This is a genomic window from Variovorax sp. P2_H12 (assembly GCF_056403395.1).
The window spans coordinates 1-54504 of the sequence record NZ_JBFUFO010000026.1 but is presented as its reverse complement, the minus strand read 5'-3'; the positions used below and the strand labels follow the sequence as shown (position 1 = coordinate 54504).

At 64.9% G+C, this 54504-nt stretch carries 57 protein-coding genes and 1 pseudogene; 35 read left to right on the top strand and 23 right to left on the bottom strand.

Annotation, left to right across the window (positions count from 1 at the left end):
* Positions 1-166 precede the first annotated feature (166 nt).
* The 4 genes from AC1DYK_RS20675 to AC1DYK_RS20660 are packed head-to-tail and all read right to left on the bottom strand — an operon-like array spanning position 167 to position 4051.
* A complete protein-coding gene (locus AC1DYK_RS20675; RefSeq protein WP_478168008.1) occupies positions 167-1291 on the bottom strand; it encodes an acyl-CoA dehydrogenase family protein in 1125 nt (374 codons plus the stop codon).
* Positions 1292-1301: 10 nt separating this feature from the next.
* A complete protein-coding gene (locus tag AC1DYK_RS20670; RefSeq protein WP_478168007.1) occupies positions 1302-2495 on the bottom strand; it encodes an acyl-CoA dehydrogenase family protein in 1194 nt (397 codons plus the stop codon).
* A gap of 24 nt (positions 2496-2519) precedes the next feature.
* Positions 2520-3677 carry a thiolase gene (locus AC1DYK_RS20665; protein WP_478168006.1) on the bottom strand — a complete coding sequence of 386 codons (1158 nt, stop codon included), beginning with the start codon at positions 3675-3677 and terminating at the stop codon, positions 2520-2522.
* The gene (locus AC1DYK_RS20660; protein WP_478168005.1) at positions 3674-4051 is read right to left on the bottom strand and encodes a Zn-ribbon domain-containing OB-fold protein; all 378 of its coding nucleotides are present in this window, start codon (positions 4049-4051) and stop codon (positions 3674-3676) included. Before AC1DYK_RS20660 ends, AC1DYK_RS20665 begins: the two co-directional genes overlap by 4 nt.
* Positions 4052-4168: 117 nt before the next feature.
* On the opposite strand from AC1DYK_RS20660, the gene AC1DYK_RS20655 reads away from it, so the two are divergent.
* From AC1DYK_RS20655 to AC1DYK_RS20620, 8 genes are all read left to right on the top strand, one after another.
* On the top strand, positions 4169-4936 hold the full coding sequence (locus AC1DYK_RS20655; RefSeq protein WP_478168004.1) for an IclR family transcriptional regulator: 768 nt from the start codon (positions 4169-4171) through the stop codon (positions 4934-4936).
* Positions 4937-5134: 198 nt separating this feature from the next.
* Positions 5135-7285 (top strand): acetate--CoA ligase family protein, encoded by a 2151-nt coding sequence (locus AC1DYK_RS20650; protein ID WP_478168003.1) that lies wholly within the window; start codon positions 5135-5137, stop codon positions 7283-7285.
* Between the two features lie 10 nt (positions 7286-7295).
* Positions 7296-8909, top strand: a complete 1614-nt coding sequence (locus AC1DYK_RS20645) for an acyl-CoA carboxylase subunit beta (protein WP_478168002.1) — start codon at positions 7296-7298, stop codon at positions 8907-8909.
* A 25-nt stretch (positions 8910-8934) separates the two neighbouring features.
* Positions 8935-10092: an acyl-CoA dehydrogenase family protein gene (locus tag AC1DYK_RS20640; protein WP_478156306.1), complete on the top strand. Its 1158-nt coding sequence runs from the start codon at positions 8935-8937 to the stop codon at positions 10090-10092.
* Between the two features lie 20 nt (positions 10093-10112).
* Positions 10113-11012, top strand: coding sequence for an enoyl-CoA hydratase/isomerase family protein (locus AC1DYK_RS20635; RefSeq protein ID WP_478168001.1), 900 nt, complete (start codon positions 10113-10115; stop codon positions 11010-11012).
* Positions 11009-13006, top strand: coding sequence for an acetyl/propionyl/methylcrotonyl-CoA carboxylase subunit alpha (locus tag AC1DYK_RS20630; RefSeq protein WP_478168000.1), 1998 nt, complete (start codon positions 11009-11011; stop codon positions 13004-13006). Before AC1DYK_RS20635 ends, AC1DYK_RS20630 begins: the two co-directional genes overlap by 4 nt.
* Positions 13003-14799, top strand: coding sequence for an acyclic terpene utilization AtuA family protein (locus AC1DYK_RS20625; RefSeq protein WP_478167999.1), 1797 nt, complete (start codon positions 13003-13005; stop codon positions 14797-14799). Before AC1DYK_RS20630 ends, AC1DYK_RS20625 begins: the two co-directional genes overlap by 4 nt.
* Before the next feature lie 33 nt (positions 14800-14832).
* Positions 14833-15828: a Bug family tripartite tricarboxylate transporter substrate binding protein gene (locus AC1DYK_RS20620; RefSeq protein WP_478167998.1), complete on the top strand. Its 996-nt coding sequence runs from the start codon at positions 14833-14835 to the stop codon at positions 15826-15828.
* A gap of 60 nt (positions 15829-15888) precedes the next feature.
* Here the strand turns inward: AC1DYK_RS20620 and AC1DYK_RS20615 are convergent, their stop codons facing one another.
* The 6 genes from AC1DYK_RS20615 to AC1DYK_RS20590 all read right to left on the bottom strand — a co-directional run bounded on the left by AC1DYK_RS20615 (position 15889) and on the right by AC1DYK_RS20590 (position 23459).
* The gene (locus AC1DYK_RS20615; protein WP_478167997.1) at positions 15889-16290 is read right to left on the bottom strand and encodes a hypothetical protein; all 402 of its coding nucleotides are present in this window, start codon (positions 16288-16290) and stop codon (positions 15889-15891) included.
* 75 nt (positions 16291-16365) lie between these two features.
* Positions 16366-17940 carry an ABC transporter substrate-binding protein gene (locus AC1DYK_RS20610; RefSeq protein WP_478167996.1) on the bottom strand — a complete coding sequence of 525 codons (1575 nt, stop codon included), beginning with the start codon at positions 17938-17940 and terminating at the stop codon, positions 16366-16368.
* A 44-nt stretch (positions 17941-17984) separates the two neighbouring features.
* Positions 17985-19967 carry a S8/S53 family peptidase gene (locus AC1DYK_RS20605; RefSeq protein ID WP_478167995.1) on the bottom strand — a complete coding sequence of 661 codons (1983 nt, stop codon included), beginning with the start codon at positions 19965-19967 and terminating at the stop codon, positions 17985-17987.
* Between the two features lie 12 nt (positions 19968-19979).
* Positions 19980-21149 carry a phosphatase PAP2 family protein gene (locus AC1DYK_RS20600; protein ID WP_478167994.1) on the bottom strand — a complete coding sequence of 390 codons (1170 nt, stop codon included), beginning with the start codon at positions 21147-21149 and terminating at the stop codon, positions 19980-19982.
* A 12-nt stretch (positions 21150-21161) separates the two neighbouring features.
* The gene (locus tag AC1DYK_RS20595; protein WP_478167993.1) at positions 21162-23000 is read right to left on the bottom strand and encodes an adenylate/guanylate cyclase domain-containing protein; all 1839 of its coding nucleotides are present in this window, start codon (positions 22998-23000) and stop codon (positions 21162-21164) included.
* 240 nt (positions 23001-23240) lie between these two features.
* Entirely contained in the window at positions 23241-23459 is a 219-nt protein-coding gene (locus AC1DYK_RS20590) for a hypothetical protein (protein ID WP_478167992.1), read from the bottom strand.
* Between the two features lie 215 nt (positions 23460-23674).
* On the opposite strand from AC1DYK_RS20590, the gene AC1DYK_RS20585 reads away from it, so the two are divergent.
* From AC1DYK_RS20585 to AC1DYK_RS20560, 6 genes are all read left to right on the top strand, one after another.
* Positions 23675-24067, top strand: a complete 393-nt coding sequence (locus tag AC1DYK_RS20585) for a YbaN family protein (protein WP_478168041.1) — start codon at positions 23675-23677, stop codon at positions 24065-24067.
* A 138-nt stretch (positions 24068-24205) separates the two neighbouring features.
* Positions 24206-24736, top strand: a complete 531-nt coding sequence (locus AC1DYK_RS20580; protein WP_478167991.1) for a hypothetical protein — start codon at positions 24206-24208, stop codon at positions 24734-24736.
* A gap of 120 nt (positions 24737-24856) precedes the next feature.
* Entirely contained in the window at positions 24857-25858 is a 1002-nt protein-coding gene (locus AC1DYK_RS20575) for a serine hydrolase domain-containing protein (RefSeq protein ID WP_478167990.1), read from the top strand.
* 23 nt (positions 25859-25881) lie between these two features.
* A complete protein-coding gene (locus AC1DYK_RS20570) occupies positions 25882-26427 on the top strand; it encodes a DUF4256 domain-containing protein (RefSeq protein ID WP_478167989.1) in 546 nt (181 codons plus the stop codon).
* 80 nt (positions 26428-26507) lie between these two features.
* Positions 26508-27257, top strand: coding sequence for a helix-turn-helix domain-containing protein (locus AC1DYK_RS20565; protein ID WP_478167988.1), 750 nt, complete (start codon positions 26508-26510; stop codon positions 27255-27257).
* A 376-nt stretch (positions 27258-27633) separates the two neighbouring features.
* Complete coding sequence (locus AC1DYK_RS20560) at positions 27634-28041, top strand: hypothetical protein (protein WP_478167987.1); 408 nt, start codon at positions 27634-27636, stop codon at positions 28039-28041.
* Positions 28042-28109: 68 nt separating this feature from the next.
* On the opposite strand, the gene AC1DYK_RS20555 is transcribed toward AC1DYK_RS20560, so the two are convergent.
* Entirely contained in the window at positions 28110-29012 is a 903-nt protein-coding gene (locus AC1DYK_RS20555; RefSeq protein ID WP_478167986.1) for a LysR family transcriptional regulator, read from the bottom strand.
* 125 nt (positions 29013-29137) lie between these two features.
* Between AC1DYK_RS20555 and AC1DYK_RS20550 the strand changes: the two genes are divergently transcribed.
* The 3 genes from AC1DYK_RS20550 (at position 29138) to AC1DYK_RS20540 (ending at position 31371) form a co-directional block, all read left to right on the top strand.
* Positions 29138-29881 carry an SDR family oxidoreductase gene (locus AC1DYK_RS20550; RefSeq protein WP_478167985.1) on the top strand — a complete coding sequence of 248 codons (744 nt, stop codon included), beginning with the start codon at positions 29138-29140 and terminating at the stop codon, positions 29879-29881.
* A 33-nt stretch (positions 29882-29914) separates the two neighbouring features.
* Positions 29915-30415, top strand: coding sequence for a DUF1097 domain-containing protein (locus tag AC1DYK_RS20545; RefSeq protein ID WP_478167984.1), 501 nt, complete (start codon positions 29915-29917; stop codon positions 30413-30415).
* A 62-nt stretch (positions 30416-30477) separates the two neighbouring features.
* Positions 30478-31371, top strand: coding sequence for an SDR family oxidoreductase (locus AC1DYK_RS20540; RefSeq protein ID WP_478167983.1), 894 nt, complete (start codon positions 30478-30480; stop codon positions 31369-31371).
* Positions 31372-31452: 81 nt separating this feature from the next.
* Here the strand turns inward: AC1DYK_RS20540 and AC1DYK_RS20535 are convergent, their stop codons facing one another.
* From AC1DYK_RS20535 to AC1DYK_RS20525, 3 genes are all read right to left on the bottom strand, one after another.
* On the bottom strand, positions 31453-32691 hold the full coding sequence (locus AC1DYK_RS20535; protein ID WP_478167982.1) for a glycosyltransferase: 1239 nt from the start codon (positions 32689-32691) through the stop codon (positions 31453-31455).
* The gene (locus AC1DYK_RS20530; protein ID WP_478167981.1) at positions 32688-33332 is read right to left on the bottom strand and encodes a TetR/AcrR family transcriptional regulator; all 645 of its coding nucleotides are present in this window, start codon (positions 33330-33332) and stop codon (positions 32688-32690) included. The genes AC1DYK_RS20535 and AC1DYK_RS20530 overlap by 4 nt, the downstream gene beginning before the upstream one ends.
* 193 nt (positions 33333-33525) lie before the next feature.
* Positions 33526-34596 carry a DMT family transporter gene (locus tag AC1DYK_RS20525; protein ID WP_478167980.1) on the bottom strand — a complete coding sequence of 357 codons (1071 nt, stop codon included), beginning with the start codon at positions 34594-34596 and terminating at the stop codon, positions 33526-33528.
* Between the two features lie 187 nt (positions 34597-34783).
* Here AC1DYK_RS20525 and AC1DYK_RS20520 point away from each other — a divergent pair, with 187 nt between their 5' ends.
* From AC1DYK_RS20520 to AC1DYK_RS20510, 3 genes are all read left to right on the top strand, one after another.
* The gene (locus tag AC1DYK_RS20520; protein ID WP_478167979.1) at positions 34784-35284 is read left to right on the top strand and encodes a hypothetical protein; all 501 of its coding nucleotides are present in this window, start codon (positions 34784-34786) and stop codon (positions 35282-35284) included.
* Positions 35259-35879, top strand: a complete 621-nt coding sequence (locus AC1DYK_RS20515) for a DJ-1/PfpI family protein (protein WP_478167978.1) — start codon at positions 35259-35261, stop codon at positions 35877-35879. The genes AC1DYK_RS20520 and AC1DYK_RS20515 overlap by 26 nt, the downstream gene beginning before the upstream one ends.
* A 117-nt stretch (positions 35880-35996) precedes the next feature.
* Positions 35997-36551 carry a P-loop nucleotide/nucleoside kinase family protein gene (locus AC1DYK_RS20510; RefSeq protein ID WP_478167977.1) on the top strand — a complete coding sequence of 185 codons (555 nt, stop codon included), beginning with the start codon at positions 35997-35999 and terminating at the stop codon, positions 36549-36551.
* Positions 36552-36663: 112 nt separating this feature from the next.
* Here AC1DYK_RS20510 and AC1DYK_RS20505 read toward each other — a convergent pair whose 3' ends face one another.
* Complete coding sequence (locus AC1DYK_RS20505; RefSeq protein WP_477650517.1) at positions 36664-36876, bottom strand: hypothetical protein; 213 nt, start codon at positions 36874-36876, stop codon at positions 36664-36666.
* Positions 36877-37352: 476 nt separating this feature from the next.
* Here AC1DYK_RS20505 and AC1DYK_RS20500 point away from each other — a divergent pair, with 476 nt between their 5' ends.
* The gene (locus AC1DYK_RS20500) at positions 37353-38201 is read left to right on the top strand and encodes an alpha/beta hydrolase family protein (RefSeq protein WP_478167976.1); all 849 of its coding nucleotides are present in this window, start codon (positions 37353-37355) and stop codon (positions 38199-38201) included.
* Positions 38202-38349: 148 nt separating this feature from the next.
* Entirely contained in the window at positions 38350-38679 is a 330-nt protein-coding gene (locus AC1DYK_RS20495) for a cupin domain-containing protein (RefSeq protein ID WP_478167975.1), read from the top strand.
* Between the two features lie 425 nt (positions 38680-39104).
* On the opposite strand, the gene AC1DYK_RS20490 is transcribed toward AC1DYK_RS20495, so the two are convergent.
* Both AC1DYK_RS20490 and AC1DYK_RS20485 read right to left on the bottom strand, forming a co-directional pair.
* Positions 39105-39776, bottom strand: coding sequence for a YdeI/OmpD-associated family protein (locus AC1DYK_RS20490; RefSeq protein WP_478167974.1), 672 nt, complete (start codon positions 39774-39776; stop codon positions 39105-39107).
* A gap of 209 nt (positions 39777-39985) precedes the next feature.
* Positions 39986-40608 (bottom strand): annotated as a pseudogene (locus tag AC1DYK_RS20485) (MSMEG_1061 family FMN-dependent PPOX-type flavoprotein).
* Between the two features lie 317 nt (positions 40609-40925).
* On the opposite strand from AC1DYK_RS20485, the gene AC1DYK_RS20480 reads away from it, so the two are divergent.
* From AC1DYK_RS20480 to AC1DYK_RS20460, 5 genes are all read left to right on the top strand, one after another.
* Positions 40926-41204, top strand: coding sequence for a hypothetical protein (locus tag AC1DYK_RS20480; protein WP_478167973.1), 279 nt, complete (start codon positions 40926-40928; stop codon positions 41202-41204).
* A 71-nt stretch (positions 41205-41275) separates the two neighbouring features.
* A complete protein-coding gene (locus AC1DYK_RS20475) occupies positions 41276-42361 on the top strand; it encodes an IS630 family transposase (protein ID WP_478167972.1) in 1086 nt (361 codons plus the stop codon).
* Between the two features lie 47 nt (positions 42362-42408).
* Entirely contained in the window at positions 42409-42954 is a 546-nt protein-coding gene (locus AC1DYK_RS20470; protein WP_478167971.1) for a DUF1444 domain-containing protein, read from the top strand.
* Positions 42955-43245: 291 nt separating this feature from the next.
* Entirely contained in the window at positions 43246-43503 is a 258-nt protein-coding gene (locus tag AC1DYK_RS20465; protein WP_478167970.1) for a hypothetical protein, read from the top strand.
* 61 nt (positions 43504-43564) lie between these two features.
* The gene (locus AC1DYK_RS20460) at positions 43565-43687 is read left to right on the top strand and encodes a hypothetical protein (RefSeq protein ID WP_478167969.1); all 123 of its coding nucleotides are present in this window, start codon (positions 43565-43567) and stop codon (positions 43685-43687) included.
* Between the two features lie 443 nt (positions 43688-44130).
* Here the strand turns inward: AC1DYK_RS20460 and AC1DYK_RS20455 are convergent, their stop codons facing one another.
* Positions 44131-44505, bottom strand: a complete 375-nt coding sequence (locus AC1DYK_RS20455; RefSeq protein WP_478167968.1) for a hypothetical protein — start codon at positions 44503-44505, stop codon at positions 44131-44133.
* Between the two features lie 299 nt (positions 44506-44804).
* On the opposite strand from AC1DYK_RS20455, the gene AC1DYK_RS20450 reads away from it, so the two are divergent.
* Both AC1DYK_RS20450 and AC1DYK_RS20445 read left to right on the top strand, forming a co-directional pair.
* Positions 44805-45194, top strand: coding sequence for a GNAT family N-acetyltransferase (locus tag AC1DYK_RS20450; RefSeq protein WP_478167967.1), 390 nt, complete (start codon positions 44805-44807; stop codon positions 45192-45194).
* Positions 45191-45853 carry an SLOG cluster 4 domain-containing protein gene (locus tag AC1DYK_RS20445; protein WP_478167966.1) on the top strand — a complete coding sequence of 221 codons (663 nt, stop codon included), beginning with the start codon at positions 45191-45193 and terminating at the stop codon, positions 45851-45853. Before AC1DYK_RS20450 ends, AC1DYK_RS20445 begins: the two co-directional genes overlap by 4 nt.
* A gap of 103 nt (positions 45854-45956) precedes the next feature.
* Here AC1DYK_RS20445 and AC1DYK_RS20440 read toward each other — a convergent pair whose 3' ends face one another.
* From AC1DYK_RS20440 to AC1DYK_RS20425, 4 genes are all read right to left on the bottom strand, one after another.
* The gene (locus AC1DYK_RS20440; protein WP_478167965.1) at positions 45957-46340 is read right to left on the bottom strand and encodes a nuclear transport factor 2 family protein; all 384 of its coding nucleotides are present in this window, start codon (positions 46338-46340) and stop codon (positions 45957-45959) included.
* Between the two features lie 336 nt (positions 46341-46676).
* Positions 46677-47042 (bottom strand): YcgJ family protein, encoded by a 366-nt coding sequence (locus tag AC1DYK_RS20435; RefSeq protein WP_478167964.1) that lies wholly within the window; start codon positions 47040-47042, stop codon positions 46677-46679.
* 77 nt (positions 47043-47119) lie between these two features.
* Positions 47120-47284: a hypothetical protein gene (locus tag AC1DYK_RS20430; protein ID WP_478167963.1), complete on the bottom strand. Its 165-nt coding sequence runs from the start codon at positions 47282-47284 to the stop codon at positions 47120-47122.
* Between the two features lie 471 nt (positions 47285-47755).
* Complete coding sequence (locus tag AC1DYK_RS20425) at positions 47756-48400, bottom strand: cysteine hydrolase family protein (protein ID WP_478167962.1); 645 nt, start codon at positions 48398-48400, stop codon at positions 47756-47758.
* 403 nt (positions 48401-48803) lie between these two features.
* Between AC1DYK_RS20425 and AC1DYK_RS20420 the strand changes: the two genes are divergently transcribed.
* From AC1DYK_RS20420 to AC1DYK_RS20395, 6 genes are all read left to right on the top strand, one after another.
* Entirely contained in the window at positions 48804-49841 is a 1038-nt protein-coding gene (locus AC1DYK_RS20420) for an IS110 family RNA-guided transposase (protein ID WP_478167961.1), read from the top strand.
* Between the two features lie 789 nt (positions 49842-50630).
* Positions 50631-50840 carry a hypothetical protein gene (locus AC1DYK_RS20415; RefSeq protein ID WP_478167960.1) on the top strand — a complete coding sequence of 70 codons (210 nt, stop codon included), beginning with the start codon at positions 50631-50633 and terminating at the stop codon, positions 50838-50840.
* A gap of 978 nt (positions 50841-51818) precedes the next feature.
* Entirely contained in the window at positions 51819-52736 is a 918-nt protein-coding gene (locus tag AC1DYK_RS20410) for a DMT family transporter (protein WP_478167959.1), read from the top strand.
* A gap of 255 nt (positions 52737-52991) precedes the next feature.
* Positions 52992-53318, top strand: coding sequence for a membrane protein insertion efficiency factor YidD (gene yidD, locus AC1DYK_RS20405; RefSeq protein ID WP_478167958.1), 327 nt, complete (start codon positions 52992-52994; stop codon positions 53316-53318).
* Between the two features lie 97 nt (positions 53319-53415).
* Positions 53416-53706 carry a hypothetical protein gene (locus tag AC1DYK_RS20400; RefSeq protein WP_478167957.1) on the top strand — a complete coding sequence of 97 codons (291 nt, stop codon included), beginning with the start codon at positions 53416-53418 and terminating at the stop codon, positions 53704-53706.
* Between the two features lie 80 nt (positions 53707-53786).
* Positions 53787-53996, top strand: a complete 210-nt coding sequence (locus AC1DYK_RS20395; protein WP_478167956.1) for a DUF4287 domain-containing protein — start codon at positions 53787-53789, stop codon at positions 53994-53996.
* Between the two features lie 96 nt (positions 53997-54092).
* On the opposite strand, the gene AC1DYK_RS20390 is transcribed toward AC1DYK_RS20395, so the two are convergent.
* The gene (locus AC1DYK_RS20390) at positions 54093-54332 is read right to left on the bottom strand and encodes a hypothetical protein (protein WP_478167955.1); all 240 of its coding nucleotides are present in this window, start codon (positions 54330-54332) and stop codon (positions 54093-54095) included.
* Between the last annotated feature and the right edge of the window lie 172 nt (positions 54333-54504).

The window sequence follows — 54504 nt, the reverse complement described above, 5'->3', positions numbered from 1 at the left end:
GCCATCCAATTCATTTCAAGGGAGAATTCCTGATCGTCCAAGCGGCGAACGGCGCTTTGTCCACGATGTGGGCCATTTGCTCGCCTGCCCGGCGAACCGCCCTCTTTCGGAGCCTTTGCTGGCCCTTCAGTGCGGGCTTGCGCGCCGAGTCTTTCCGCAAGGGGCGTCAGGGCTCGAGGAGCTCGGCATAGCGCGCCAGCTGGCTGTCGCTGTCGCCCAGCAGCGGATCGAGCATCGTCAAGCGCTTGAAGTAGTCGCCCACGGCCAGCTCGTCGGTCATGCCCATGCCGCCATGCAGTTGCACCGCCTGCTGCCCCACGAAGCGGCCGGCCTTGGCCATCATGAACTTGGCCGCCGCCAGCATCCGCCGGCGCCGGGCCGGGTCCGGCTCATCCAGCGCCTGGGCCGCCACATGCGCCATCGAGACGGCCAGTTCCTTCTGCACCAGCATGTCGGCCATGCGATGCTGCAACGCCTGGTAGCTGCCGAGCGGCCGACCGAACTGCTGGCGGGTGCGCAGGTAGTCGCCGGTCAGCTCGATCAGGCGCTCCATCGCACCGCCGGCCTCGGCGCACAGGGCGGCGATGCCATGGTCGAGGCCCGATTCCAGCACCGCCATGCCGCTGCCGACGGCACCCACGCGGCACTCGGCGGGCAGCGACACCTCCTGCAGCGACAGGTCGCAGGCACGCAGGCCATCCATGGTGGGATAGCCGCGGCAGCTCACACCCGGCGCCGTCCGGGGCACGAGAAACACGGCGATGCCAGCGTCGTCCACACGCGCGGTCACGAGCATTGCGTCAGCCGCCTCGCCATGCCAGACCAGGGTCTTGTGACCGCTCAGGCGATAGCCCTGCGGGGTGGGCGAGGCCGTGGTGGCGATGTCGCCGTCGGCCTCGCGCTGGCCCGGCTCCAGATACGCCAGGGTGACGATGCGTTCGCCGGCCGCCATGGCGGTCAACCACTCGGCCTTCTGTTCTTCGCTGCCATGGGCCTGAAGCATGGCGGTGGCCATCACGGCGCTCGGCGTCACCGGCTCCAGCAACAGGGCGCGACCCAGTTCGTGCTGCACCACCATCAGGCTGGCGGCGCCTTCGCCGAACCCGCCGTACTGCGGCGCCACGCAAAGCCCCAGCACGCCCAGCTCCGCCAGCGCGCGCCAGGTCGCGCGGCTGAAACTGCCGCCGCCTCGGGCCGAGCGCCGACGCTGCTCGAAGCCGTATTCGCTTTCCAGGTAGCGCCGCAGGCTGTCGGCCAGCATGCGCTGCTCTTCACTTCGTTGAAAGTCCATGATTCCCCCTTCAGAACCCAAGGATCATCTTGGCGATGATGTTCTTCTGCACCTCGGTGGTCCCGCCGTAGATCGTGGTCTTGCGTGCATCGAAGTAGGTCGCGGTCGACGGCGCGGCCCAGTCGGGCGCGTCGATGCCGGGCTGCTGTCCGGCCTCCAGCCACTGCGGGTCGAATGGCCAGGCGCAGGGGCCGGCGAGCTCCATCTGCAGCATGGCCAGATCCTGCTGAATCTCGGAGCCGCGGATCTTGAGGATGGACGCTTCCGGGCCCGGCCCCTTGCCGCCGTCCTCGGCAGCGACCCGCAACAGCAGCATTTCGAGTGCCATGACTTCCATCTCGATGCGCGCGATCTTGTCGCGCATGCGCGGCGACTCGAACATCGAGCCGCCTTTGCAGGGCGTTGCGGCGGCAAGCTGCTTGAGGAGGTGCAGTTCGCGGTGGCAGTGGCCGATCCCCGCGATGCCGGTGCGCTCATGTCCGAGCAGGTACTTGGCATAGGTCCAGCCCTGGTTTTCCTGGCCCACCAGGTTCTCCACCGGCACCTCGACGTTTTCCAGCCAGACCTCGTTGATCTCGCGCCCGCCGTCCAGCGTCACGATGGGACGCACCGTGATGCCGGGCGACTTCATGTCGATCAGCAGCAGCGAGATGCCCTCCTGCGCCTTCACCTGCGGGTCGGTGCGGACCAGGCAGAACATCCAGTCCGCATGGTGGCCCAGGGTGTTCCAGGTCTTCTGGCCGTTGACGACATAACAGCCGCCATGGCGCACCGCGCGGGTCTTGAGCGACGCCAGGTCCGAACCCGCGCCGGGCTCGGAGTAGCCCTGGCACCAGAAGTCCAGCATCGGCGGGATCCGCGGCAGGAACCTGGCCTGCATCTGCGGGCTGGCGAACCTGATCAGCACCGGGCCGATCATCGCGAGCCCGAACGGCAGCAGGCGGGGCGCACCCGCGCGAAAGCACTCGATCTCGAAGAGGGTCCGCTGCAAGGGGTTCCACCCCGTGCCGCCGAACGCAACGGGCCAGGCCGGCGCCCCCCACCCGCGTTCGAACAGGGTGCGGTGCCAGCGCACGAAATCGTCCCGTTCAAGGCGCTGATGGGACAGCACCTTGCTCTTGATATCCAGAGGCAAGGCGGTGCGCGCGAAGGCCCTCACCTCCTCGCGAAACGCCTGCTCTTCCTCGCTGAAGCGCAAATCCATGGAATGTCTCCTGACGATGACGGACTACAAGGTGTCCTGGGTGCCGAGCACCAGGGTGGCCTGGCTGGACAACTCGCCGCCGTTGCCGTGTGCCAACGCCAGCTGCGCGTCGACCACCTGTCGGTCGCCGGCACGTCCCATCAGTTGCTCGGTGGCCTCGACCATGGTGAACAGGCCGTACATGCCCGGGTGGACGCAGGACAGCCCGCCGCCGTTGGTGTTGACCGGCAGGGCACCGCCGGGGGCGATGCGCCCACCTTCGACGAAGCTGCCGGCCTCGCCCTTCCCGCAGAAGCCCAGGTCCTCCAGGAACAGCAGGGTGTTGATGGTGAAAGCGTCGTAGAGCTCCACGACGTCGATGTCCTGCGGCCGCACGCCGGCCTGCGCGAAAGCGCGGCGCCCCGACAGCCGCGCGGCGGTGCGGGTCAGATCGGGCATGGCGCTGATTTCGCGATGCTCGGTGGCCGCGGCCGCACCCAGCAGGTACACCGGCTTTCGCACCATGTCCCTGGCCCGGTCGGCGCGCACCATCACCACGGCGGCCGCGCCGTCGGTGACCAGGCAGCAGTCGCGCACACCCAGCGGATCCGTCACCATGCGCGCGGCCAGGTAGTCGTCCATGCTCAGCGGGTCGCGCATGAACGCGTCCGGGTTGAGCTGCGCCCAGCGGCGCGCGGCCAGTGCCACCTCGCCCAGCTGTTCGCGCTTGAGCCCGTATTCGTGCTGGTAGCGCGCCGCGGCCAGGGCGTAGGCGCCCACCGGGCGTGGCATCTTGTAGGGCGTTTCGTAAGGGCTTTCGCGCATCGATTTGATCAACGCGCCGGCCGCGCTGCGCTGATTGCTGCCATAGGCGATCAAGGCCACGTCGCACTGGCCGGTGCTCAGGGCCAGGGCCGCCCACATCGCGTGCGTCATGAAGGCCGAACCGCCGGTGCGGTTGTTCTCGGTGATGCGCGGCGAGATGCCCAGGTATTCGGCCAGCCCCATGCCGGACATGAAGTCGTCCGGCAAGGCGATGAACAGGCCGTCGACGTCCTGCGGCGTGAGCCCCACCTGGTCCAGCGCCTTGAGGCTGGCGCCCACCGCCAGATCCATGGAGCTCAGGCCGGGCGACTCGCCCATGCCATGTGTTGCAGCGGCGACGATCGCCGTCTGTCCGCGCGGAAATGCGTCCTGCATCATGCGGCCTCCGAGACGGGATCGAACACCAGCAGCGGCCTGCCCTCGGCTTCGCTGATGCGGGCGCACACCGGCATGCCGATGCGCACGTCCTGCGGCGCCAGGCCTTCGACGCGGCTCAACAGGCGCGGCCCTTCCGCCAGGTCGATCAGCGCCACGTTGTAGGGCGCCTGCGGCGGCCGGGTGCGCACCACGATCGTCGAATAGACGGTGCCGCGACCCGACACCTCCACCCATTCGAGATCGCGCAGGCCGCTGCGTGGCGCGGCCACGCGCGGATAGAACACGTATTCGCCGCTGGCCCGCGAACGCTGCAACATGAATCGCCCCTGCCCCAGAAAGGCCAGGAACTCTTCCTCCAGTTGATTGGCACTCATACCGCTCTCTTGATCAGTTCAATGGGGCGGATTTCATGACAGCGCGCGCGCTTCACCAATCGAAAATGCTTCGAATGTCCATCATGTGAGCAATTTCATGCGCTACGCTTCCCGCACATGAGCCCCGCCACCCCCCCCACGACCGGCGTTCAAAGCCTCGAGCGCGCCTTCTCTCTGCTGTCTTTGCTGGCCGATCACCACGTCCACGGCATGTCGATGCGCCAGCTCATCCAGAGCACCGGCATGAGCCGCCCCACGATCCACCGCATGCTCAGTTTTCTGCTGCGCATGCACTACGCGGAGCAGGACCCCAAGACCCACGCCTATCGCCTGGGCACCGCGGCCATGCTGCTGGGCTTGCGCACGATGTCGCGCCCGCCGCTGGTGCAAACCTACCTCCCCACCATGCGGCGGCTGACGCGCCGCACCGGCGAAGGCGTGTTCCTGGGGGTGGGCATCGGCGACTACAGCTACAACCTGCACCTGGAACAGGTCCCGCCGGAGAACCCGATGTTGCGCGGCCTGGTCGGCGAAACCCGACTGCTCGGGCTGGGCATCGGCAGCCTGGCGCTGCTGGCGGCCCTGAGCGATACCGAGATCCGCCAGCACTACGCCAGGCACGAAGCGGAGTACCTGGCCAACGGCTTGAGCGCGGCGCGCATCCTGACCGGCATCGAGCGCAGTCGCCGGCTGGGCTACACCCTGGCTGCCGGGTTCGGCGTCGCCGGTGCCGGCTATGCCTTCGAGGTTCCGTTGTCAGGCCTGGCGACCATCACCGTGGTCTCGCCGCGGGCACGCATGCCCCTGGCGCGACGCCACCAGATCGCGACGCTGATCGTCGAAGAAGTGAAGGCGCAGCAGCGCCTGACAGCCGAAGCCGCCTGAGCGGGCCTCGGGCCTCCATCGCGACCGCGAAGCACCCGGCAGATCCGGCCGGAGGCAAGCCACACGCGGGGGCGGCAACCGCCCGACCTGGGGTTTCCCCGGAGGCGTGCCCTTCGCACCCACGAATCCGTCCACATCATGGACAAACCGGGACGCGCAAATTGCGACTTCCCGCGCGCTGCAATGAAATCACCCCCAATGAAAAACGCCACGCCCTCCTCCATGACGCGCGTCCCGCATCGCCTCGAACCTGTGTTGAACCCGGCCTCGATCGCCATCGTCGGTGCTTCCGGCGATGCCAATCGCATCGGTGGCATTGCCATCGACCACCTCTCCAAGCTGGGCTTCGCCGGACAGGTATTTCCGATCAACCCCAAGTACCCCGAGCTGGGCGGCTACCCCTGTTATCCCGACGTCGAATCGCTGCCCATGGTGCCGGACGTGGCCGTCCTGGCGCTCGCGGTGGACGACGTGCTTCCCATGCTGGAGCGCTGCCATGCCAAGGGCATCCCCGCCGCCATGGTGTACGCCGCCGGCTACGCCGAAGTGGGCGGCGAGGGCGTGGAGCGCCAGCAGGCCCTGGTGGCGTTCGCCGAGCGCACCGGCATGCTGATCGTCGGCCCCAACTGCATGGGACTGGCCAATCTGCGCACGCGCGCCATCACGTCCTTCGTGCCCACGTTCCGGGCCTTCCCGCCCGACGACAAGCAGGGGCACGTGAGCCTGGTGACGCAAAGCGGCAGCATGTGCTCGGACATCTACGTGACCGGCTGGATGATGAACATGCGCTTCCAGCATTTCATCAACACGGGCAACGAGGCCTGCCTGGAGTTTTCCGACTACCTCGACTACCTGGCCGGCGATGACGGCACGCAGGCCATCGCCGGCTATCTGGAAGGCATCAGGAGCGGCGAGCGCTTCATCCAGGCCACGACCCGCTTGCGCCAGATGCACAAGCCGCTGATCGTGCTCAAGGCCGGCGAAAGCGACCGCGGCTCCGAGGTCACGCAGTCGCACACCGCGGCGCTGGCCGGCAACCGCGCGATCTACCGTGCGGCGTTCCGGCAGCTCGGGGTCATGCAAGCCCGCCATACCGTCCATCTGAGCGATCTGGCCTACCTGACGGGCTTCCTGCGCCAGCGTCGCGTCGGCTCACGCGTGGTGGTGGCCTCCATCTCCGGCGCCATGGGCGCCGTGACCGCGGACCTGCTCAGCGCGCAAGACCTGCAGCTGCCGAACCTGTCCGAGGCCAGTCAGCGCAAGCTGCTCGCCACCGTGCCGGGCATCGCCATGGTGTGCAACCCGGTCGACATGACCGGCCAGCTGTTCAGCCGCAGCCGTCTCGCCACCGAAGTGCTGGACATCCTGCTGGCCGACGAAGTGGCCGATATCCTGCTGGTCTATGCCACCGGCTCCTTGTTCGAGCGCATCGCGCCCGAGCTGATCGAAGCGTCCGCGCGCACCGACAGCCTGGTCGTGGTGGTGGCCACCTCGGGCAAGCCGGAGACCAGGCAGGCCCTGGAGGACGCCGGCATTCCCGTGTTCGCCGACGCGGCCCGCGCCAGCGAAGCCCTGGGCACGCTGGTGCGCTGGACCGAAAGCGCCGCGCGCTGCGAGCATTGGGGCACGCTGCGCGCGCTCGAGCAGGCGCGTGCCCGCGAGGACCGCGCCACCTTTGCGCCGCTGGCGGCACGCAGCGACGAGCACCAGGTCAAGCAGTGGCTGGCGCAGTTCGGCGTTCCCGTGGGCGCGGCCCGCGTGGTGCGGGATGCCGCGGAAGCCAGAGCGGCGGCCGAACAGACGAGCGCCCCGCACGCGCTGAAGATCCTGAGCCCCGACATCGCCCACAAGACCGAGGTCGGCGGCGTTCGCCTCCACCTGGCAGACCCCACCGCAACCGGCCAGGCGGCGCAGCAGATGCTGGCCGACGTGGCGCGGGCCGCGCCCGACGCCGAGCTGCGCGGCATGCTGCTGCAGCCGATGGAGCAAGGCGTGTGCGAACTGATCATCGGTGTGACCCGGGACCCCGTGTTCGGCCTGTGCATGACCGTGGGGCTGGGCGGTGTGATGACCGAGCTGTTCCAGGACGTGACGCATCGACTGCTGCCGGTGGACACCGCCATGGCCCACGAGATGCTCGGCGAGCTGCGCTCCGTGCGCCTGCTGCAGGGCTTTCGCGGCAAGCCGGCCGCCGACGTGCAGGCCGCAGCCGTTGCCATCGCCGCCGTCTCGCGCGCCGCCATGGCCTGCGGCGACACGCTGGCGGAACTGGAGGTCAATCCTCTGCTGGTCAAGGCCGAGGGCCAGGGCGCAGTCGCCCTGGACGCCCTGCTGCTCACCTCCCATTGAAACGACACACATGACACCCATCGAATCGCGCATCGACCCCGTGCAGCCCGCCTTCGCCGGCCAGCGCAGCGGGATGCTGGCCCTGATCGAGCGCATGCAGCAACTGGAGCAACGCACCCGCGACGCCTCGGCCAAGGGCAAGGCCCTGTTCGACAAGCGCGGCGCCCTGCTGCCGCGCGAACGCATCGGCCGGCTGCTGGACCCCGGCGCCCCCTTCCTGGAGCTCGGCAACATGGCCGGCTACTGCGCCGAGGGCGAAGACCCCGAGACCTCGGTGCCGGGCGGCGGACAGATCGTGGGCATCGGGTTCGTGTCGGGCGTGCGCTGCGTGGTGGCGGCCTCCGATTCCAGCATCAACGCCGGGGCCTATGTGGACGCCGGCAGCAAGAAGCTGCTTCGGGCCCAGGACATCGCGCTGGAGAACCGCCTGCCCTTCATCCACCTGGTGGAATCGGCCGGCGCCAACCTGCGCAGCTACCGGGTCGAGCGCTTCATCCGCGGCGGCAGCCTGTTCTTCAACCTGGCCCGGTTGTCTGCCGCAGGCCTGCCGGTCGTGACCGTGGTGCACGGCTCGTCGACCGCCGGCGGCGCCTACATGCCGGGCCTTTCCGACTATGTCGTCATGGTGCGCAATCGCGCCCGTGCCTTCCTGGCCGGCCCGCCGCTGCTCAAGGCCGCCACCGGGGAGATCGCCAACGACGAGGAGCTGGGCGGCGCCGACATGCACGCCAGCGTCAGCGGCCTGGCCGAGTACGTGGGCGAGGACGATGCGCACGCCATCGCCATCGCGCGCGACATCCTGGCGGCGCTCGACTGGCCGGCCGACGCGTCGCCCCTCATCGGGCTCCCGCCTCAACTCGACCCCGACGAGCTCGCCGGCGTGATGCCGCTCGACGTCAAGAAGCCGATCGACATGCGGGAGGTGATCGGACGCATCGTCGACGACTCCGCCTGGCTGCCCTTCAAGCCCGACTACGGCCTGTCCACCCTGTGCGCCCATGCGCGCATCGAGGGCCATGCGGTCGGCTTCATCACCAACAACGGCCCGATCGACCCGGCCGGCGCGACCAAGGCGGCCCAGTTCATCCAGCTGTGCAACCAGTCGGGCACGCCGCTCGTCTTCATGCAGAACACCACCGGCTTCATCGTCGGCAAGACCTCCGAAGAGGCCGGCATGATCAAGCACGGCTCCAAGATGATCCAGGCGCTGTCCAACTCGAAGGTGCCGCACATCACCCTGTATTGCGGTGCGTCCTTCGGCGCCGGCAACTACGGCATGTGCGGTCAATCCTTCCGTCCGCGCTTCAGCTTCTGCTGGCCCAACGCGAAGACGGCCGTCATGGGCGGCGAGCAGGCCGCGATGACCATGGAGATCGTGGCGCGCCAACAAGCCGAACGCAAGGGCAAGCCGGTGGACGAGGAGGCACTGGCACGCCAGAAGGCCGAGATCATCGCCAACTTCGACGCCCAGTCGAGCGCCTTCGTGACCAGCGGCCTGATGCTCGACGACGGAATGATCGACCCCCGCAACACCCGGGCGGTGCTGGCCTTCGTGCTGGCCACCGCACGCGAAGCCGAGCAGCGCCGCACGCACGCCATGCAGTTCGGCGTCGCCCGCTTCTGACCCCATCCCCAGCAAGGACCGAGATATGTACACCGAAGAACACCGCAGCATCATGCAGAGCATCCGCCGCTTCCTGGCCAGTGAAGTGGATCCCTTCGTGGACGAATGGGAAGCCGCCGAGATCTTTCCGGCCCACGAGCTGTTCAAGAAGATGGGCCAGCTCGGCTTCCTGGGCATCACCAAGGAGGTCGAGTACGGCGGCCTGGGCCTGGACTTCAGCTACGCCGTCGCGGCCGGCGAGGCCATGGGCTATGTGCGCGCACAGGGCGTGAGCATGGGCGTGGGCGTGCAGACCGACATGGCCACGCCGGCGCTGGCCAGCTTCGGCTCGGACGCGCTCAAGCGCGAGTTCCTGGCGCCGGCGATCGCCGGCGACGTGGTGGTCAGCATCGGCGTGTCCGAGCAGGGCGCGGGCTCGGACGTGGCTTCGCTCCAGACCCGCGCGCGCCGCGACGGCGACGACTACGTGATCAGCGGCGCGAAGATGTGGATCACCAACGGCACCCAGTCCGACTGGATCTGCCTGCTGTGCAACACCTCGGACGGCCCGTCGCACAAGAACAAGTCGCTGATCATCGTGCCGCTCAAGGAGGGCGGCAAGCGCGTTCGCGGCGTGGAAGTGCAGAAGATCAAGAAGTTCGGCATGTGGTGCTCCGACACGGCACAGATCTTCTTCGACGAAGTGCGCGTTCCGGTGCGCAACCGCATCGGCGAAGAAGGCATGGGCTTCATCTACCAGATGAAGCAGTTCCAGGAAGAGCGCCTCGGCGCCGCGGCCCGCCGCCTGGCCGCCGTGCAGCTGATCGAAGAGACGGCCGACTACCTGCGGCAGCGCGTCGCGTTCGGCCGCCCGCTCTTGGACAACCAGTTCATCCAGTTCAAGCTGGCCGAACTCAAGACCGAGCTGGAAGCCCTGCGAGGCCTGGTCTACATGGCCACGCAGACCTACATCAACGGCGGCGACGTGGTCGAGCTGGCATCCATGGCCAAGCTCAAGGCCGGCCGGCTGTCGCGCGAAATCGCCGAGTGGTGCATGCAGTTCCAGGGCGGCATGGGCTACACCTGGGACAACCCGGTGTCGCGTGCCTACCGGGACTTCCGCCTGGGTTCCATCGGCGGAGGCGCCGACGAAGTGATGATGCAGGTCATCGCCAAGCAGATGGGTCTGATGGGCAAGCGCTGAGCCGGAAAGACCTCCCCATCATGGAACAACTCAGTGGCTTCCACACCCTGGTCGTGCGCCGATTGCACGGCGTGCTGTTCGTCACCCTGAACCAGCCGGCCAGCCGCAATGCGCTGGGCCCCGCGCTGGTGGCCGAACTGGCGGCGACCCTCACGCTGGCGGCGCAGGACACCGAGGTGCGCGCCCTGGTGCTGCGCGGCGCCGGCAGCATGTTCTGTGCCGGCGGCAACATCGGCGGCTTTCGCGAAGTGCTGAACGCCAAGGGCGACGACGACGGCAGCGACCCGATCGCCACCCGCAATCGCCAGTTCGGCCATTTCATGCAGCAGCTGACCGAGCTGCCGGTGCCGGTGCTGGCGGTCGTCGAAGGCGCGGCCATGGGCGGCGGCTTCGGCCTGGCCTGCGCGGCCGACCTGGTGCTGGCCACCGGCGACGCCCGCTTCGCACTGTCGGAGACCACCTTGGGCGTGATCGCCGCGCAGATCGCGCCCTTCGTCGTCGCCCGACTGGGTGCGGCGCGCACGCGCCGACTGGGACTGAGCGGCGAGCGCGTGAGCGGCGCGCAGGCACTGGCGCTGGGCCTGGTCGATGCGCTGGCGGAAGACGGCGCTGCGCTGGACGCCCTGGAAGCCCAATGGCTGACCCGCATCGGTCGCTGCGCGCCGGGCGCCAACCGTGCGTTCAAGCCCCTGGTCGCGCGCGCCGCCTCGCACGAACCGGTGACGGCCTTGCTGGACGACGCGGCCCGCGTGTTCGCGCAATGCCTGCGCAGCGAGGGCGCCGAAGGCACCCTGGCCTTCCGCGAGAAACGCGACGCCAGCTGGACCGTGCGCTTCGATGCGGACGCCGTGCGCGCCGCCCACCATTGTGGCGACGGCCCGTCGGCCGCCGCCTTCCCACTCGAAAGAACTGCTGCATGAGCGCCCAGGTCCGACCCTTTCACACCTTGCTGATCGCCAACCGTGGCGAGATCGCGATTCGCATCATGCGCACCGCGCGCCGCATGGGCTTGCGCACGATCGCCATCTATTCCGAGGCCGACCGCGGGAGCCCGCATGTCACCGAGGCCGACAGCGCCTTCTGCGTCGGTGCCGCGGCGCCGCGCACGTCCTACCTGAACATCGAGGCGATCATCGAGGCCGCGCAGCGCGGCGGCGCGGACGCGATCCACCCGGGCTACGGCTTCCTGGCCGAAAACGAGGACTTCGCCGAAGCCGTGAACCGCGCCGGCATGGTCTTCGTGGGCCCGTCGGCGCATGCCATCCGGGCGATGGGCAACAAGGCCGAGGCCAAGCGACTCATGCTGGACGCCGGCATGCCGTGCGTGCCCGGCTATCAGGGCCGCGACCAGGACGACGCCACCTTGCTCGCGGCCGCCGGGAAGATCGGTTTTCCGGTGATGGCCAAGGCCACGGCCGGCGGCGGCGGACGCGGCATGCGGCTGGTGCACGACGCGGCCGCACTGCCCGCGGCGCTGGCCAGCGCGCGCTCCGAAGCCCAGAGCGCCTTCGGCTCCAGCGAGCTGATCCTGGAGCGCGCGGTGATGGAGCCGCGGCACATCGAGATCCAGGTCTTCGCCGATGCGCACGGCCAGGTCATCCATCTCGGCGAACGCGATTGCTCGGTGCAGCGCAGACACCAGAAACTGATCGAGGAAGCCCCCTCCCCCGCCGTCACCCCAGCCCTGCGTGCGCGCATGGGACAGGCGGCCGTCAAGGCGGCGCAGGCGATCGGCTACGTGGGGGCGGGCACCATGGAATTCCTGCTCGACCGCTCGGGCGAGTTCTATTTCATGGAGATGAACACCCGCCTGCAGGTGGAGCACGCGGTCACCGAAGCCATCACGGGCCTGGACCTGGTGGAGTGGCAACTGCGGGTGGCTGCGGGCGAGCCTCTGCCGCTGAAGCAGGAGGAGGTCGTCTTCCAGGGCCACGCCATCGAAGTGCGGCTGACCGCCGAAGACGTGGCCGCCGGCTTCCTGCCCCAAGGGGGCCCGGTGCTGCGATGGCGGCCGCCCGCGCCCGGCCGCGAGGTCCGGGTGGACCACGGCCTGGTCGAAGGCGGCGCGGTGTCGCCGCACTACGACTCCATGGTCGCCAAGCTCGTGGCGCACGGCCGCACGCGTGAAGAAGCGCGTCGCAAGCTGCTGTCGGCGACGCAGGACTGCGTGCTGCTGGGCACGGCCAGCAACCAGGGTTTCCTGGCCGACTGCCTGGCCCATCCGTCCTTCGTGCAGGGCGAGGTTCACACCGGCTTCGTCGCGCAGCACATGGGCGAGGCGCTGCGCCAGCGCGAACCCGAGGCGTTCACCGTCGCAGCGGCCGCACTCGCCACGGCAGGCTGGCCGGCGAGCGGGAGCAGCCAACTGAGCCGCGCGCTCAACAACGTCGCGCTGAGCCTGGGCGACCATCGCTGGCAGGTGGAACTCCTGGCCCTCGGCGGCAGCGTGCAGGCCAGCGTGAGGCGGATCGGATCCGAGTCGCCCGGCGATCCGGCGCTGCTGCAAGTGTCGCTGCTGCGCGCCGAGGCGGACGGCCGTTGGTGGCTCGAATGCCAGGGCCAGGTGCTAGCGCTGGTGTATGCCCTCGACGGCGACAGCGTCCATCTGTTCAGCCAGGGACGGGCCTGGTGCTTCAAGCGGCCGGACCCGCGCCGGGCACGCAGCCAGGCCGGGGGCAGCGGCGCGGTGGTCGCCCCGCTGACCGCGCGCGTGGCCGCCGTCAGTGTGGCCGTGGGCGACGTGGTGGAGGCCGGCCAGACGCTGGTGGTGCTGGAGGCCATGAAGATGGAACACACGCTGACCGCGCCTTTCGCGGGTCGCATCACCGAGCTGACGGTCCAGGTCGGCAGCCAGGCCCGCGCCGGCGCCAAGCTCTCGCAGGTGGTCGCACTGACGCTGGAGGAAGCGAAATGAACGACAAGCGCAACCACGTGCGGATCGGCGGTGCCTCGGGCTTCTGGGGCGATTCGGCGACCGCCACGCCCCAATTGCTCAAGGTGCCGGGCCTGCAGTACCTGGTCTACGACTACCTGGCCGAGACCACCATGTCCATCATGTCGCGGGCGCGGACGAAAGACGCCACGCGAGGCTACGCCACCGACTTCGTGCACGAGGCCATGGCGCCGCACCTGGCCGAGATACTCCGCCTGGGCGTGCGGGTGGTCGCCAACGCGGGCGGCCTGAATCCGCAGGCCTGCTGCGACGCGCTGCTGGCCGTGGCGCAAAAGCAGGGCCTCACGCCCAAGGTGGCGGTGGTGGTCGGCGACGACGTCCTGCACGCCATGCCGGGCTGGCGCGAAGGCGGCCTGACCGACATGCACACCGGCGAGCCGCCGCCCGCCGAGCTGATGTCCGCCAACGCCTACGTCGGCGCCCAGGGCATTGCGCGCGCACTGGCCTGGGGGGCCGACATCGTGATCACCGGCCGTTGCGTGGACAGCGCGGTGGTCGTGGGGCCGCTGGTGCATGAGTTCGGCTGGAGCTGGTCCGACTGGGACCGCCTGGCCAGCGCCACCCTCGCCGGCCATGTGGTCGAATGCGGCGCCCAGGCCACCGGCGGCCTGTTCACGGACTGGGAGCAGGTTCCGGACTGGGACTGCATCGGCTATCCGGTGATCGACTGCGCGGACGACGGCAGCTTCGTGCTGTCCAAGCCCGAGGGCAGCGGCGGCTTGATTCACCCGGCCGCCGTGGCCGAGCAAGTCCTGTACGAAGTGGGCGACCCCGGGGCCTACCTGATGCCGGACGTGACCTGCGACTTCCGCCAGGTGCGCACCGAAGCCCTGGATCCGGACCATGTGCGCGTCAGCGGCGCGCGCGGCCGTGCGCCGGGCCGCGACTACAAATGCAACGGGACCTGGCTCGGCGGACACCAGATCGCACTGGCGCTGGTCATTCGGGGCATCGACGCGCCGGCCAAGGCGCGCCGGACGGCCGACGCCTTGCTGGCGCGCACGCGCCGCATGATGGCCGACAAGGGTTTCGGCGACTACACCGAGACCAGCGTCGAGCTGATCGGCTGCGAGTCGCTGTACGGTCCCAACGCCCGGCCGGTGCCGACCCGCGAGGTGATGCTGCGCGTGGCCGCGCGCCACCCCGAAGCGCGGGCCCTGCGTTTCCTGCAGCGCGAATGCGCCTCCACCGGCACCTCCATGGCCGCCGGGACGCGCGCCACGCTGTTCGGCGTGGCCGACATCCACCAGGTGGTCAAGGTGTTTTCCTTCCTGGCGCCCAAGCGCGAGGTGGCGTTGACGGTGCGGATGGGCGAGCGCGAGGAAAGCCTGGGCTGCGCGGCGCTGGAGGGGCCCCAGCATGCCGCCCCGGCGCTTCCCCCTGTCTCTCCGGCGGAACTGCCGGCCGGCCCCCGCACCGAGGTGCCGCTGGTGGCCATTGCCTGGGCCCGCAGCGGCGACAAGGGCGACGACGAGAACATCGGCGTGATCGCTCGCGACCCGCGGTTCCTGCCGCTGCTGCGCGAGCAGCTGAATCCGCACACCGTGCGCGAGTGGTTCGCGCACCTGGTCCTGGGTGCCGTGGAGCGCTTCGAGGCGCCCGGCCTGCACGCGCTGAACTTCGTGCTGCACCAGGCCCTGGGCGGCGGCGGTTCGGCCAGCCTGCGCTCCGACCCGCTGGGCAAGAGCTTCGCCCAGATGCTGCTGGATTTTCCCGTGTCCGTTCCCTCGGCCTGGCTGCCTCCCCGGCCGTGACTTTCCGAGCAATTCATAACTAAGGAGACTCCCATGAAACTTCGCAACGCATGCCGCCGGTTCGCCCGGGTTCTGGCCGCCGGTGCCCTTGGCCTGTGGGCCTGCACGGCGCCGGCGCAGCCAGGCAGCTTTCCCCAGAAGCCGGTCAAGATCGTGCTTCCCTTCGCGGCCGGCGGGGCCTCGGACGTGATGGCCCGACTGATCGCCGAGCGGCTCGGCAAGCTCTGGCAACAACCGGTGATCGTCGAGAACAAGACGGGCGCGTCGGGCATCGTGGCGGCCGAGGCGGTGACCCGGGCCGAACCGGACGGCTACACGGCGCTGCTGACCGTCACTGCGCTGGTGCAGGCGCCGGCGTTGTACGGCAAGGCCTCCTACGATCCCATCAAGGACCTGAGCCCGGTGTCGCAAGTGGCCACGATGCCCGTGACCCTCGCCGTGAGTCCGTCGGTACCCGCCAAGACCCTGAACGAATTCCTCGCCCTGGCGCGCGCCAAGCCGGGACACTATTCGTACGGCTCCTTCGGCACGGGGTCGGCCGGCCATCTCTACATGGAAATCCTCAAGGATGCGGCCAATGTGGACCTCCTGCACGTCCCCTACAAGGGGGAAATGCCCGCCATCAACGACCTGTTGAGCGGCCAGGTGTCGGCGGTCATCGTGTCGGTCCCGGGCGCCAGGCCGTTCGCCAACAGTGGAAAACTGCTCCCGGTGGCGGTCACCGGCCCGGTGCGCACGCAGCAACTGCCCGATACGCCGACTTTCGTCGAGAGCGGTTTCCGCAACCTGGGACTGGAGAGCATCGGCTGGTACGGCATGCTGCTGCCCGCCAAGACGCCCCGCGAGGTCACCGACAAGTTTTCGGTCGACCTGAACAAGGTGCTGGCCGATCCTGAATTGAAGAAGCGCATGGCGGAATACGGCATCAACCTCACCGGAACGACGCCCGACGCCTTTGCGGAGATCGTGAAGAGCGACTCGGCACGTTGGACCAAGGTGATACGCGAGAAGCACATCAAGGCCGACTGACAGAGCAGTTCCGCGAGGCGGCCGGATGGCGGCTGCCTGCGGGCCGACCGCCGGCGTGGGCTATCCGAACACCCTCGCCCATGCCGCCCGGATGCGGCGGGCGCGGTCTTCGAAGAGGTAGGAGCCGGCCAGCGTCAGCAGGCCCGACACCACCCCCGTCACGATGGCCTCGGCAAAGGGGATGTCATAGTGATTCGCGTGCGAGTAGGCGTCGCCCAGCATCGTCAAGACGCCGACGACGAGGGCATTGCCGAAACGGTTCGAGAAGAGCCTGGCCGCCGGGGTGAAGGTCAGGAGCACGGCAAGGATGCCAGTGGCCAGGCCTGTCTGCAGTGCCACCGTCCAGTGGGCAAGGCTCAGGAGATTGCCCCAGCTCCCCGGCATGCAGGTCATGCACGCGCTGGTCGGCTGCCAGAGGCGCTGGACGAACAGCCTGGCGCGGCGCTTCCAATCGCTTGACATCACTTGTTCCCCATCGATGCTCCCGCAGATTACCGCACATCCTGGTGCCAAGTGGGCCGGCCAGGTTGCGACTTCTCAACGGATGCTGATCCACCGCCATTCGAGCCAGTTGTCCGCCCGGTGGACGGCCTCGACGTTGCTGCGCATGGCCCAGGGAATCACCTGACGATGCAAAGGGATGTGGTGCACCTGTTCGTTGTGCTCGCGAAAGGCTTCCTTGATCAACTGCTCGCGCTTGAGGGGATCCGGCTCGGCCGACGATGCGGCCGCCAGTTCGTCGAGTCTCGGATTCCTGTAGTCTCCCCAGTTGTAGTAACCGACGCCGTTCTCGCCGCGTGAGCGCAGCAGGGGCGTCAACGTGACCTCGGCATCGGAGATCGCGCCACCCCAGCCCAGCATGTACATCGACACGTCCAGTTTCTCGGCCTTGGCAAAGTACTGCACCCTCGGCTGCGCGACGACCTTGACCTTGACTCCGATCTGTGCCCACATGCCTGACAACGCGATGCAGATCCGTTCGTCGTTGATGTAGCGATTGTTCGGGCAATCCAGCGTGACCTCGAAGCCCTTGGGGTAGCCAGCCTCCTCCATCAAGGCACGCGCTCGCGTCAAATCGAAGGGCAGACGCCGTTCCAGCTCCGGGTCGTTGTAGATACCCAGCGGCGACGGCGACATCGCGCCCGTGGGCCGTGCCTGGCCACGCATGATGGCGGTGCGCAAGGTCTCGATGTCCACCGCGTGATAGAGCGCCCTGCGCACGCGCACGTCCTTGAAGGGGTTGCGGCCCTTGACGGAGCTGTAGCGAAGCTCGTCTCGCCCCTGGTCCATGCCGATGAAGATGACGCGGTTCTCGACCCCGTCCACGACCTTCACGCCGCTGGCGGTGCGAAGCCGTTCGGTGTCCTGCGGCGGCGGATCGAGCAGCAGGTCCATCTCGCCCGAGAGCAGCGCGGCCGTTCGCGTCGGATCGCTCTTCACCGGCGTATAGATCACCTCCTGCACATTGCCTTCGAACTTTCCCCACCAGCTCGGGTTTCGCTTGAAGGTGGTCTTCACGTCCGGTTGCCGCGAAACGACGATGTAGGGGCCGGTCCCGTTGGCGTTCAGCGTGGTGTATTTCGTCTCGCCGCTCTTGAAGTCCTGAGTTCTGGTGGCAACGTGTTCCTCGCACCACGCCTTGCTCATGATCTGTACCAGGGCGGCATGCTCGAGGAAGATCGGATTGAACTGAGGCAGCGAAAACTCCACGGTCAGGGGGTCGATCTTGCGCACCTCGCCCAGCGCTGCGGCATACACGCGGATGCCCGATGCCTTGTCCCTCGCGCGCTCGACAGAGAACACGACATCGTCGGCCGAGAAGGTCTGGCCGCCATGAAATCTCACGTCGGGGCGCAAGGCCATACGCCATAGCGTCGGACTGATTTGCTGCCAACCGGTCGCCAATGCGGGGACGATCTTCAGGTTCTTGTCGCGGGCGACGAGCGTCTCGTAGACCTGCCCATTGATCGAGTTGGTAAACAGTTCGTTCTGGGAGTGCGGATCGAGGGTCTGCAGATCGCCTTGACTGGCCCAGCGCAAAACTTGCGCATGGGCGGCGCAACTCACGGCCAGCGCGGCGCCCATCGCAATCAGCTTGAACAAGGTCCTCATGAGCGAGATCGCTTCGTAGACTGAGTCCTGGAAAAATCGCTTCGTCAGGGCCGGTTGTTGCCCCAGTTGCGATCGAGCGGAGGCTGCAAGTCCATCAACCCGGCGCCAGCGACCCATGCCTTGTCGGCCGTCGGCACACGATTCGACACGGGCTCAAGAGCACCGGGTGGAGGAATTGGCGGCGGCTTGCCTGCCTGATCCGCGTAGTAGCGCGCAGCTTGTGGCGCGGCCGCACTGGTTCCGCGCATTGCGATGCGGGAGCCACTGCGCGATCCGGCGCTCAACGTCCCTGGGCAGGCTGTCGAATCGTCGCCAGGCGCTAGCCAGTCGGGTGCTCTCATGGTGACAGAAGCCTCCGACGAGTAGATCGCAGGCATCCAGGTGCACGGGGTGGCCTCCCGCTGATAGGCGCCGATTACGAAAGTGCGGGTTCCGGTCGCGATGCCGCTCAGCGTGCCCTGGCGCTTGACGTAACTTGTCGTGGCGGGGTCATCGAATTCGGTTGGCCGACCGTTGTCGTCGAATCGCCTGTAGCGCGGGTCATCGAAATAGGATTGCCGCCCCTTTGCCCGGCGGGCACCGGGCGTGTCGCTGCGCTTGATCCATGCTTCGATGTCCAGCGGCATCTGCGAGATGTTCTTAATTGTGACTGACCACCGCCCGGAAGGAACTGTCAGATAGGGCGGGACAACCCAGGGATCAACGGCAGTCGGCGAAGCAAACAGCGTGATGAGGGTGCGCTGTGGGAAATAGGTGTACCGCGCCAGGATCGTTCCATCGCCATCCGACAACGCCGTGGGAGAAACCTTGAATTGACGCCCGTCCGGCACAGTCAGCGTGACCTCGACAGCGGCGCCCGCAATCGATGGCAACCAGATTTCCATGTTGCTTGGCGTCAGGGTGCACGGCTGCAAACGCCACTCAAGCCTCCGTGCCTGCGCTGGCGGTACCCTGAAACTCGCGTGAGCGCGCGCCTGGCGATAGTTGCCGGCGGCCAGGACGATCTGCATCGGAATTCCCAAACTGGGCGTGAGCTGAACGAGACTGTCCATGAACCGCTCGAACATCGTGCTGCCGTCATGTGGCCCCTCGTGCGGTCCATAGCTGATGTTGACAACAATCGGCAGTTCCTCGCCATCCTTGCGCATCAAAAGGGCGCGCCAGAAGATGTATAGCAGGCCCCAGTAAGCATGAGGCACCAACGTCGACGATGCAGGGTCTCCCACAGCCTCTTCAGGCATGCCGACGACGATGATCGGTCTTTTCGTTCCAGCGGGATTCGTCGGTTCGAACCCGGCCGCGAGGTCCAGCACGTTCGTACCGTGCGAGCGACGGTGTGCCAACGGCTTGTACCCGTCGACATCCATCTTCAGGTCGCCGATGGCGCGATAGACGCCTTCGTCGCCCCCATCGAGCTTGTTCGCGCCGCTGACGGCCAAGTCAATGTCCCCCCCCGTGAGTTCGTCGGAGGGCGCCGCGACATCCTGCTGCCACACGTACCTGATTCGCGTCGAAGACCCCATCCCGACAGCGGTGCGGAAGCGCGGATGAGCGAAGGCGACGCCTTCGTCGATCACTGCGATGAGAACGCGTTCACCGGCAAGCGTCGGGTCGGGCGTGGTGCTCGCGGGCGCACCGGGCGAGGGACCGTCGACCGGAACGCCTGGGGGGATGGGCGGGCCCATTTCGGCCATGCGGATCGTCTGCTTCCAACCCTCGTCGGACGCGAGCCGGGCAGCCCCTGTGCGCCGGATCAGGATCACATAGTGATTGAGTCCCGCCAACTCCAGTTCCGTTGGCAGCGACTCGGTGAACAGCCTGGCGATGCGGACGTCATCCCGATGCGCGTCGAGAAGCCATTCGAGGCCGACGAATCGACTCCGCGTGACCAACGGGTTGACTTCCACGAGGAGCGGTATCCAGTCCCCGGGCCGCAGGAAAGCGAAGTTCGTGGCAATCGCCCAGTCCAGATAGGGGTGCGCCGGCGCCGGAGACGCGGCGCCATCGGAGCGTTTTTGTGGATCCATGATCGCCTCGCGTCAAGCCCACTCGAGAACTGCCAGATCCCAGAGCCATTTCAGTTCCGGCGCCGCGTCGACGGTGCATTGAGCGCCCTTCGCCAGGTAGCCCTCTGCCGGAATGGTGCGGTCATCCGTGTTCACGTCGTAGATTTCCCCGCCCGTGAAATCCCGGTTGCCCGGGTAGGCGGTGCCGTCGAACTTCCAGGAATCCACCTGGCCTCCACCCGTCGCCCGCGCGACGAAGTAGTCGCCGACCGCCAGACCCAGCGCCTGGCCGGCCATGCTATCAACCGGATAGTGCAGGCCTGCCACGGTTCGATTGATGGCGATGCGGGCAGCCTGCCGCATCAGTTGCTGATGCAGCAGCAGAAGACTTGCGACCGTCGAACCGGCCGCATTCAAGATTAGCCTGGACAGCACACGTGCAACGGCATGCGCCTCCGTGGAATGGCCGCTCGGCAGTGACCCGTGGGGCGGCGTCTGGAGGATCGGCTGTATCTGGGGCGAATATTCGTCGGGGCGACGCACACACAGCGCGTTCTTGAATTGCATTTCGGCGTACTTAGCGAGCCGCAGCACCATCCCGATGAGTTCCAACGTGTACCGGTGCCGATCCGGGTAGATCGGAACGACAGAGCTCCAGAAAGCGTACTGGGGCGACATCTGGGCGACGATCTCGCGCGCGCGGTCGGCCCGCAGGTCCGAGTATCCGTTGAGGAAGTCGAGTTGTTGGAGCAGCGTGGGTTCGTCAGGTCGGATCATCGTCACGAATGGCGTCCAGTTGCCCGTGGGCGCGCTGGTGCTCGATACAGCGCCGTTGGTTTGATGCATGCTGTACAGCGTGGCTTGTGGCTGCGCAACCGTGCCGACTTTCGGCGCCTCGAATACAAAGTAGAGCGACGAAAGCAACTCGAACTCGAACAGGAAGCGCCGGATGCGTGGATCCCATCGCTCAAGGGGGCCCCGCATGGACCCGGAGGCGCCAGGATCGAGTGGCGCGCTGTTCCATGCGGTCCCAGGCGGATTGGCCGGCGTGAGCCAATACCCGACGATGCCCTCGCGGTGCGCGATCAACGACGAGACCGGCGATCGGGCAGAAGCGCCGACGCCCTCGACTCCTTCCACTCCTTCCACTCCCTCGACGCCTTCGACGCCCTCGACCCCTTCCACGCCTTCGAGATAGCTCATTTCGAATTCTCCTTATTGTGGAATTCCGGCGCTGTGCAAGGCGCGGGCGACGACCCGGCCCAGCTGGAACGGCGCTGCCGGAGACCGCTCCAAGAAATGGGAAACCTTGAAATCCGGATCGATGTTCAGCAGATCGCGAGCCCTCTGCCGTGCTTCTTCTTCGCGACCCAGCTCCCACAGCGCGGTAATCAGCGCGCGCAGGGTCGACGTATGTGCCCGGTTCAGACGCAGCGATGCTTCCGCAAGGCTCACGGCCCTCGGATACTGGCCGGCCGCCAAGGCGGCCGTCGCAGCCAGTGAGTCGAAGTAGTACTTCAGCGGATCGAGAGGCGACAGCCTCAGCGCCTGTCGGGTGTGGCGCACGGCTTCCTTGCCCTCGTCGCGGAACGCATGCAGCGTGCCCTTGAGCAGCCAGGCGAGGGAGTCGTTGGGGTTCTCGCGCAACGCCGCCTCGTAGCGATCGTGCGCCACATCGAGGTTCTTCAGGATGTAAGTGTTGACCTGACCCTCCACGGTCATCGCCAGCGAGAGCGTCGGATCCCGATCCAGCGCGCGACGTGTGTTCTCCAAGGCACGCCTTCCGTCCGCATGCACATCGTCGGACCACCCCTGGGTCACCCGCAGCACGTACGACTTGGCCAGCCAGGCGTACGGAGGCGCCAGGCGCGGCGACCGCTCGATCAGCGCCTCGAGCATCAGATTCGCCCGCAGAGCCGCCCAGGGCGAGATCCGATGCATGAGGGTGATACTGGCCAGAAGCAGCGTGCGGCTCTCAAGCGTCGCCAAGGCGTTGCCGGCAGCACGCCGCAGTTCATGCGTCATCAATGCGCCGCAGATCTCGCTCACCAACCGGTCGGCGAGCTCGTCCTTGCCGGCGATGACGCCCTTGACCGCGCCTCTCAACGTCTTCGACCAGACGACTTTCCGCGATTTCACCTCGGCCAGTTCCGTTCTGAGTCTCAGCAGATCGCCGCTGATAGACACTGTGCCCGAGACCAGGTAGTCGGCATTCAGGTGGTGCGCCAGGGTCTCCAGCTTCATCTTGCGCCCCCCCAGCGAGATCGTCGACAGCCGCGACACCACATTGATCTCCTGCGAGCGGGACAACGCCGTGATCACGTCGTCCGCCAACGCCTGCCCGAGAACCGACTGTCCCGCCGTCGCGCCGCGCACGACGAACGGAATCACGGCCACCGTGGCCTTCAGATCACCCTCCGGCGCATCGAGCTCGATCAGATGCTCGCCCGGGGCACCGACCCGAAAGGCGCGAACGGGGTGTGTCACATGTTTGAGATAGCACTCCCCAAGGTCTTCGACGTCCGCATCGACCCCTGGAACCAACTGGTCGCGCACCTCGGCCGACACCACGATCTCGTCCGGACCGGCCAGTGTCGCAAGGCGGGCGGTCAGGTTGACGCCGTGCCCGTAGATGTCGCGTGCATCGGCGATCAGCGGACTGACGTGCACGCCGATGCGCACCCTCATCTTGCGATTGTCCGCAAGGCCGGCATTCGAAGCCAGGCTGAGCTGTTGAAGCGCCAACGCCGCCTGGACGGCGCTGGGCGCGGAGGGAAACTCGATCATCAGGCCGTCGCCCAGACTCTTGACCAGACGCCCTCCGAAAGCCGGCGCGATCCGATCGGCGGCTTCCGCCGCATACGTTCGCCAGCGCTGGATCGCGCCCCCCTCGTCTTCCTGGATCAACCGGACCGATTCGACGACATCGACGACCAAGATGGCGCGCACGACACGCTCGAGGTCGACTTGGAACCGGTCCAGAGTCCACAGTTTTTCCACTATGGGATTGTGGATGTCGCGTTCGACGGGAGCAAGCCCATCCTCGGCGCGCACGGAGGCGGCGCGACCTTGGCGCCGCCGAGCCTGTGGCCTCGATGGGCATCTCCCCCGAACAACCGCCCGAGCGCACCAGAAACGTACGCAACCCGCGCCCGCCGGACGAATGACGGAATCGACCGGATCGCTCATGGGGTAGCTTTCACTGCCGTGCCGATGACGGTTTCACGACAGCACCTTAGATCTTTCGCGGCCCTCGCACATCCCCTGAATGAATGAGGCGAGGACTTCTTTCTCTCACCATGAGTGCGCGAACACGCCCGGCCTCGCCTGACCCGAGGCCGCGACGGCTCGAAGCCGGCGGATGACTCGCCTCGGCACGTAGCCGTACGGCGCGCGGCGAGCGACCTCGCGCGGCGACGCCGGCGCCACGCGCCAGGCCGATGCCGTCAGCGCGACGATGCGCAACGCCGCCTGGGCAGGCAGCGCCGGGGAGTCGGGAGTTCGAAGGGACATGGTGGCTGCATCGGAAGGAAATCGATGCAGCCGATTCTGAGGACGCTGCGCGCGCGGGCCAACGAAGGAATGCGAGTTTTCAGATGCGCTTTGTGCTGCTGCCGCCGCCCGGCCGCCAAGCGGCCAGAATAGCCCCCTATGACTCTCCAGTGGCGCGCATTGCAAGACAGCCTGAAGCGGGCCGCCGATGGCGCGATCGCGCCGAGGTGGCGACGTTGAACCCCGGCCCCGAACGGTCTTCGCCACTCGTGCGCGGCCTGCTGTACGCCTTCGCCGTGCTGTGCCTGATCCTCGGGCTGATCGGCGTGGTCCTGCCCGGAATGCCGACGACGGTGTTCATCCTCCTGGCCGCCTGGGCGGCGGCGCGCAGCTCGCCGCGGCTGCACGGCTGGCTGCTCGATCACCGCCTGTTCGGTTCCCTGCTGCGCAACTGGCAGAACGGCCGCTGCGTGAGCCGCAGCGCCAAATGGAGCGCCACCGCCACCATGGCGATCTGCGCCGTGATCGTGTCGCTGACGGCCCACAAGCCGTGGCTCGCCGCGCTGGCCATCGGCTGCATGGCCACGGTGCTGGCCTGGCTGTGGTCGCGCCCGCTACCGCCGCCCTGAGGCCCGACGACAGGCGTCCACGACGAGGCGCTGCACCGACAGGTTTGGTTCTTCTCCGACTGTGATGCCGACGTGTGCTATGAAAACGTTGGCCCCTCGCCTATATTGAGCCAAACCCGTTTTTGAGCGAGGTGGCCCATGGAGCGATACATCGAAGGGCGTCAGATGCACAAGCACGCCCGCATGCAAGGTCAAGCGCTGAGATCCATTCTGATGGTCACGACGATCGCAGGGCTTCAATTGATGTGGGGATGCACGACAAGCAACCGTGCGGCCGAGGCGAGCACGAAGACAGTACAGCTTTCGGCAACGAGGATGAACGCGGGTCAAGTTGGCAAGGCATTCCTGCGCCCGCAGGCGGATGCCACCGTGGTGACGATCGAAGTCTCAGGCCTCAGCGTTGCGACTACTGCGCCTGTGCAGTTGTATATGGCTGTGTTTGAAGGCCGATGTGGAAACCTTGCGCCAAACCCAAAGTACGCATTGAACAAGGTCGTTCTGGTGACCGAGATCAACAACCCTACGTCGCTGTCCCCTGCCAGCGGGCCCTTTCGCCTGACCAATACGGCGCCCGCAACGCTGTCTCAGCTGACCAGTTCGCCCCATGCGCTGGTCGTCCGAACGAGCCCTGCGGATCTGAACCGAGAGGTCTTCTGCGGGGATCTGTGAGGTTGGCACTGGCGTTTCCGGTGCGCGCCCTGTCGCCATTTGTCGCCTTGCGCTGCGCGGGCAAAATGCAGCCAAGGGCCCGGCGATAGGCTGCCGCTCACAAACAACACGGGGGCTAAGTTGCGGAAAGTCATCGTCTGGCTTTGTTTGATGGTTGCGACCACCTCATTTGCCGAGGGGATGCCTCCTTGGCGAACGTCGACACACGAAGAGCAGCGCGTCGACGTCGCCGCCTTCGAGAGCGTCGACAAAGGTATCGCCAAGGACCTGGGCGATGTTCAGAGCGTGGTGGTTGTCCTCCAAGGCCGCACGGTGTACGAGTACTACCGCGATGGCAACCCGGACGCCTTGCGAAACACCCAGTCGGTCACCAAGAGCGGCTTGGCCCTCCTGGTGGGTACTGCCTTGCAGAGAAAGCAACTCGCCTCTCTGGAACTGCCGGTCGTCGACCTCATGCCCGAGTGGCGACCGCTCAATCCGGACCCCCGTGCGCAGGCCATCACGCTCAGGCACCTGCTCGCCATGACAACCGGGTTCGAGGTGAACGACAGCACCGGAACTGCCGCGTCCCTCGCTCCAGCTGCAGCTTGGGCGAGGCCAATTCGAGCAGAACCAGGCCAACGGTTCGCCTATGACAACAGCGGGCCCACGATGGTTCAGGCCATCCTTGAACGAGTCACTGGGCGCCCCATCGCCGACCTGGTGCGCGACCAGCTCGTGGCGCCTCTTGCGATGCGGGAACCTGCATACCCTCGTGGCATCGCGTGGATGAGGACCATGGACATGGCAAAGTTGGGCTATCTGATGCTGCAGGATGGCCGATGGGCGGGCCAGCCGGTGCTTCCAGTCGGGTTCGTGGCGCAAATGGTCAAACCTCAAAGTTCCGGCGGGCCGCCCGTTGGCTTGCCCTACGGGCTTTTCTGGTGGACGGCTTCCGGCTCGACTTACTTCGCCAGCGGCTACGCTGGCCAGCTCATCTGGGTTCACTCGCCGCTTGGCTTGGTCGTCGCCGTGACCTCCGCGGTATCGCCGGATAGCGCGCAGCGCGGCCAGGCGCTGCAGCTCGCGCGAGGGCCCGTCTTCCAGGCCGCGCAGAGGCGGCTGGCCTTGAACCGGAAGTAGTGCCTTCAGCAGGGGAACGTGACATGAAGGTGGAACAACTCGAAGGCTTCGTCGATGTACTGAAGCTGCGATTCGCCCAGAACATGCATCGACATCCAGCGGTCGACTGGGCCGCGGTGCAGGGTCGCCTGCAAGGCCGCCCCGACAAGCTCAGGTCGCTCCACGAGATGGAGCGAACCGGCGGGGAGCCCGATGTCATCGGCGCGGTGGATGACGGCGGCGCCTTCCTTTTCTGCGATTGCGCCGCTGAAAGTCCGCAGGGCCGCAGAAGCCTCTGCTACGACGCGGAGGCCCTGCGTTCGCGCAAGGAGAACAAGCCCGAGGGCAACGTCATCGACATGGCCAAGGCGATGGGCATCTCGCTGTTGACGCAGGCGCAGTACCGCCGGCTTCAGGAGGTCGGCGAGTTCGACATCAAGACCTCCAGCTGGGTGGCGACACCCCCTGAGGTCAGAAGGCTCGGCGGAGCGCTCTTTTGCGACCGGCGCTACGACAGTGTCTTCGTCTATCACAACGGGGCGCAGTCGTACTACGCCGCCCGTGGATTCAGAGGGGCGCTCAAGGTCTGACGTTGGGTGCGATTTCCGCTTCGGGGCCGCAGCACGCGGCTCGCCACCGGCTACCGTCGGCCATCCACGGACCTTCCCTGATGAACACCACGTCTACTGACCAAGCCCTGCACATCCGGAGGGCGACGAGTGACGACGCCTCGGCCGTCAGTACATTGATTCTTTCGCTCGCACACCATTTCCTCTTGCATACCGACGGCTCAGGCGCAGACGCCTTTCTCCTGGCCCTCGAGCCTGCGGGCATCGAGCGCAACATCGCCGCTGCGGAATTTGACTACTACGTAGCAATGGTCGGAAGCCAGTTGGCGGGCGTTGTTGCCGTTCGCCATGGCACACATCTCTTCCATCTCTTCGTTGGCCAGGCGTTCCAGAGGAGGGGTGTTGCAATGGCGCTCTGGTCACATGTCAAGGGGGTCTATGGATGGTCTTCCGCTTCAGTGACGACGACCGTCAACTCGACGCCGTTCGCACTGTCGTTCTACGAGCGCGTCGGATTTGCGCAGCAGCGTCGACTTGTCGAGCTGATTGAGGGACAGTTGGGTTCGGATCTTTCCCTGACGCGCCTGGCAGAGGAAATCGGGCTGAGCACATTTCACTTCGCACGCGCTTTCAAGGCGACGTTCGGCGTGACGCCGCATCTTTACGTGCAAGGTCGACGGCTGGACGCGGCGGCCCGCGCGCTTCGTTCAGAACATGGCCGTCCTATCGCTGACATTGCACTTGCCTGCGGATTCTCCAGTCAATCACACATGACCGAGCTGATGCGACGAAAGATGGGAACGACGCCACGCGGGATGCGGCAGTGGAATTCAAGCAAACAGGAGCGATGAAAGCGCAGAAGGCCTGCAACGCCCAGGCGATACTGCTTCGACTCGGCTCGTGCTATCCAGCGCTGAATACCGTCCCGGAGGTGCGCAGAGAGTGAAGCTGATCCCTACTTTCTAGGCTATCGGCAGGCGGAGCAAGATCGTCTGGGGCGACAAGCTCAAGAGCTTGCCGCCGATTCGAACTGGCTGTTTGATCACGTCGATGTACAGGCGGGCTGGCGTGGCTTGAGCTTCTCAACACTTCGGCCGGAATGGACGGGAGACTATCAGGGCGCCAGCATCAAGACGGCTCGGTCCTCGGTGACCGTTTCGGTTCGATAGGACGACCGCCGTGCGGCATTCGCCGAATCGTCCGCGCCAATCACAGGAGGCAACGAACATGTCTTTTTTCAGTGTTCTTCTTGAGAAACCTGCCAACCTTTCCACCGAGTCGAAATACGCGGTGATGAATGGCTGTATCTATCTTGCCTTCGGAGCCCTGTTGATTGTTTGGCCCGGCGTGGTGCAGACAATTTTCATGGATGGGCCATTCGTCGGACACGAGGGTGCGCTCTTCCGTGTGCTTGGCATGACGGTAGGCGTCATTGGCTGGCTTTACGTATTCGGCGGTCGTTCCGGCGCTCGACAATTTGGCCCGGCGTCCATACTCGACCGGTTGGTGCTCGTTCCTGGAGTGCTCGTGCCCCTCGTGATTGCGGGAGTCTTTCCGCATATCTTCGCAGTGTTTGCCATTCTCGACCCCGCGCTCGCCATCGGTGCATGGGTGCTTCACCATCGCGGGAGGTGACCGGTTACTGGTAGTGGGATGCAGTCAGAGCTACCGCCACGCTGATCGGTGTGCGCTGGCCTCGCGCGTCAAGACGCAGATGGGTCCACAGCCTCGAAGATGTCCCGCAGCCACTGCGCGAAAACGCGTACGCGCGACGACAGCTGACGGTTCTGCGGGTAGAGCACCGAGACCGGCATCGGCGGCGGCGCGAAGCCCGCCAGCACCACCTTCAGGCGACCGTCCGCCAGTTCGCCCGCCACGCGGTAGCGCGGCACCTGCACCAGCCCGAGACCGGCAACGGACGACCCCGTGTAGATGTCGGCGCCGGTCACCGAGACAGTGGCGGGCAGGTCCACGATCGTCACCCGGCCATCGACGGTGAACTCGAGCGGCACCACCTTGCCTGTGCCGCCGGAGATGTAGTTGACCGCACGGTGCGAGGCCAATGCCTCCAGGCTGCCAGGCTCGCCATGCCGCGCCAGATAGTCGGGACTCGCGACCGTGACTTGCGGCAGCAGCGCCACGCGCCGCCCGACCATCGACGAGTCCTGCAGTTGGCCTGCGCGCAGCACGCAGTCGACACCTTCGCGCACGAGATCGACCAGCCGGTCGTCCTCGCCGATGTGCAGTTGCAGCTCCGGATAGCGCGCGAGAAAGCCGGGCAGCGCCGGTACCACGAAGTGCCGGGCCAGCGTGCCCTGCAGATTCACTCGCAGCTGGCCCTTGGGCGCCGCATTCCTGAACGCACCTTCGGCCTCTTCCACGTCCGCCAGCAGCCGCACGCAGCGCCGGTAGTAGGCCTCGCCGTCCTGCGTGAGACGCACGGTGCGGGTGGTCCGCTCCAGCAGTCGCGTGCCGATGCGTGCTTCCATGCGCTTGATCAGGGTGGTGACGGTGGCACGTGGAATCCGCAGGTCGTCCGAGGCCTGGGTGAAGCTCTGGCGCTCGGCGATGCGCACGAAGGCCTGCATTTCCTGGAAGCGATCCATTGGGCTGGTCCTTGGCCTTATTGTTTACGTATATGGAATTGTATTGACGATATTAGCCAGATTATCTTTGTCTTGGAATGAAAGAACATTCGTTTCACCAACCAACCCCTGAAAGGAACCGCACCATGAACACCCCCCGCAACACCCGCGTCGCTCTTGTCACCGGCGCATCGCGCGGCATCGGCGCTGCCGTCGCGCAACGCCTCGCCCGGGACGGCTTTGCCGTCGCCGTCAACTACGCCTCGGGCGCCGGGCCGGCCGAGGCGCTGATCGCCGAATTGCACGCCGCCGGCGCGAAGGCCATCGCGGTCCAGGCCGACGTGGCCCATGCCGAGGAGGTGCGCCGCATGTTCGACACCGTAGAGGCGCAACTCGGCCGGATCGACGTGCTGGTCAACAACGCCGGCGTGCTCAAGACCGTGCCGCTGGCCGAGCACACCGATGCGCTCTACGACCAGACCTTCGATGTCAACGTGCGCGGCACCTTCAACACGCTGCGCGAAGCGGCCACCCGGCTCAATGAAGGCGGCCGCATCGTCAACTTCTCGAGCACCACGCTCGCGCTGAACATGCCCGGCTACGCGATCTACAACGCCACCAAGGCGGCGGTCGAGGCCTTCACGCACGTGATTGCCAAGGAGCTGCGCGGCCGCAACATCACGGTGAATGCCGTGGCACCCGGCCCGATCGCCACCTCGCTGTTCCTCGACGGCAAGACCGAAGAGCAGGTCCAAGCGTTCGCGAAGATGCCGCCGCTGCAGCGCCTGGGCCAGCCCGAGGACATCGCCTCGGTGGTCTCGTTCCTCGCCGGCCCGGATGCAGGCTGGGTCAACGGCCAGATCCTGCGCGCCAACGGCGGCGTGGCCTGAGTGCTCCCACGCGATTCCCAAGGAGCAACCACCATGCGACAGCCTTCGTCCGACGCGGCCGCCCCGCGCTTCTTCAGTCTCTCCTATTCGTCTTTCACGGCGGCCGCTGCCGTGGTCGCCGCCGCTGCTTCGGCGATGGCCATGGTCCTCGAGCTGCCCGTCTGGGCGATGTTCGTCGGCTGGGTGGCCTTCTATACCCGTGGTGTCACAGCGCGCGACGGCGTGTTCAACCTCGTCTGCGTGAGTCTGGGCGTGCTGATCGGCAAGGGCGCAGCCGTGGCCATCGGTGCACTGGCACCGGTCGTGGGCGCCGCGGCGCTGCCGGCGGTGGTGCTGGTCGTCGCGCTCATCGTGGTGTCGATGCGCAGCGTGCCGCGCATCAACAACCTGCTGTGCTACTTCCTCGGGCTGATCGCGTTCTTTGCGGTCCACCAGCCGCCTTCGCTGTCGCTGTTCGCCACGCTGGCCGGCGCGGCCGCGCTCGGATCTGCGGCGGCATGGGCGGCCCATGCGCTGCAGCGCCGCATGCGCTAAGGCCAGGCGCTTTCCTTCCAGTTTCCTTCCCGTCCTCTCACATTCATTCCAGGAGTTCCATCATGCAATCCGTCATCCTCGTCACTGGCGCCGGCACCGGCATCGGCAAGCTCACCGCCCAGTCCCTCGCCGAAGCGGGCCACATCGTCTATGCATCGATGCGCGACATCGCGGGGCGCAACAACGGCCGCGCCACCGAACTGCGCACCTTGGCCAAAGCCAGGGGGCTTGAGCTGCACCCACTCGAACTCGACGTGCTCTCGCAGGCATCCGCCGATGCCGCCGCGGCGACCATCGTTCGCGAGCAGGGACATCTCGACGTGGTGATGCAGAACGCGGGCCATCTCGTGGTCGGGCCGAGCGAGGCCTTCACCCCCGAGGAGATCGCGACAGTGTTCGACACCAACGTGCTCGGCGCCCAGCGCGTGAACCGCGCCGTGCTGCCTTACCTGCGCCGGCAGGAGTCCGGGCTGATGCTGTGGATCAGCAGCACGACCACCAGGGGCGGCTTCCCGCCGTTCATGGGCCCCTACGGCGCGGCCAAGGCTGCGATGGATTCGCTGGCCGTGACGCTGGCCTACGAGATCGCGCGCTTCGGGATCGAGACCTCGATCGTCGTGCCGGGGGCGTTCACCCGGGGCACCGACCACTTCCCGAGCGCGGGAAAACCCGCTGATGCGACGACCGCCGCCGCCTACAGCCGCTATGACGGCGTGATGGACCAGATCGGCGAACGCCTCTCGGCCCTGACGCCCGACGATGCCGACCCGCAGGCCGTGGCCGACGAGATCGTCCGCATCGTGGGCCTGCCGGCCGGCACGCGGCCGATGCGCGCGCTGATCGACTTCGTGGGCGACGGCGCCACCGAAGTGTTCGAGGTGTCCGAGCGCGTGCGCATCGCGTTCGCGAAGCGCATCGGCATGGGTGACCTGCTCGAAGCCAGAGTCCGCCGCTGAGATGCGCAAGCCAGTGGGCCTGCAATGTCGGTCCTGGACCGGACAGGTTGTGCGCAGAGCGGGAGCGCTCGGACGTCGCAGTCAAGCGGCGCCGGCCCTCAGAATCCGGTCGATCGCTTCCACGCCCTGCGTCAAGCCGTCTTCCGCGCGCATCTGCTCGCCCAACGCCTGCGCGGTCGTCCGAACCGCCGAACGCCCGGCAAACGCGATCCCGCGCGCCAGATCGTCCGCGCGGAGGCGATGGCCTGCCACCGCATCTGGCGCCACGCCAGCCTGCGCCAACCGGTGCGCCCAGAAGAACTGGTCGCCCGCGAACGGCACCACCACCGATGGCACCCCCGAACGCGCCGCCGAATGCGTGGTTCCCGATCCGCCGTGATGCACCACCAGCGCCATGCGGGGAAACAGCCAGTCGTGCGGCGCGTCACCCAGCACATGGAAGTTGGCCGGCAACCCCTGCACGTCGATCTCGCTCCAGCCAGGTTGGAGCACCGCGCGCCGGCCCGCCACGCCATCGATCACCGTCTGGCGCAGGCGACCGGCGTCGAAGCCGGTCATGCTGCCGAAGCCGATGTAGAGCGGTGGCTCGCCTGCTGCCAGAAATGCGCTCAATGCGGGCGGTGGCTGCCAGTCGGGCGCAGGCGGAATCCACTGACCGCAGACCGTTGTATTCGCGGGCCAGTCGAGCGGCCTCGGCACCAGGCTCGGCGAGAAACCATAGACCATCGAGTGCGTGGTCCACATCCGCCGACGCGGCGGCAGGCCGCACACCTCGGCGCGCGCCGCGTTCACCGCCGCCCGGAACGCGCGCCACAGCATCGCATTGACGAGGTGATGGCTCACGCGGCGCAGCAAGCGCGGTACCTGCGCAGGCGGCAGGAATGGCGATGCAAAGCAGCGGGTTGGCGTGAGCGGAAACATCCCCGCGCCGATGACCGGCACCCGGAGCGCTTCGGCGGCCGAAAGCCCCACAAAGGCGGCCAATCCGGAACACACGATGGCATCGCAACCGCGCGCCGTCTCGACGATCTGGCGCAGCCATGCCGTGGCGCTGGCGTTGGCGATGTCGGCGAGGGCCTGGGCGGCCGCGCCTGGCCGGTTGCTCGCCACCACGTTGGCGATCGCCCCACCCGTTCCCACCGCGCCGCGGATGTCGCCGTCGAGCGCCTGCGAGCGCACGCCGAGCTTGCGAGCGGTGCCGAGCGTCGACGCGTCCGCCAGAAACACCGATGAATGGCCTGCATCATCGAGTGCACGGCAAAGCGCGGCGAGCGGACGTGCGTCGCCCTCGGTGCCGTAGGTGACCACTGCGATCCTCATGCGCGCTTGCTCCTCTGCGGTTTGCCGGCGGCGCGGGCACCGTCGACAAAGATCTGGACGATCACCCTGATCTCGTCGGCCAGCACCAATCCGGGCAGGGTCAGCCAGCGCATCAGCGCACCAAAGTACAAGTGGTGCAGAAGCGATGCCAGGTGCTCGGCTGGCACGTCGGCGCGCAGCGTGCCGTCGTGCTGTGCGCGTTCAATCAGAAGAGCGAAGAGCCCGGCCAGATCGCGCGGCCGCCCTTCGGCTTTGCAGCCCTCGAGTTCGCTCTCGATGTTGAGAAATCGAAAACGGAAATAGGCAAGCAGGTAGGCTCGGTAGCGCTGCGACCATTCGACCGACGCTTCGAGCAAACGGCCAAGCCGCGACTCGAAATCTCCAGGCCTCTCGATCACGCCGCGCAGGCGCTCCGTGTCGGCCGCCAGTTCCATGTGCACCCAGTGCGCAAGGACCGCCTCCTTGGCTTCGAAGTGGTTGTAGAGGGTGCCCTTCGCCACATCGGCCTGCAGCGCGATCTGCTCCATGGTGGTCGCGTCGTAGCCGTGCGCCTCGAAGAGCTGCATGGCGGTCGTCGCTATCTGGTCGAGTATCTGCGCGCGCCGCCGCTCGCGGCGGCCAGGAAGATTGGAGGCTGGCAAGGTGGAATCCGAATATGAACGTCGTCCAAGTTTATACAACGTATAACGTTCTTTGGGACGACGCCCCATCGCAACAGGTGAGATTCGGCCTATATCGGTCCTTGATCCGAGCAAACAAATTCGCAAACGACGATCCAGGCAGCACGGGGCGCGCAAGGCCCGTCGGACGCAACGATGACGGCCAAATCGCCCTTCAGTGCGGGTGCGAATGCACGTGGCGGTGATGGATGTCGGGATAGTGGGGATGTCGATGGGTCTGCACCTCATGCTGGTGCGGATGCGTGTGAGGTTCTGTCCCGTCCCATCCGAAAGCGTGCTCGTGCTGGTGGTGCTCGTCATGCCTGTGACTATGAGCGTGTACCTGCGGAAGGTGGGTGTGTTCGTGCTCGTGTCGTTCCCGCACGTGTAGCCATACCCCAATGGCCATCAGTGCAGCGGCGGCCCAGAAGAAGGGGCCCGGCAACCCGGGCCATAGCACCAGCGAAATGACGACACCAAAGAGCGGTGCGACCGAGAAGTAGGCGCCGGTTCTTGCAGTGCCAAGCGTCCGAAGCCCAACCACGAAGAGCGTCAGGCTGAGACCGTAGCCAAAGAATCCCACCAGCAAGCTGAAGCCCACCGCCGGCAGAGTCGGCAGCGCATTGCCGTTGACCCACGCCAAAGCGGTGTTGCCGGCACCCGCCAGCAATCCCTTGAGGCACGCGACGAGCATGGCGTCATTGGTCGAGACTTTCCGGGTAAGGTTGTTGTCGACGGACCAACACAGGCAGGCGCCGACGATGAGCAATGCGCCTGGCGAAAACGTCGCACCGCCCGGCTCCCACGACAGCAGCACGCCGCCGGCGACGATGGCGACCATTCCCAGAACGATTTGACGGTCGGCATTCTCCTTGAACACCAGCCAGGCGATGACGGCGGTTAGGACACCCTCGACGTTCAGGAGGAGCGAAGCCGACGCTCCGCTGGCCTGCGTCAGTCCCAGCATCAGCAGCGCCGGCCCAAGCATCCCGCCGAAGAAGATGGCGCCGAAAAGCCATGGCAGTTCCTTGCGCGGAATGCGCAAGGAAGTGGCCGGCTGGTCGCCCGTCCGCTGCTTCAACCGCCGTAGCATCAAGAGGGCACTGAGTCCGAGCCCGCTACCAAGGTACAGGAGGCCCGCGAGCAAGAGCGGCTGAATGTCACCCACGAGAAGCTTGGCCAGTGGCGTGCTGGCGCCAAAGAGCAGAGCGGCAGCGAGAGCGGGGGTGGCAGAGCGGACGGACATGGATGGGAAGCATAGACCGGCGAACGCCCCTGTTGTCGACCAAGTTTTCCCAAGGCGGCGCGTCTGACCTTCGGTGGCGCATACGCAGTCCTGCCCCACATCTAGCCGGGCAAACCGGGGGCGTCCATGTACGGACCTTGCGCGGAGGGATCCAGTGCGAGCTGCTCGCTCCCAAAGACCATAGAAGATGAGCTTCGAGAAGAACGCAACGATGCTTGAGTATCGAGTTACCAAATACGACCCAGCCATCCGCAGCGACGGAGGAAGGTACACCGAGTGGACCTCCGTCAGCGATGTCGGCGCCGCTTTCGATGGGACCGTGCTGACTCAAACGGCCTACGAGGAGGTTGAGGCGGCGTACATCGCCGTCGCCACCGCATTCCTTCGGGAAACAGACGTTGCCTCGGTGTCAATCCGAGGGCTGGAGCATCGAAAGGACGGGGAGCCTCCGTATTCGGAAGGAGACTCCCTCACGCTGATAGACGCCGGGGCGATCATGGCCAAAGTCCTCCGCGAGGACCTCTGGTGCAGGCTTGAGGGCGACGGGGCGTTCGTCCACTTTGGATGGGGTGCGCTGGCAGCATTTGGCACCAACGGCAGCGGGCCAAAAGCCGACGTACAACTTCGCCTACCATGTGCAGACAAATCACCGCGGACGCCCCATGCACATCGCCATCCTGACCTTTGAGGGCTATAACGAGCTCGACTCTTTCGTGGCCCTCGGCATCTTGAATCGCATCAAGAAGCCCGGCTGGCGCGTTTCCATCGCCAGCCCTTCGGCCAAGGTGCGCTCCATGAACGGTGTCGTTGTGGAAGCTCAAGCCACGCTGCAGGACGCGGTCAGCGCAGATGCGGTCGTCGTTGGAAGCGGGCTCCTCACACGGGATGTCGTAGCCGACCCAGCGCTGATGTCGCAACTGGAGCTGGACCCGGCGCGGCAACTGCTTGCTGCGCAGTGCTCTGGCACCCTTGTCCTTGCCAAGCTTGGTCTACTCCAAGGCGTTTCCGCCTGCACCGACCTGACCACCAAACCCTGGGTGCAGGAGGCCGGTGTGGACGTGCTCAATCAGCCATTCTTCGCACGTGACAACGTCGCCACGGTGGGAGGTTGCCTAGCATCGCCTTATCTGGCCGCATGGATTATTGCGCGGCTTGAAGGTGTCGAGGCCGCTGAGAGCGCGCTTCACTACGTTGCACCTGTGGGCGAGAAGGAGCAGTTCGTTTCACGGGCGATGAGCAACATCCTCCCATTTCTGCCTGCCACGGTACTCAAGGCTGCTTGAGACTCGCTGGGCCTTGAAGGGCAGCGACGGGCCCGAAGCTTCACGAGGCCGACAGGCTACAGCCGGCCAAATGCCGACCTTCGCTGAGGCCGTTCAAATGAATGAAGAAACGCACTGATGCCAGGCTTCGTTGTCGTTAGTGGCCTTCCTGCCAGCGGCAAATCGATGCTCGCGCGGAGCTTGGCGCAGGAACTGGGCCTGCCTTTGCTCGACAAAGATGACTTTCTCGAGGCCCTTTTCCCGACGACAGGCGTCCACGAGGAGGCTTCGCGCCGACAGCTCAGCCGACAAGCGGACGCGAAACTCCAGCACGCGGCCATGCGTCTACAGGGCGCCGTCGTGACCTCTTGGTGGCGGCATCCCAGCTCAACCAGCGACTCCGGCACACCAGTCGCGTGGCTAAGCTCCCTTGCCACAGTCGTGGAGGTGTATTGCCGATGCTCCGCGGCGGTGGCGGCATCCCGGTTTCCTGCGAGGTCTCGCCATCCAGGCCACCTTGACGCCTTGCGAACCCATGCAGAACTGCTGGAGACATTCAGGCGTCAAGAATCGCTTGGTCCCCTCGGCCTTCAACGCTGCGTAGTCGTCGATACCGAGGGCGACGCCCAGCCCAGAAGGGTCGGTCAGGTCGTCGCTCAGGTGCTGGCGGAAGGTTCTGCCGGCGGCGCCTGAAGTCGCTTCCGCAAGAGGCAGAATGCGGCCAGGTGCCGCCGCTGGCGTCCGACCTTCAGTTCAGCGGTCTGAAGACCCGTCTAGCCCACATAAGGGCGGACCACCGGCCGCCTTACAAACTCGGTCTGATGATTCCGAGCATCAGGTCCGCGTTGAGCTTTGCGAGCTCTTGAACGAGGGACCACTGCTTTGTCATCAACTCCGCGAACTGCGGGTTGGCCGGATTGGCCATCCCTGACAGGGCAAGTTTTGCTGTCTCCTGAGCAATGTTTTGCTGCTCAGCAAGGATGTTCCTGACGCTTGTGTTGTATTCGTCCAATGTCATGCGAAGGCTCCAAAACGGGCAAACGCCCAAGTAGCATCTTAGGCTTCTTGTGTTCGCGGCCCCGGTTTTCGAGCCCAACGCTTTGGGTCTCGACCGGTTGAATCCGCAGCCAGGACCGGACATTCAAGACGGCGTCCCAGCTGACCTGCAGACACACTATGAGCCTTAACAAGCCCCCTCAGTGAGCACGTCGAAGTGCCCGACGCCTTGGTAGTCCGCCCGCGTCATGAGCGGGCGGTCAGACTCGCGAGGATGGCGAGGCCAAGGCTCGTCGCCAGAGCGAACGAATTCTTTGAGACCTGCGATGGAGCAGACGCATCCCGCGGCAGCGGGACATGCTTCCGGCCCCTCTCGTATGACCAAGCCTTGCTGACCCCCTTCGGCTACAGTCGGCCAGAATCGGCCGTTCATCGAGCGGCACCTCCTCTACCCCTCCTCTACCCCTCCTCTACCCCTCATCTACCAAGTAAACGGCCATGGAATCAGGCGTCCGCCAAATTGCGATACGTGACCCGCAGAGCGGTTCGTCCTTTCCCGCTGTCGTCCAGTATCCGAGCGAAGTCTCGCCCACCGGAACTTCAATCGGGCCGTACCACTTCAACGCCACCCTCGACGCCCTGATCGCGCCTGGCCACTTTCCGGTGTGTGTGATCTCGCATGGCGGCGGTGGCTCCCATCTGCTCTATCGCTCCATTGCAGGCTACTTGGCGAGGGAAGGTTTTATCGTCGTGAGCCCTGAGCATCCGGGGGACAACCGAAACGATGGCTCGCTCTCGAATACGGATGCGGCGGCCGCGAACCGCCCACGCCAAGCATCGCTGGCCATCGACGCTGTTCTCTCGGACGAGTTCCTCGGGTCTGTAGCAGATGACCGGCGAATTTGCGCGCTGGGGCATTCAATGGGCGGCTATACGGCTCTAGCGTCAGTGGGGGGGAGTCCATGGTCTCGAACAGGGAGCCCGATCGCAGTGCAGGCCGATGCGCGGGTTCGGGCGGCTGTGTTGCTTGCCCCATCGATGGACTGGTTCCTGGCCCCTGAGTCGCTTGCCGACGTCAGGTCACCGATCCTGGTAATCACTGGCGCGCAGGATCAGATCACCCCAGTGCAAAGGATCGAACAGGCGCTATCGACGCTGCCCAAGGGCGTCCTGCACGATTTGATCGTCGTTGACGGAGCAGGCCACTATTCTTTCTTGACGCCTTTCCCAGCCAGTATGCGGCGGCCCGGATTTCTACCGGCCACCGACCCGGACGGTTTCGATAGGGAACGGTTTCACGCGCAGTTCCCCGCGACTATCCATGAGTTTCTGATCGGCGTCCTGTGAAGCAACGAACTAGGCGGGAGCTACAGCGGAAAAACTGAAGTCGGCCAAGACGGGAAGTTCCTCACGCCCTGTCAGCACCGTGGCGACGATTGCAATGCCGGCCGTGTAGGCGGACACTAACCGGCTCATCCAAGAGCTTCATACCCACATGGCAATTCCACACGCTTCTCCCGGGCAAGCGCTCGACGTACGTCCGTTGGGTGGTCGCCTTTCGACCGATAAGACGTCGGCGCTGTTCAAGTCGGTAGACCTTGAGGTCATGCGACTGGTGCTGCTTGCGGGAAAGTCTCTGCCGCAGCACAAGGTGCCCGGCGAAATCACGATTCACTGCCTCGAAGGCAGCCTCGACGTTGAACTCGATGACGCCACCGTGAGGCTGGAGGCAGGGGAGTTGCTGTTCCTCACCGGGAACGCGACGCACGGCGTCAAAGCAGTGACCGACGCCAGCGCGCTCGTGACCATCGCCCTGAAACCCTGATATCGCCTGTTGGAGACCCTTGCGCCGAATCGTTCGCCCCGAGGGCAGAATGCGGCCAGGAGCGGACACATGATTGCCGCCCCTAAAGGCTCACGGTTCCGCCAGGAGTTTCAATGCACTTGACACCATCAAAGTCCGCACGTGCCTCGCCGGCGGCCGCGACGGGCGCGCACGCCATCGGTACAGCCGCGTTGGGATCCATCCTGATTGGCGCCGCGGCCCTCGGTGCCCTGGCCATCGGAGCCTTGTCTGTCGGTCGGCTCTTTGTGGGCCGGGCTCGAATCCGCCGGCTGGAGATTGACGAGCTTGTTGTTCGCCGCATTCGAGTCATTGAACAGCTGACGCCGCCGCCAACATCGAAGCCCGGTCGCGTCATCGAGGATTCGAAGCCAGTTGTCGAGTCCGTGAAAACACGGACCGAAGCGTCAAGATAGCCGCGAGGCGGCTACCGGCCAAATGCGGACCTTGCCGCCCGCTAATTGTTTGCGAGCTTTTTTGGCGGGATGAATCGCCTCACCTCGCTCGAGCATGCCGACGAATCTTTCGATGCGCTGGAGACGCGTCTTCTGCGTCTTCGCGTCCTGTATCCTGTAGAGGATTGCAAAGCGATTGGCGCCATCGAGCTCCTCGAAAAAGCGCTTGGCCGCAGGAGATGCATCAAGTGCCACCTGCAAATCCGCAGGGACGGTTGCAGTGCTCTGGGGCGCGTAGGCTGCATCCCAGCGCCCATCCGCTTTGGCTGCCTGCACCTGTGTCAGCCCAGATGGAAGCATCCGGCCCTCTTCGATGAGTCTCAACGCTGCTGTGCGATTAACTTCCGACCATTTGCTCTTTGGCGAGCGCGGCGTGAATCGAACCAGCCACCATTGGTGGTCATACTTGTCGAGCTGACCATCAATCCAGCCATGACAAAGAGCTACGTCGATAGCTTCCTGGCGGGAGACACTTCGTGCCTCGGCCCCCTTTTTAGCGAGCTTGAGCCAAAGGCCCTTTGATGCGGCTGCTTCGTGGGTCAGCCACGTTCCCCAGTCCTCGGCGGATGCGAACGCGATGACCGGGAGGCCGCCCCTCACTTCATTCACTGCTGCGGAGACCATGCGCTCAGTTTACCCCGCGCATGGTGAGCGCTCGTCGTGGCTGAAGTGGCACATTGAGCCAGAACCGTCGCTGGACTGCATCCGAACCGGCAGAGTGCGGCCAAGACCAGAGACGCGCAGTTCGAGTTCAGCAGTCGGCCAGGAACAGTCCTTCGACGTGTGCATCGTGTCGCCGCTGGTTTTCGGCCCGAGGGAGCGCCGCTCGGCGCTCAGGTCGAAAGGCTTTGTTCGCCTTCGAGTTGCAGGCGGTAGCGCTCTAGCATCTGCGCCTGCGACTCCGTCGCCGGGCCGGCGCCGATCTGGTCATGGATCATCTGGTTCATGCTGGGCAGCGCATCGCGCGACCCGAACGTGCCCGCCTGCCACAACTGCGAACGCATGAAGGCCTTGGCGCAGTGCAGGTAGGCTTCGCGCACAGCGACCTCGATCACCAGCTTCGGCTGCTGGCGCTCGTGAGCGAAGCGGTTCGTGAAAGACGGCTCGTCGTGCAGCTGCGCTGTGCCATTCACTCGCAGCGTTTCGTCCACGCCGGGAATCATGAAGATTAGCGAGATGCGCGGGTCGACCAGCAGATTCTCCAGCGTGTCCAGCCGGTTGTTGCCGCCCGAGTCGGGTAGCAACAACGTAGCGCCGTCTTCGCTGGTCTTGACAAAGCCCGGCGCGCCGCCACGCGGCGAGACATCCAACAATGCACCGCCCGTCCCCGCGCTGGCGATGACGCAGAAGGGCGCCAATGCGACAAAGCGTCTGTCGTGGATGTCAAGGCGGTCGAGTTGCTACGCTCACCTGGCGCGGCGTAGAGGGCACGCAGTTGCGCCAGGGTGTTGATCATCGTTCGTTCCCGTTTTGCTCTCCCGCTCATTTTGCACTAGCAGATGTTGCATCAACAGGCAAAGCTCCCACGAACACGCAGAGTCTGAGCACGGCGGCAATGAACTTGACGACTAAGTCTCCGCGCAAGACGAAACGCAGAGTCAAGGGACGGTGTGGAGCGTGACGAGTGACCGTTCGGGGCCCAAAGCTCCGATGCAGCGACCGGCTACAGTCGGCCACAACCAGTCATTCGGGCAGACCGCCAAACTTTCGCGCCGGGCGGCGGTCCGGCTAGCATTGTGACCCCGCACTTTCCGGATTACCCATCCTGCAGCCATGTCGTTTCTGAAAAAACTCTTCGGTGGGCGCGCTGTCGCGCCATCAGCGCCTGTCGGCATTGCTGCCTACGCGGAGGGATACGCCGCGCATGTCCGCCGTGCCCTACCGGGCACGCGCGTCGAAGTCGAGCATGGCGCCACAGCCGGCCTCACGCGCGTGCACTGGACCTTTCCGGAGGGTGGGCAGATGAGCACCTTCCTGGGCAATGCTTATGCACGCTACCTGCAGCAGCCCGATGCGATGAATGCGCTTTTCGCCGAACACCTAGTGTCGTGAGTTAGAAGTTCGTTGAACTATCTTTGAGCCCGCGAATCTGTCGTGTATTGTGGCCACACGACGAGGCGGCGATGAGTGGACGACCCAAGACCCAATTGGTGCTCACTGAGACGGAGCGGCAGGAACTGATGGCCCTGACGCTGCGGCGCAAGACGTCGCAGGCCCTGGCACTGCGCGCGCGCATCGTGCTGGCCTGTGCGGACGGGCAGGACAACAAGGTCGTCGCAGCGCGGCAGCGCGTAGCCCCGCAGACCGTCTGCAAATGGCGCGCCCGCTTCGTCGAGGACCGACTCGACGGACTGCTCGACGCGCCGCGTTCGGGTGCACCACGGACCATCGAAGATGCGCAAGTGGATGCGGTCATAGCCAAGACGTTGGAGTCGATTCCCGAGGGTGCCACCCACTGGAGTACGCGGACCATGGCACACGAAACGGGCCTGTCGCAGACGGCCGTCTCTCGCATCTGGCGTGCCTTCGGCCTGCAGCCTCATCGCCAGGAGACCTTCAAGCTCTCCACCGACCCCATGTTCGTTGACAAGGTGCGCGACATCGTCGGCCTGTACATGGACCCACCGCTGATGGCGATGGTGCTGTGCGTGGATGAGAAAAGCCAAATCCAAGCGCTGGACCGCACGCAACCGTTGCTGCCCTTGGCGCCGGGTATCCCGGAGCGGCGCACCCACGACTACGAGCGCCACGGCACGACGACGCTGTTTGCGGCGCTGGACATCGCCACCGGAGCGGTCATTGGCGAGGTGCATCGTCGCCACCGCAGCGCCGAGTTTCTTCAGTTCCTGCGCACCATCGAGGCCAACGTATCGCCGGTGCTGGACATCCACCTCGTCATGGACAACTACGGCACGCACAAGACGCCATCCATCAAGACCTGGCTCGCAAGGCATCCGCGTTTTCATGTGCACTTCACGCCCACCTCGGCATCGTGGCTGAACCAGGTGGAACGCTGGTTCGCCACGCTGACCCAGCGCTGCATCCGCCGCGGCACACATCGCTCGACGCGACAACTCGAGCAGGCCATCAGGCAGTACCTTGAAGTCAACAACGCGAAACCGAAGCCCTTCGTCTGGTCCAAACCCGCCGAGGACATACTCGCCAGCGTCGAGAGATTTTGTCTGCGAACTTCTAACTCACGACACTAGCCGATGCGCGAAGAACGCAGCAGCAGGCCGACAGCCCCACAGCTCTCTTGCGAATACTTCCCGTCCTGAAGACCACCGGCTGGCAGCAGGCTTCGCAGGCCCAGCTCGCGCGCGGCAATGTGCCGATGGACCAGTGCCCGGTTCTGGGCGCGCTGGCTGGATCGCTGGTACTTGCTTACGTCGAAGACACGCCCGAGGCGATGCGCTTCATCACGCCGAGCCGGCTTGACAGCCTTGGCATGGAGTTCGCGGCGTTGAACACCGCGGCGTTCGAGAATCTGACGACCTTGCTTCCCCAACTGCGAATCGTGGGCGGCGGCCGCCGCTATGCCGTGCGGCTTGATCACAACTACGACGCAAGCATGATCCTCATCTTCGGGCATTGGCGTGAACAGGTTCCCGTGTCCGGCGACCATGTGTTTGCCATTGCTGCGCGCGATGAACTGCTGGTTTGCGGTAGCGAAGACCGGGATTCCGTCGCGAGCCTGCGCGACATGGCGAAAGAGATTGCAGCAAAGTCCGCCTATCCTTTGGCCGACGAGTTGTTCGTCTGGCGCGACGGGCGGCTGCAGGTATTTGGTGAAACGGACTGAATTGAGCGGAGCTTTCCAGTGGAGTGAGCCGCCATTGAGGTCGCGGACGATCGCCAATTCATGGGTCGCGGCGCGCCGATTGACCGCAGATGACGGACCTGGACGGGCTTTTGCGCGACCTCCATCCGAACGGGCAGCCTGCCGCCGAGGGCCACTACCGCGCGGGCCAGGAAGTCGGAATTTGGCGATTCTGGAAGCCTGACGGAACCGAAGAGCCGAGCACAGACTACGGCGAGTGGCGGCCAGGACCGGTCACTTAGCCATCCTCGCAAAATCACAACAGGAGCGAACGTGGTCTTCCTCGCAATCACCCCCAATGGCCTGAAAGATGCGCTGCGTGAAGCTACGCGTTCGGGCACCGCGGTTTGGTGTGGCGCCGATGCCGTTTCCGAGCAAGACTTCGCCGCGCTGAAGGGGAAAGGCCTGACGCGTTTCGCCTATGCACTTGGAGGGCGCGACCCGCTGGTCTTAGAGGGCGCGCTCGATGCCATCGGCCAGCATCACCCCGATGAAGTCGTTTGGGTTGAAACCGCGGCCTCGGCAGGCTGACCGCACCCGGCCATGAGCGGACCTTCGCTGAGCGCCTCCAGTTCACCATCCAAGTCCAAGTATGAGCAGCATCGGTGTCATTGTTTGTGCATCGCAGGATATTGAAGAGCTCGCCGCCGACTGGCTGCCGCAGCCATTGGGCGCCCGGCTCTACGACAGCGAGGAAGGTCGATTCATAATTTGAGCGACCGCCGCAAGCGGCCATGACCGGACATTGAACGGAGGAGCCCACTTGGAGAAGTTGAGCAGGGAAGAGATGTTGGTGGCCTTTGTACGCGGTTTTTGAACCCGCTGGGAAGCAACTCTCGTCGCGACAGATTGACGGATACCTGTTGTCGTTCTGCGCGAGCTGCCCTGACCCAGTCCGTGCGATGGACCTGGTCTTGGAGGCGCCTGTCGGCTCCACAATTGAAGCGGTTCTGGAGCAGGCGCTAGCCCTTCCAGAACGAACTGTGGACACTTGGAGCCCTTCCGAACTTGCCATGGACCACCCGCTGCGCAGAACTAGCTTCAGCAGCTATTCCGTGTGCGGCCAGGACCGGACCTTCCCGGCTGCCCCAAAATCTATCCAGGAACCCGCTACCCCCGACGCGCCAAGTCGCGGCGGCTACAGCTGGCCGGCTGCGGTCATTCGGCGACCGAGTCGAGCGGGTCCGGTTCGGCGTACTCTCGGTCGAGCAGACTGCCGGTCGCTTTGAACCAGCATATGGAGTCATGAGCGGCGATGACTGTCAGCTTGGCGTTTTCGGACGCGCCCGGGTCGGCCAATGCGGCCCACTTGGCGCTATCGGCTGCCTGCTCAAGCTCAAATATGGCCTCGCGTTGGCCCGGGCCAGAGTCGCCTTCCAGCGCAGGCCGAGTTTTCGAGAACTTCCGCCGAAACTCTGCTACGACGGCTACGAGAACGGGAGATGCTAGGCCGTCCGCTGTCAGCCCGGCTTCGGCCGCGGTCAATCGGTTTTGGAGTTGGACGCAGACCTGTTGCGCAATCGTTGTCGTCATGATGCCCTTCCAGTCAGCCCGACCGACCCTGAAAAACACCCCAAACGGCCTTCTACGGGATTCCCGCCGTCTCTCGCTCTCAGCCGGGCACTGCGGGACAGGGGTGTAGTGCTTTGTTTTACACACACAAATTGTAGTCAGGCGATTCGACCTCGCAAGATGCAGACTGCCCGCTGCTGGTCCCTTCATTCGCCGAGTACAGCGTTCCGCTTCGGACAGGCCGCGCTGCGGGACACTATCGGCCAGGACCGGACCTTCGCATCAACGGCACAATCGCGTGAATTTCACGAGGAGCAGGTATGCAGGTTCGCAGCATCGCTGCTTCCGATTTCGACGCGGTCCATCGCCTGCTCATGACCAGCGGGTGGGCCCATCGAGTCGGTGACGTCAAGGACCTCGGCCGACTGATTTCGGCGTCACAGCGAGCGGTGGTTGCGGTGGCAGACGACGAAATCGTCGGCTTCGCGCGCGCGATTACCGACGAAATTTCCAACGGGTACGTGTCCATGGTCGTCGTCGCTGAGCAGCATCGACGGCGGGGCATCGGGCAGGCACTCGTTGAACGCCTTATCGGGTCTGAACCGAACATCACCTGGGTGCTTCGGGCGGGAAGAACGGGCGCTGCAGAATTCTTCGCGAAGCTAGGCTTCAGCGCCTCATCGACCGCCATGGAGCGCTCGCGACGATGACCGCCTTACGGAGGGAAGTCCGACGCGGGAAGGCAGAATGCGGCCAGGAGCGGACTTTCTGGCCCTACGCATACCTGTCGCTATCCATCAAAAGGCACGCATCTCCGACCATGACGACACCATTCACTCGCCGGCCTCAAGTTTGCGTTCTTGGTAGTGCCGAACCGGGCTCCTCGGCGTTTGAGCGCGCCCGCGAAGCCGGCGCGCTCTTGGCTTCGCTCGGTATGACCTTGGTGAGCGGCTGCGGTAGTCCCGCAACAAGAGTTGCTGCCGAGCGTGCTATCGGGGCGGGCGGTCTGGTATTGAGCATCGTGCCACCTGACCACATGCCGCCCCCAGATTGGCCAGCAACGGTGGTTGTGCCCTGCGGCATGGGTGACGCGCGCAACTTGCTCATGGCCTTGTCTGGTGATGCCTGCATCGTCATTGGCGGGAGGGCCGGCACCATTTCTGAGGTCTGTCTTGCGTGGCTGCACAGCCGTCCACTGCTACCTCTCGTAGGACACGGGGGATGGTCTGATGGTCTGCCGTCAAATCCGCCGGACGAGCGAAAAAACTCGGAAATCTTGCCCTGGACCACGACAGCCGAACTCGAGGAGCAACTGCGCAAACTCGGATTGGTCCAGACACGAACCGGGGAGGCTCGAACTGGCCTATAGAGGAGTTCGGCTCCGACCGGCCAAGAAGAGACGGTCGACCTCAAGCCTCAAACCCGACGTCCATCCGGCCGTGCTTTGCGTCGGAAACGGTTGAAAGTGAGCGCTATGTCGCCGGAAGTGGCGAGCGGTTCTTGCGGTACGAGTTCTTGACCGCAATTTTTTCTTCCCGGAATGTGAACACGTCGCAGCCGTTGACCTCGATGCGCGAGCCGTCCGCCCGCGTCCCGGTGAATGTCCATTCGGACACACCGCGGTCGCCGCAAACGAAGTGATGAGGGTAAAGCCACTGTGCGTCGGGAAATGTCTTCCAAACGTCGGAAAATGCGGCTTGGACGGCCTCTCTGCCGATGTACGGGGTTCCGCAGACATCGGGGCCGGCGGACGCTTCGAACACACAGTCGTCCGTCATGAAGCTCATGAGCGCTTCAACATCGTGGCTGTTCCAAGCATCGGCGAAGACCTGCAGGTTTGCAACGGTGACATTCATATTTCACCTCCAATTTGGTGTGACGTGGGAATTGTTGCTCAAGTGAGCCGGCCGAGGCATTGAAAAGCTCAAGCGCACCGGTAGCATGGCGTTCGGTCAGAAGTCGGCCAGGACCAGTCCTTCGCGCCGACTGCTCAGTTCGCCCGAAAACGGCCTTTGCCGATCAGCTTGGCTTTCTCCGGCGCGCAATGAGTGCGCCCTCGATCGCTTCACAAGGTAGCCGCCGTGTTCGGAGTGGCCGCCAGGCGCATCGCAACATCCTTGCAATTTGCGCTCACCGAGTTCGATGACAGCAGCGAGGCCATGCCGATTGGCAAGACCGGGGTCTGCGTCAAGTCAAAAGATCCCAAACAGCAACTCAGTGTACTTCTTGTTCACGGCCGCGCTGCGTTTGCCATCGGCACCGTAGTACCGATCTGCTCGGCATAGGCGCTCTTTAACGTCGCAGAACACGCCGTTGGCAAAGGTGAACTCGGTCCGGTCGAAGTCCCCCTGTGAGGCCAGCTTGGTCGCGGCCTTTTTGCCGAGGTACTTTTGGGTGAGCTCGAGCGAAATTCCTTTGCCATTGGCACACACGTAGCGGTCGCAGAGGACGCGCGGCGCTGGCGATCGCAGCGCGACCTGCTTTGCGGCGTGGGCGGGGACAGCGGATACGGCGATCAGAAGAGCCAGAGACAACGGAAAGTGGCGTGGGATTTTCATGCAGGCGGATTGTGCTCGGAACAGGTCGCTCGGCCCTAGAGGCACTGAGCGGCCACAACCGGTCGCTCGGACTTGGGTTACGTCTTGGGCGGCGGCCGCGCGTCCTTGCGGGCAGGTTCGCTGCCATCGTCGCGATAGCGCAGTTGGTTGCCGACTCGGCTCGGGTACTTCAGCGCATCCATCGATCCTGCTCGTCCCGTGAAAGGGCGCATCTCGCTGCCGTTGTACGTTTCGCGGTGCATGGGGGGCCTGGGTCCGATCGTTGGCGCCGCAGCGGATATGCGCTGCTCGTCTTGCCCTCGCAGCGCCTCGCTCCCCTTGACCGTGATCGTGTGTAGATGGCTTGGAGTCCCGCCGTGTCGGGGGCTGGACACTTCCCGGACGTAGCCCTTTGCACGCAGTGCCGCCAAATCTTCGGCAACCGATCGGCCCAGGCTCTGGCCGATGGCGTTGCCGAGAGAGAGGTCCATGCGGGCAACTGCGCGCAGAACGGCGAGATGGTCCGGGGTGAGGAAAGCAGAGGATGGGGGAGTCATCTCGCATTCTCCACGCATCGCGCCACAAAGCGAAATCGAAACATCGACCCGAGTTCGCAGCAGAGCCTTTCGGAGTCGTTTCCTGTGACTTGATTCGGGCCACAAGCTGCTGACCGCGAACGGCTGCTATTCGGCCCGGCTGATGTGCTCTTCGGTGTCGCTCACAGAAGCGCACAATCAGCGGCGTAGAGCGAGGGAGCGTCGCAAGATGTTCGCCTCGGTGAAGATCGCGTCCCCGGCGAACTCCAACAGCTTGACAGAGCCACGCGCAGCGTCCTCGTTCCCGTGCCCGCACGCATCGGCGACGATCACGGGAATGAAGCCGAGATCTGCAGCGTGTCGGGCGGTAGGCTCGATGCCGATTTCCATGGCAAGGCCGACGATCGCGATCGCGCGGATGCCACAGTCACGCAGCGCAAAGGACAACGGCGTTCCTTCGAACGCGGACATCGCAATCTTGTCGAAGATGGGCTCGCTTTGAAGCGGCGCGAGCTCAGGGACGATCTGGAACCCTGGCGAGTCGCGCAGAAACCATGGCTGCACGTCGTCGGGGCTGTCGAGACGTTGCCAGCTCATCGCCATCCGATACTGGAACGAACCCATAAACTCGCGCGGCAAGGACAGGTGCCGCGTGAAGCACACGCGCATCCCGGCTTCGCGCGCGATGGTCAACACGTCATGCACGCGCGCAGTGAGAGCGGCGCCATCCGACACCTGGCTGACGATCCCGACTTGCATGTCGTACACGAGCAGAGCCATGTCCCTGGGATTGCAGACATCGTCGAGCGTGCGCGGGATGGTGAGACCGAATGCTTTTTCCATCGCGTTGCTCCTGGCCAAGCTGGCAGGCCACAGAGGGTCATCCATTGCATGCATGCTACACGCTCTGGTCCCCTTCGGCCACCTCGGCTCCGAGTCTTGCACGTTTTCTGCGCACCTGCAGGAGTTCCAGAGACTGACCGCCGCCCTAGACGCGGCGCGCGCGGAGGCGGAACGCTTGGAGGAGCAGCTCGCCAAGCTCCGATCGGCGCAGGAGGTAGCACCTTGGCACGCGGCCGGCCCGAGTCGCTAGCTGCAACCCGGCCCACTTCAGGCCCCGTGATACCGCCGGCGCCTTGGGCTACAGTCGGCCAGAACCAATGGGATGGACGCCCCCACCCGTACCGGCATCAACGTGCCAAAGTGGAAGTGTCACCAACCACTTGAACCGAGAGGGGCGTCCACCATGAAGATTACGACTGTTGGCATCGACCTGGCAAAAAATGTGTTCCAGGTTCACGCAGTGGATGAGCATGGCAAGGTCGCGATGCGTAAGCAGCTGCGGCGCGACCAGATGACCACGTTCTTCGTGAATTTGCCCCCGTGCCTCATCGGTATGGAGGCGTGCGGCAGTGCCCACCACTGGGCCCGCACCCTGCAGGGCTTCGGCCACACGGTACGCTTGATGTCGCCACAGTTCGTCAAGCCGTATGTGAAGAGCAACAAGAACGACGTGGCTGATGCGGAAGCCATCTGCGAGGCCATCACCAGGCCCAGCATGCGATTCGTGCCGGTGAAGAGCGTCGAGCAGCAAGCCGTGCTGTCGCTGCATCGCGCGCGCCAAGGCTTTGTCATCGCCCGAACGGCGCAGGCGAACCAGATTCGCAGCCTCCTCAGCGAGTTCGGCCTGGTCATCCCGAAGGGCATCTGTCACGTTGCCAAGCAAGTCCCCGAGCTGATTGAAGACGCGAGCAACCAGCTGCCCGGAACGTTCCGCCGACTCATCGCTCGCCTGACCGAGCACCTCAAGGAACTGGACAAGCTGGTCGACGAGTTCGAGGACCAAATCAAGGCTTGGCACCGCAGCAGCGAGCTCAGCCTCCGGCTCGAGAAGATTCCCGGCATCGGGCCGCTGGGAGCCAGCGCCCTGGTGGCCTCCATCGCGGATGCGAACAGCTTCGATAACGGGCGACAGCTCTCGGCCTGGCTCGGCTTGGTGCCGAGGCAGCATTCGAGCGGAGGCAAGCCAACGCTGCTGGGCATCAGCAAGCGCGGCGATGTGTACCTGCGCACATTGCTGATTCACGGCGCGCGCTCGGCCATCGTGGCGGCGCAGCGAAAGACGGTGAACACCAACGTGTGGCTTGCGAGCCTGCTGAACCGACGACATCCGAACGTGGCCGCGGTCGCGCTGGCCAATAAGAACGTGCGAACGGTTTGGGCGCTGCTCGCCCACGGGCGAGAGTTCCGAGCGAGCTACATACCGCCGCAGCTCGCGGCGTAGCAGCCGCGACCCAGCAACACAGACGACAGGAGTACCGACCCACCGATTGCTCAGGCAATCACGCAGTGATGGCAAGACAGGTAAGACCGTGGTTGGCGAAGCCCAGAATGTCTGAAGCACTTGGAGTGCGGAGAACCGATAGAGGAGCCGACCAGCAAACCCCATCAGGGACAGCGGCGAGAAGCCGCATCGAAAGTCCGAATGTACGGGTGCAATCGAACCTTCATGTCATCATCAACTGATTGCTTGGCAAACCGGGGGCGTCCATGTACAGCCATTCGACAAGGCGACAAGAATTCGGGGCCGCACTCGGAGAACACCATTTCATACCACGACAAGAAATACGAGGTTTACGTTGTGCTCGGTGCGCCTGGCGTGTTGCCATGGCAATGGATGGTGTGGCGGGAGATTGAGCCGCTACTGTCCTCCTTTGTGAGCTCTCCTCGGGGAAAGCCATTTGCCCGGTCGAGCCAGACGATGGGTCTGGGAAAGCAGCACCGGTCGGTGGCGTTCGGACGGATGGGATGGGACCAAAAGTCACACGGTAGTTGGACTCACGGTTCACCTACTAACGGCTCCGACGCAAAACTTTGGAATTTCCTTGGAACCGAAGTTTGGGCGCCTTCCTGGAACGTATGCGAGAAGAGTCTTGAGGCTCCGGATTTCTACCTACGTGTCCTCCGCGCACCACGTTGCCAACAGGACCGCACGCCTCAATTCAGCTCCATCCTAGTGGTTGCGCTCGCCGCGTCCTCCCCTGATGCTCGCCGAGCCGAACTGCGTGCGGCAATGACCACCATTGCAAAGCTCCTAAAAAGTCCCTTTTCGGTGTGGAAGCATCGAGCTTGGGGCATCTCGGTCGGACTTTCCGGCAGCTTTCGGGATGCTGTGCAGGATTTCGGAGTCGGTCCTGGTCTCTTCAGGATTGCAGACCCTCACGAACGGAAACTGAGCCTAGACACCTTCGCCGAGACCTGGGCGACCCTCTACCAGATTTGAACAACAGTGACCTGCAACCGCGGACAGATGCCGGCCAGGAGCGGTCGTAAACCAGAGCAGGAGAACATGTTCTGAAAATCCAGTATTGCGCGGAAGAACGGGCGTTCCCTTGTTCGCACCAATAAAGCGACCACCGCTTGATTGGAGCTATCTCACAAGCATCGTTCTCTTGCCGCTCCGCAATGACATTGGCTACATGGCCATCCGATACGAGAGCTTTGAAGAGCAGCGCATCGATGGCGATTCGTTCTGCCACACACTTCAAGATGCCAAGTTGTACGCGGCGGAATCGTTTAACGCAGCTGAAGCAGATTGGCAGCAACTGTCACGCGAGAATGCTCTCCAGATTCCGTGTTCCATTCTCGGGAAGAGAGTGAGCCCGGACGATTTCTAATGAGGCGGTCCATAATGGGCGTCAGCCTCCGGCCAACAGCGGAAGTTCGCTACGGCCTTCAAATTCGCCATGCCAGGACCCCTATAGACTTGCTCGTAGCTATCGTCTCCCTTGCGAGCCGCCAAGGATGTGACAACCTCCTCCCGCTTCTCGTCCGCAGAACAATGCCTCAAGACCGAACCGTGTTGCACACCGGGCGTGACCTGCGCATCGAGCGGGTGCGGTCACATCCGGCATCGACCGAGTGGAGCGGCGTCTATGCGACGGAAACGCAGAGATTCGTGCTTCCAATGAGCGATGCCGGCCTTGACCTCAGAGCCCACGAGGAGACCTGGCTGGTCGACGGGCTGACAGCGATGCGATTGAGCAGCAAGCTGGCCTACCAAGTGCGTCCCGGTAGGCAATCCGTGCGTGAAAGCCTCGTCGTAAGTGGGCGTCGTCTGGACGCCTGTGATGCCGTGCCGGCGTTCTGGCTCCTGTGCCCTCGTACTCTTTTTCGGGTGCCAAGCCAAGCCCGACTTGCCTTTTCTACCCGGGTCTGAACGAGACGCCCTGACTGCGCACGAATTTGATAGCGGCGAACAATGCCGGTCGAAAAAATCGCCTGGATGAACCGCAGTCTTTTTGTCGGACTTCTCGCCGCCTTGGGCGCCGCCATCATCGGCAGTGGATGGCAGTTGGCAACGCGCCATGGGGTGTCGACGACGCTGGGCCCGCTCGAACTTGCGTTGCTGCGCTACAGCATTCCGGCGTTGCTGCTTGCTCCGGTTTGGTTTCGAGCGTCAATGGTCCTGCCTGCGGGACGACGCTGCACGCTTGCGCTCTTGGTGATTGGCGGTGGTCTGCCGTTCGGAATGCTGGTGCTCGCGGGGGCGCAGTGGGCCCCTGCCGCCCATATGGGAGTCTTCATGGCTGGCAGCATGCCGCTCTTTACAGCGCTCGGGGCGTGGGCAATCAGGGGCGAGCGAGTACGAGGCCTGCGTCTGGTCGGCCTCGTCTGCATCGCCGCCGGCATGATTTTCTTTGCCTTGAGCAATCTGCACGGCGACAGCTCAAGCTGGCGCAGCGATGTGCTGTTCCTGTTGGCGGCTGTGCTCTGGGCAACCTATTCGCTGGCCTTCGGCCAGTCTGGTCTGACGCCTTGGCAGGGCGCCGCCTTCGTCAACGGCTGGTCTGCCTTGCTTTTGATGCCTGTCCTGGTCGGCTTTGGCGCCACCAAACTGCTCACTGCGCCATGGACCGACGTCGCCCTACAGTCATTCGGCCAAGGCGTCCTCGCCGGAATGGTGGGCCTTGCTGTCTACGGCGCGGCTATCGGGCGGTTGGGCGCGGCGCGTGCTTCGCTGTCGGCCGCGCTCGTCCCGGTTCTGACGACGCTGGGGGCATCGTGGCTCCTGGATGAGCCGACTACGGGTGCAACGCTCGCCGCGTTGACCCTGGTCGTTCCCGGCGTCGCGATGGCCAGCGGAGCTTTTCGACGAACTGCAGCGAAACTGGCTTGACCAAGCGACGCTGTGGCAGGATGCGGCCAACTGCAGACCTTCGTCATGAGCTTACGTTTGCGAATTGGAATCGCCTTTCTTGCAGCCATCGCGCTGATTGCTGCGGGAGTGTGGCTGGGCCGCGAGCTTTCCGTCGATAGCTGCCTGGACCGCGGAGGTTCTTGGGACTACGACCATTCCCGGTGCATCATGGCGGCGCCGTAGGCCCGCAGGCGTCCATGTACAGACATTCAGCATGGACGTCCAACGAGGCACATGAAGACCTTCGCGATAGCTGCCATTGACGGATACCAGCGGTTCATTTCGCCATACAAGGGCTTCGGCTGCGCACATCGAGTGCGGACGGGCGGAGCTTCCTGTTCTCGGTTCGCAAAGCGAGCGATTGCTCGCCTGGGGATGATTTCCGGCCTGCTCGTCACAATTCGTCGCTTTGAAGCATGCGCCGCCTCGGCAGGAATTCTCTCGAGTGTGGAAGGCCGACCAGCCACGGCGCCGCCGGAGGGTCCCGCAGAGCCTTGCCCGCTTTGGTCTCGCTGGGGCGCGGGAAAGCTGTCAGGGTGCTGCGCGTGCTGGCCCGGCTAGGTCAGAATCCGGCCAGGAGCATCGGTGATCGGGCGGGGTGATTGACCCGAAGGGTTCTCTTCCTAGACTCGTAGGCCTACTACGAAGGAGAGCTTGAATGACCTACTTCACCGGAATCGATGTGTCCCTGAGATCCGTCTCGATCTGCGTCGTGGACGACCACGGCGAGGTCTGTCGAGAGGGCAAGGTTGACGCGCATGTCGACGTGGTCGTCGATTGGCTTCACGCCTTTGGACCGGGGACCGACTGCGTAGAGAAGCGTGACCTGCACCGAGACGTTCTGTTCGACGAAACCAAATACCGAGATACTCTGTGCTTGACAAACTGGCCCGATCGGAGAAGCGGCCCTTCGTCCTGCGGCAGAATCAGGTCAAAACTGGTCGTCTAGGCCGGGGCATGCAACTCGGTCCAGGACATTGGCCTTAGGCCCTGCACGAACACCACTCTCACCCTTTGAAGGAGCCTTCCATGGCCGAGACATCCAAGGTAAAAGGACCTGCCTCATACTTTCCTTCCATCGAAAAGACTTACGCCAAGCCAATAGCGCATTGGATGGATATTCTTCAGAATGCGGGTCCGCTGAAGCACATGGAGCTCGTCAACTACCTAAAGACCCAGCACCAAGTCGGACACGGGCACGCGAACGCCTTAGTTGCGGCGTTCCTCACGAAGAAGTAGCGCGTCACGCGCGTCAAGAAACGTGCGACAGGCTACATCCGGCCATCTCCGGACGCTCGGGAGTGGCTTCTTTCCGGCGGTCTATCAGACGGTAGATCAATTCAACGACGGTTTTCTGCGCAGCCGGTACCACTTCTCGTCGGGCCTTAGGATCACTTCCAGCAGTTTCGGCAAACTGAAATACGAAGGCTCCACGTCGGTGATCTCCCAGGCGGAAAACGCGGCTTCGACCTCGCTGCGGTAGGCGCCACGAATCAAGGGCCGAATCCGTCTTGGCCACACGAGCAGCAGCATAGTTGCGTCAGATGCGGAGACGGCTGTGACTTCCTGCCCCATCGCGATCTGCTCTTCGGGTTGAATGACCTGCCCCCTCCTGCCGTGCCATTCATAACGAGGAAGTCCGGGGTTGCAAGATTAATTGATCTCGGTGGTTGTTGAGCTGGATCGAGCTGCGTCGCCAGCGCGCTGGCGATGCAGCTCGGCGAACTTCGCCGGTGGCATTCGCTGG

Excerpts from the sequence above, each read along its gene's own strand:
- AC1DYK_RS20670 (WP_478168007.1), bottom strand. The coding sequence starts at position 2,495 with ATGGATTTGCGCTTCAGCGAGGAAGAGCAGGCGTTTCGCGAGGAGGTG.
- AC1DYK_RS20620 (WP_478167998.1), top strand. The coding sequence starts at position 14,833 with ATGAAACTTCGCAACGCATGCCGCCGGTTCGCCCGGGTTCTGGCCGCC.
- AC1DYK_RS20500 (WP_478167976.1), top strand. The coding sequence starts at position 37,353 with ATGGAATCAGGCGTCCGCCAAATTGCGATACGTGACCCGCAGAGCGGT.
- AC1DYK_RS20615 (WP_478167997.1), bottom strand. The coding sequence starts at position 16,290 with ATGTCAAGCGATTGGAAGCGCCGCGCCAGGCTGTTCGTCCAGCGCCTC.
- AC1DYK_RS20400 (WP_478167957.1), top strand. The coding sequence starts at position 53,416 with ATGACCTACTTCACCGGAATCGATGTGTCCCTGAGATCCGTCTCGATC.
- AC1DYK_RS20515 (WP_478167978.1), top strand. The coding sequence starts at position 35,259 with ATGCACATCGCCATCCTGACCTTTGAGGGCTATAACGAGCTCGACTCT.
- AC1DYK_RS20410 (WP_478167959.1), top strand. The coding sequence starts at position 51,819 with ATGCCGGTCGAAAAAATCGCCTGGATGAACCGCAGTCTTTTTGTCGGA.
- AC1DYK_RS20580 (WP_478167991.1), top strand. The coding sequence starts at position 24,206 with ATGGAGCGATACATCGAAGGGCGTCAGATGCACAAGCACGCCCGCATG.
- AC1DYK_RS20440 (WP_478167965.1), bottom strand. The coding sequence starts at position 46,340 with ATGAATGTCACCGTTGCAAACCTGCAGGTCTTCGCCGATGCTTGGAAC.
- AC1DYK_RS20660 (WP_478168005.1), bottom strand. The coding sequence starts at position 4,051 with ATGAGTGCCAATCAACTGGAGGAAGAGTTCCTGGCCTTTCTGGGGCAG.
- AC1DYK_RS20420 (WP_478167961.1), top strand. The coding sequence starts at position 48,804 with ATGAAGATTACGACTGTTGGCATCGACCTGGCAAAAAATGTGTTCCAG.
- AC1DYK_RS20590 (WP_478167992.1), bottom strand. The coding sequence starts at position 23,459 with ATGTCCCTTCGAACTCCCGACTCCCCGGCGCTGCCTGCCCAGGCGGCG.
- AC1DYK_RS20635 (WP_478168001.1), top strand. The coding sequence starts at position 10,113 with ATGGAACAACTCAGTGGCTTCCACACCCTGGTCGTGCGCCGATTGCAC.
- AC1DYK_RS20495 (WP_478167975.1), top strand. The coding sequence starts at position 38,350 with ATGGCAATTCCACACGCTTCTCCCGGGCAAGCGCTCGACGTACGTCCG.
- AC1DYK_RS20655 (WP_478168004.1), top strand. The coding sequence starts at position 4,169 with ATGAGCCCCGCCACCCCCCCCACGACCGGCGTTCAAAGCCTCGAGCGC.
- AC1DYK_RS20505 (WP_477650517.1), bottom strand. The coding sequence starts at position 36,876 with ATGACATTGGACGAATACAACACAAGCGTCAGGAACATCCTTGCTGAG.
- AC1DYK_RS20520 (WP_478167979.1), top strand. The coding sequence starts at position 34,784 with ATGAGCTTCGAGAAGAACGCAACGATGCTTGAGTATCGAGTTACCAAA.
- AC1DYK_RS20650 (WP_478168003.1), top strand. The coding sequence starts at position 5,135 with ATGAAAAACGCCACGCCCTCCTCCATGACGCGCGTCCCGCATCGCCTC.
- AC1DYK_RS20475 (WP_478167972.1), top strand. The coding sequence starts at position 41,276 with ATGAGTGGACGACCCAAGACCCAATTGGTGCTCACTGAGACGGAGCGG.
- AC1DYK_RS20645 (WP_478168002.1), top strand. The coding sequence starts at position 7,296 with ATGACACCCATCGAATCGCGCATCGACCCCGTGCAGCCCGCCTTCGCC.
- AC1DYK_RS20490 (WP_478167974.1), bottom strand. The coding sequence starts at position 39,776 with ATGGTCTCCGCAGCAGTGAATGAAGTGAGGGGCGGCCTCCCGGTCATC.
- AC1DYK_RS20665 (WP_478168006.1), bottom strand. The coding sequence starts at position 3,677 with ATGATGCAGGACGCATTTCCGCGCGGACAGACGGCGATCGTCGCCGCT.
- AC1DYK_RS20395 (WP_478167956.1), top strand. The coding sequence starts at position 53,787 with ATGGCCGAGACATCCAAGGTAAAAGGACCTGCCTCATACTTTCCTTCC.
- AC1DYK_RS20605 (WP_478167995.1), bottom strand. The coding sequence starts at position 19,967 with ATGGATCCACAAAAACGCTCCGATGGCGCCGCGTCTCCGGCGCCGGCG.
- AC1DYK_RS20675 (WP_478168008.1), bottom strand. The coding sequence starts at position 1,291 with ATGGACTTTCAACGAAGTGAAGAGCAGCGCATGCTGGCCGACAGCCTG.
- AC1DYK_RS20555 (WP_478167986.1), bottom strand. The coding sequence starts at position 29,012 with ATGGATCGCTTCCAGGAAATGCAGGCCTTCGTGCGCATCGCCGAGCGC.
- AC1DYK_RS20455 (WP_478167968.1), bottom strand. The coding sequence starts at position 44,505 with ATGACGACAACGATTGCGCAACAGGTCTGCGTCCAACTCCAAAACCGA.
- AC1DYK_RS20610 (WP_478167996.1), bottom strand. The coding sequence starts at position 17,940 with ATGAGGACCTTGTTCAAGCTGATTGCGATGGGCGCCGCGCTGGCCGTG.
- AC1DYK_RS20565 (WP_478167988.1), top strand. The coding sequence starts at position 26,508 with ATGAACACCACGTCTACTGACCAAGCCCTGCACATCCGGAGGGCGACG.
- AC1DYK_RS20540 (WP_478167983.1), top strand. The coding sequence starts at position 30,478 with ATGCAATCCGTCATCCTCGTCACTGGCGCCGGCACCGGCATCGGCAAG.
- AC1DYK_RS20460 (WP_478167969.1), top strand. The coding sequence starts at position 43,565 with ATGAGCAGCATCGGTGTCATTGTTTGTGCATCGCAGGATATTGAAGAG.
- AC1DYK_RS20435 (WP_478167964.1), bottom strand. The coding sequence starts at position 47,042 with ATGAAAATCCCACGCCACTTTCCGTTGTCTCTGGCTCTTCTGATCGCC.
- AC1DYK_RS20480 (WP_478167973.1), top strand. The coding sequence starts at position 40,926 with ATGTCGTTTCTGAAAAAACTCTTCGGTGGGCGCGCTGTCGCGCCATCA.
- AC1DYK_RS20425 (WP_478167962.1), bottom strand. The coding sequence starts at position 48,400 with ATGGAAAAAGCATTCGGTCTCACCATCCCGCGCACGCTCGACGATGTC.
- AC1DYK_RS20450 (WP_478167967.1), top strand. The coding sequence starts at position 44,805 with ATGCAGGTTCGCAGCATCGCTGCTTCCGATTTCGACGCGGTCCATCGC.
- AC1DYK_RS20535 (WP_478167982.1), bottom strand. The coding sequence starts at position 32,691 with ATGAGGATCGCAGTGGTCACCTACGGCACCGAGGGCGACGCACGTCCG.
- AC1DYK_RS20570 (WP_478167989.1), top strand. The coding sequence starts at position 25,882 with ATGAAGGTGGAACAACTCGAAGGCTTCGTCGATGTACTGAAGCTGCGA.
- AC1DYK_RS20640 (WP_478156306.1), top strand. The coding sequence starts at position 8,935 with ATGTACACCGAAGAACACCGCAGCATCATGCAGAGCATCCGCCGCTTC.
- AC1DYK_RS20560 (WP_478167987.1), top strand. The coding sequence starts at position 27,634 with ATGTCTTTTTTCAGTGTTCTTCTTGAGAAACCTGCCAACCTTTCCACC.
- AC1DYK_RS20600 (WP_478167994.1), bottom strand. The coding sequence starts at position 21,149 with ATGAGCTATCTCGAAGGCGTGGAAGGGGTCGAGGGCGTCGAAGGCGTC.
- AC1DYK_RS20630 (WP_478168000.1), top strand. The coding sequence starts at position 11,009 with ATGAGCGCCCAGGTCCGACCCTTTCACACCTTGCTGATCGCCAACCGT.
- AC1DYK_RS20390 (WP_478167955.1), bottom strand. The coding sequence starts at position 54,332 with ATGGGGCAGGAAGTCACAGCCGTCTCCGCATCTGACGCAACTATGCTG.
- AC1DYK_RS20415 (WP_478167960.1), top strand. The coding sequence starts at position 50,631 with ATGACCACCATTGCAAAGCTCCTAAAAAGTCCCTTTTCGGTGTGGAAG.
- AC1DYK_RS20445 (WP_478167966.1), top strand. The coding sequence starts at position 45,191 with ATGACCGCCTTACGGAGGGAAGTCCGACGCGGGAAGGCAGAATGCGGC.
- yidD (WP_478167958.1), top strand. The coding sequence starts at position 52,992 with ATGAAGACCTTCGCGATAGCTGCCATTGACGGATACCAGCGGTTCATT.
- AC1DYK_RS20510 (WP_478167977.1), top strand. The coding sequence starts at position 35,997 with ATGCCAGGCTTCGTTGTCGTTAGTGGCCTTCCTGCCAGCGGCAAATCG.
- AC1DYK_RS20525 (WP_478167980.1), bottom strand. The coding sequence starts at position 34,596 with ATGTCCGTCCGCTCTGCCACCCCCGCTCTCGCTGCCGCTCTGCTCTTT.
- AC1DYK_RS20430 (WP_478167963.1), bottom strand. The coding sequence starts at position 47,284 with ATGCACCGCGAAACGTACAACGGCAGCGAGATGCGCCCTTTCACGGGA.
- AC1DYK_RS20625 (WP_478167999.1), top strand. The coding sequence starts at position 13,003 with ATGAACGACAAGCGCAACCACGTGCGGATCGGCGGTGCCTCGGGCTTC.
- AC1DYK_RS20550 (WP_478167985.1), top strand. The coding sequence starts at position 29,138 with ATGAACACCCCCCGCAACACCCGCGTCGCTCTTGTCACCGGCGCATCG.
- AC1DYK_RS20545 (WP_478167984.1), top strand. The coding sequence starts at position 29,915 with ATGCGACAGCCTTCGTCCGACGCGGCCGCCCCGCGCTTCTTCAGTCTC.